Origin of the sequence: Aquimarina longa SW024, from assembly GCF_001401755.1 — a bacterium.
GTDB lineage: Bacteria > Bacteroidota > Bacteroidia > Flavobacteriales > Flavobacteriaceae > Aquimarina > Aquimarina longa.
Map to the genome: position 1 here is coordinate 1 of NZ_KQ474102.1, position 57,671 is coordinate 57,671.

The window sequence follows — 57,671 nt, forward strand, 5'->3', positions numbered from 1 at the left end:
TTTTTTTTAACTACTAAAGCAATCTTCTTTGCTAGTAATTACTGCCGATATGATAAGGAATCGAACCTTAAAAATGCTATTAATAACACCCTACACCAATACTATCTTTTTTATATAAACTTTGCTTGTTTCTCAAAGCGGATGCAAATATACAACCCTTTTTTATTCTACAAAGCTTTTTCTTAATTTATTTTTAAAAGTTTTTTAAAACTCTTTTTCTAACAAATCGTATCAATGAACTCCCCAAACAACTAACCATTTAGAGGGGTGCAAACCTACACCTTTTTTTTATTCTGACAAGACTTTTTTTTTAGAAAATTTTAAAAGTTTTTTCACAACTCCTACTCTACAAATCTAATCTCAATGAACGTGCTAAACTATATCTCGTTTGGCGGGTGCAAACATACAACTCTTTACAACATAATCAATGCTTTTTTTTAACTATTTCTAAACTTTATCTTAACATATTGATGTCAAATCACTTACATAACAATAAAACTTATTACTCTATCTTTTTCTATACTAAACGCCTTATTTATCTATAAAGATTAAGTAATTCTTATACTTAAATATAAAAAACCAATGGCTCCCTTATTATGGTTTTCAGAACCTTCATGTCTACATAACACAAACAAGAGACTATAGTAAAGATTAACACCTCTTCATTAATACCTTAACAATAAATTAAAACTGATTATATAATCTGGGACTCTAAAAAAACCTCAACTAATTATTTTTCATATTAGGTTATATCACAAAACACCTAAAACTAACTACTTCTTAGGATCACAATCAGACCTGTATCTAAACAATGAAAGTCAACAACACACATCTGAACATTAATTTTCAGCACATAATCCAGATTAAAACTACAATATTATATACGTCCAAATATTTTAAATACTTCACAAAATAGTTGACATCTTTAACCCATATTCTATAATTAATAAAATTAAATATACCGTATACTATTGTATGAGGCATATTATCGTATTATCTTTGCATCTTTAATAAAAAAAAGAATGATCAAGATCACATTACCCGATGGTTCGGTAAAAGAGTATAATAGCAGTAGCATTACTGCTATAGATGTTGCAAAAGACATTAGTGAAGGTTTTGCAAGAAATGTAATTTCTGCAAAATTTAATGATACTATTATTGAAACAACAACTGAATTAACCACCGATGGTAATCTTGTTTTGTTTACATGGAGAGATGATGAAGGAAAAAATGCTTTTAGGCATTCTACATCTCATGTTTTAGCTCAAGCCTTAGAGAAATTATATCCTGGTGTTAAACTATCTATTGGACCTGCTATTGACAATGGTTTTTATTACGACGTAGATTTAAATGGTAAGACCATTTCTGAGAAAGATTTTAAAGCTATTGAAGATAAAATGCTTGAAATTGCTAGAGGTAAACATGATTTCAGAATGAGGTCTATATCTAAAGCAGATGCTTTGAAAAAGTACAAAAATGAAGGTAATGAGTACAAAGTAGAACTTATTGAAAACTTAGAAGATGGAACAATAACATTTTGTGACCATGATACTTTTTCTGATTTATGTCGAGGAGGTCACATCCCAAATACAGGACTCATCAAAGCTGTAAAAATCATGAGTGTCGCAGGAGCTTACTGGCGAGGTGATGAGAACAACAAACAATTGACTCGAGTTTATGGAACTTCTTTTCCTAAACAAAAAGAGTTAAAAGAATATTTAGAATTATTAGAAGAGGCTAAAAAACGAGATCACAGGAAATTAGGAAAAGAGCTCGAGCTTTTTACTTTTTCTCAAAAAGTTGGTCAAGGACTACCTCTTTGGCTACCTAAAGGAGCTGCATTACGGGATCGTCTAGAACAGTTCTTGAAAAAAGCTCAAAAGAAAGCTGGCTACGAGATGGTAGTCACACCACATATAGGACAAAAGGAATTGTATGTAACTTCTGGTCATTATGCAAAATATGGTGAAGATAGTTTTCAACCTATTAACACACCTAATGAAGGTGAGGAATTTTTATTAAAACCAATGAATTGTCCTCACCACTGTGAAATATACAATAGTAGTCCATGGTCATACCGAGATTTACCTAAGCGATATGCTGAGTTTGGAACTGTATATAGATACGAACAAAGTGGAGAATTACATGGATTAACACGTGTAAGAGGGTTTACACAAGATGATGCTCATATTTTTTGTACTCCTGATCAATTAGATCTAGAGTTTAAAAAGGTAATTGATCTGGTGTTATATGTCTTTAGTTCTCTAGGTTTCGAAAATTTCACAGCCCAAGTATCTGTAAGGGATTTAGAAAGTCCAGATAAATATATTGGAGATGTTGAAAATTGGGAAAAAGCAGAAAACGCTATTATAAATGCGGCTAAAGATAAAGGATTGGACTATGTAATAGAGAGTGGAGAAGCCGCTTTCTATGGTCCTAAACTTGATTTTATGGTAAAGGATGCATTAGGTAGAAGTTGGCAGTTAGGAACCATCCAAGTCGACTACAACCTCCCTGAGCGTTTTGACCTTACATATAAAGGCAGTGATAATGAATTACATAGACCTATAATGATTCATAGAGCTCCATTTGGCAGTATGGAAAGATTTATTGCTATCTTATTAGAGCACACAGGAGGTAATTTCCCGTTATGGTTAATGCCTGAACAAGCCATTATACTCTCTATCAGCGAAAAATATGAAAAATATTCAGAAAAAGTTTTAAATTTGTTAGAAAATGACGAAATTCGCGCCCTTGCTGATCATAGAAATGAAACCATTGGCAAAAAGATACGAGAAGCAGAAATGAATAAGTTTCCTTATATAATAATTGTAGGGGAGCAAGAAGAGAAAGATAATACTATTTCTATTCGTAAGCATGGTGGTGAGGATTTAGGTTCAATATCTATAGAAAATTTTTCTAAAATAATAAAAGAAGAAATTAGCAGAACATTAAAACCGTTTAACGGATAATACTATAAAAAGATTAAGTTTAATTTAAATTTTTAAGTCATAGCAATAAGAAGAAGAAGGTCTCAAAAACCACTGAGAGTAATCAAAGAAGACGCTCACAGAATTAACCATAAAATTCGTGTTGATGAAATACGTCTTGTAGGTGATAATGTGGAGGTTGGTGTTTATCCAACAAAAAAAGCGCTACAACTTGCTGAAGAGCAAGAACTTGATCTTGTAGAGATTTCACCTAAAGCGGTGCCTCCTGTTTGTAAAATAATGGATTATAAAAAATTCCTTTATGAACAGAAGAAAAGAGACAAGGCCTTAAAATCAAAGGCTACTAAAGTTGTTATTAAAGAGATTCGATTTGGTCCTAATACGGATGAACATGATTACGAATTTAAGAAAAAACATGCTATAAAGTTTCTTACCGAAGGGTCTAAATTAAAAGCTTATGTATTCTTCAAAGGGCGTTCTATTATTTATAAAGATCAAGGTCAAATTTTATTACTTCGATTAGCACAAGAGCTAGAAGAATATGGTAAAGTAGAACAAATGCCTAAACTTGAAGGTAAGCGAATGATTATGTTTATCGCTCCCAAAAAATAAAAAATAAATCAACGCTATTGTATACTATATACAATAAAATTGATTAAAATAATAAGTGAGATTATTAAAACAAGGATACAATGCCTAAAATGAAAACGAAATCCAGTGCAAAAAAGCGATTTAAGCTTACAGGTACTGGTAAAATCAAAAGAAAGCACGCTTTTAAGAGTCATATCTTGACAAAAAAATCTAAAAAACGTAAGCTTGCTTTAACGCACTCAACATTAGTGCATAAGAGCGATGAAAAAAGTATTAAAGAACAATTACGATTAAAGTAATTATTTTTTAATCAGGTTAGAATTATTATAAACCCAGGAGTTAGGCTAATATTAAAGAATTCAATAGATATTGAATCGCCTACTACTAAAAAATTTAAATTATGCCAAGATCAGTAAATTCTGTTGCTAAAAGAGCTAGAAGAAAAAAAGTTCTTAAACAAGCAAAAGGTTATTTCGGACGTCGTAAAAACGTTTGGACAGTAGCAAAAAATGCGGTGGATAAAGCGATGCAATATTCGTATAGAGACCGTAGAAACAAAAAGAGAACTTTCCGTGCTTTATGGATCACTCGTATTAATGCAGGTGCTCGTTTATATGGAATGTCTTATTCACAGTTTATGGGAAAAATAAAAGCTAATAATATCGAGTTAAACCGAAAGGTTCTTGCTGATTTAGCTATGAATAACCCAGAAGCTTTTCAAGCAATTGTAGAAAAAGTAAAATAACTCTTTTAGTAAAAACAATACAATCTCATTTATATAAAACCCGCTTTTAAAAGCGGGTTTTTTTATATGACACATACTTAAAAAACGTATTTTATCGACAATAACAGTATTTTATCTATATAATCAAGTGTTTATTAATATATTTTCATTACTTTTAAAAAAACTAAAATGTAATGAAAAGAAACTACTTCCCCTTTACTGTTGTATTGCTTTTCATGAGTTTATCTTTAATAGCGCAAGATTATAATCTACAATCTAATGACTACAAATCAGAGTATTTTTTTAGTATCTTAGAAATAGTATTTTTAATCATTGCTTCCATCTTCAGTTTGTTAATTTCTATAAGGCTAAAAAATGGCAAATTTAAATTGAGAATGGCACTCCTAATCTTGGGGTTTATAGTTATAATATTTAAAATAGATTTAAGGAATTACATTTGGTTTACTCTATTAATTCTTACATGGAGATTATTAGCATTAAGTTTTTACAAAAAATATAATGTTAGCAAAACATAACCCTGAATGATACCTAGCTGGTTAAAAAAAATAACACCTTTAAAAAAAACTACTCTTCCAAAGAATCAAGAAGAGCAAGAAGTCAATGAGCTTATAGATTTCTTATGGAAGAAAATTGATTCAGCCGCAAATACCTCTAATTTAAAGTCAAAAATACAAACCTTTAAAGATCTTAATTTCATAAAAAAGATAGAGCGTTTACCTGAATTATATTTATTACTAGAGACGTTTATTACTGAAAAAAATATTGTAAAAAGAGAAAGTAAACAATCTATTCAAAATCAAGTTGTTGAAAAACACAACTCATTGTTACAATATAAAAATTTCAAATTAATATTTGACCCATTAAAGGAACAAGAGTTAATTCTATGCAAAATTTTTCTATCTAAAATACTAACAAAATCTTCAGAACTTATTGGTACGTATAATGATCAAAAGATCATCATAATTTTAAAGTATTTAGAGACCCCATACGATTTTGACACTATTGATCTCATCAAAGAACGAAAAAATTTATTAGAGTTTTCTAATCAAATCTTTTTTAGAATAAAAAATAGTCTAGGTATAAATGCAATAACTAATATTTATTTACTTATTTATAAAAAACATTTTCAGTCATATCATTTACTAGACTCATTTACAGCAATACTAAACGTAATTCCTAAAGAAATTTTAGCTAAAGATTTAATAAACTTCCCTAGCAAACAACAAATGCATAGGATGCTACAAAAGCAACTATACAGCTTGGAAGAAATTAATGAAAGACTTACTAAAGAAATTATAGAGCGAAAAAAAGTTGAAGAGGAATTAAAATATAGTGAACATTTAAAAACTACCATTTTAGAAACAGCAATGGATGGAGTTATTTTGGTTAATAGCCAAGGGATTGTATTAAATTGGAATCAACAAGCTGAAAACATATTAGGTCAAAAAAAAGAAGAAACTATAGGTAATAGTATCTATTTATTAATTCCTAGTAAGTTTAGGTCTAGTCTTCAAAAAAGCTTTAATAATTATATCCAAACAGGAAAAGATAACTTTATTAATAAAAGAGTAGAAACTTCTATAAATAGAAAAAATGGATCTATTGTATATATAGAACTTACAATTATCGCTATTGAGACCAAAGATGATTATCTTTTTAATGCTTTTTTTAGGGACATAACGAATAAAAAGGTTATCGATAACGAAATAAGAGAAGCTAAAGTAGTAGCAGAAAAATCTGCAAAAGCAAAATCTGTTTTCTTATCTAATATGAGCCACGAAATAAGAACGCCTCTTAATGTTATTTTAGGGCTTACTGGTATTTTAAAGAAAAGTGATTTCAATACTCCTCATATAGACAAAAAAAACTTAGATGGAATCCAATTTTCAGCAGAAAATCTTTTAATTCTAATTAATGACATCCTTGACTTTTCTAAAATTGAAGCCGGAAAACTCACCTTACATAGCACTAATTTTAATCTTCATGAACTAATCACTAATACTTCTAGGGGTTTTAGTATTAAAGCAGATGAAAAGGGATTAAAATATAAAATGATTATTGATCCATCAGTCCCTAAATTCATTATTGGAGATCGGCTTAGACTCAATCAAATATTAATTAACTTACTAGGAAACTCTATAAAATTTACTAAAACCGGAAAAATAAAACTACTAGTAAAAACAGAAGAGGTCAGTTCTAAGCATATCACCATCAATTTTTCTGTACAAGACACTGGTGTTGGTATATCTAAACATAAATTGGATACTATTTTTGAGAGTTTTTATCAAGTGCATAAACCAGGAAAAAATAAAATAGAAGGTACCGGACTTGGTCTTTCTATTTCTAAACAACTTATTGAATTACAAGGAGGGACTATTAGTGCTAAAAGCAAGCTAGGAGTTGGATCTTCTTTTGATTTCTCTATCGCATATCAAAAAAGTGATTTCAAAACTTCTATAGAAAATAAAAAAGATGTTTTTAGTGAATATGATTTTGATTTATCAGACATGAAAGTACTCATTGTAGAGGATAATAAAATGAACCAGTTTTTCATGAAACAATTGTTCACAAATTGGAATGCAGAGACTTCTGTTGCAGAAAATGGTCAAGTTGCTTTAAAAAAACTAAAACAGTTTACGTATGATTTTATACTTATGGATATGCATATGCCTATTATGGATGGTCCCGAAACAGCAAGAGTTATCCGAAAATCTAATAATATAAAAATAAAGGAAATACCTATAATAGCTTGCTCTGCGGATGTATTTCCTGAATCAAAAAAGAAAGCTTCGAAATCAGGAATGAATTTTTACCTCACCAAACCACTAAATGAAGAAAAATTAAAAGAAATTATTTTAAATATTCGATCAAAAGAGAAGAGTACTCCTGCCCAAGGTAAAAGTAGTAATAAGAGTATTGAAAGTTTTACTGAATTAAAAACCAAAAAATTTTGCGACTTATCCTTCTTAAAAAGAACATTTGATAATGATAATGAAATTATTGAAAGTGTTATTCAGATATTTATTGATGAAACCCCCGAAGATTATAAAAAACTAAAACAAGCTATTGAGGAAAAAAATATGATTCTAATAAAGGAAATTTCACATAAGCTTAAATCCAGTTTTAAAACTATTGGGGTACAAGAAGGAACTACTTTTTTAGAAAAAATCGAGGTGCTATCAAAAGAAAAATCAGAGTTCACTACTCTTAGGGAGTATTTTAAAAAACTAGATCAATCTTATCCTAAAATTATTTTAGAACTCACTGGATATTTAAAAAATCCATCTTCTCTAATATAGATATAAAATATTTTTTTCGTCACTATTACTATCTTTGTATATATGCATACTATAATAAAAAGCTCCCAGAATGATAAAATAAAATTTCTTAACCAGCTTAAAGAAAAATCTAGAGCTCGTAAAAGAGAAAAACGTTTTATTATTGAAGGTAAACGTGAAATTACTTTAGCAATACAAGGAGGGTATACAATTACACAACTTTATTTTTGTTCTTCAATTATATCTACTGAAGAGATTTCAGCTATAGTTACTAGTTTTAAACATCCGATTGAACTCTTTGAAATTACTACCGAAATCTATAAAAAATTAACTTATAGAACAACCACTGAAGGAATTTTGGCTCTTGTAATCTCAAAAGATATTGGTATAGAAAACTTTGTATTATCTACAAAAAAACCTCTTATTCTAGTTGCTGAAGCGCCAGAAAAACCCGGTAATATTGGAGCATTACTACGTACCGCTGATGCTGCTCAGTTAGACGCTGTACTAATTGCTAATCCTAAAACTGATATGTATAACCCGAATATCATACGCTCTAGTGTAGGATGTATATTTACCAATAAAATTGCTACAGGATCTACACAAGAAATTATAAATTTCCTGAAAAAACAAAAAATAAATATTTATGGAGCTGCATTACAAGCAGCTGTAAATTATCACACTCTAGATTATACTAAACCTTCTGCTATAGTCGTTGGTACAGAAGCGACTGGTCTCAGTGATCTTTTTTTAGAAAGCACAAATCAGAATATTAAGATACCTATGAGCGGTACAATAGATTCAATGAATGTTTCTGTTGCCGCTGGGATTCTCATTTTTGAAGCTAAACGTCAACGAGATTTCATAAGTTAAAAAAAATAAATATCCAAAAAAACTAAAAATAACTTAAATATTTATACAGTATACTCCCTGTATGAACAACTAATTACCATAAACTAATGACCTCTTATGCCCTTTTTTACCTATTAATTGCTATTGTTATTATTGTATTTTTAATAGATTCCTTGTTAGATATTCTTAATGCAAGACATTATAACAATCAGATTCCTGAAGAACTACTAGATGTTTATCCTCAAGATGAATATCAAAAATCTATAGCATACAAAAAAGTAAACTTTAAGTTTAAATTAATCTCTTCGAGTATTTCTCTAGTGATAATGCTTTTATTTTTCTTTTTAAATGGTTTTGCTTGGGTGGACAACATTGCCAGAAATATTTCAGACAATACTATTATTATTGGTTTGTTATTTTTTGGAATTATAATAATAGGTAGTGATATTCTCTCTACCCCTATTACTTATTACAAAATTTTTGTTATCGAAGAAAAGTTTGGTTTTAATAAAACTACTATAAAAACTTTTTTTATTGATAAGATAAAAAGTATTATAATGACAATAGTTGTAGGAGGCAGTATTTTAGCATTGATTATATGGTTTTATGAAATTACAGGGCATTTTTTTTGGGTTTATACTTGGGTGTTAGTATCTGTATTTTCGTTAGCTATGAATATGTTTTATGCAAAACTTATTGTTCCAATTTTTAATAAACAAACACCTCTAGAATCGGGAGAGCTTAGAGATACTATTGAAGCATATTCTAAAAAAGTTGGTTTCCAATTAAAAGACATTTATATCATTGATGGTTCTAAAAGAAGTACCAAAGCAAATGCATACTTTTCTGGTTTCGGAAGTGAAAAAAGAATCACCTTATACGATACTTTAATTAAAGATTTAAACAAAGAAGAGATAACAGCAGTATTAGCTCACGAAGTAGGGCATTATAAGAGGAAGCATGTGATTGCTAATCTATTTTTATCAATCATCCTCACTGGTTTAACCTTATGGTTTTTATCTCTTTTTATAAAAAACCCACTTCTATCTGAAGCCTTAGGTGTAGAAACTCCTTCTTTTCATATTGGTCTTATTGCTTTTGGAATTTTATATAGCCCTATATCAGAAATCACTGGACTGATAATGAATATAGTGTCTAGAACTTTTGAGTATCAAGCAGACAACTATGCTAAGGAGACATATGATGAGGAAGCTATGATTAATAGTTTAAAAAAACTTTCAAAAAACAACCTCAGTAATCTTACTCCTCATCCAGCTATGGTATTCATTCATTATTCACATCCTACTCTTTTACAAAGAATTAAAAATCTTAGAAATAAATCCGTTACTTAAGTACTTGGTGGTTACATTTCTTAATTGTATTTTTAATTATTATTGACATAGATTAATAATAATCAAAAAAATAAGGCATAATTTTGTTTAACACTATTGCTAATAGGGATTCACACGATATTTAATAGGGCTTTCTTAAAAAACATTATGTTATATGACTGAAGCTGCTATAGAAAAAGAAAATAAGGAGATTGCAAAGCAATATAAAGAATTGCTTCGTATTAGTTATAGAGATCTTAGTAAAGAAGATAAGAAGCTTATACGACGAGCATTTGATATTGCAGTAGATGCACATAAAGATCAGCGACGAAAAAGTGGTGAAGCTTATATTTTTCATCCTATTGCAGTTGCAAAAATCGTAGCTAGTGAAATTGGATTGGATGCCACATCAATTGCAGCTGCTTTATTGCATGATGTTGTTGAAGATACCGAATATACTCTTGTCGATATAGAACAAATGTTTGGAGAAACAGTAGCTCGTATCGTAAATGGTCTTACTAAAATCTCTTCTCTAAAAAAAGATAGAGATATTTCTTTACAAGCTGAAAATTTTAGAAAAATGCTACTCACTCTTAATGATGATGTAAGAGTGATTATTATAAAGATTGCAGATCGTTTGCATAATATGCAAACAATGGATTCGATGCGCCCAGACAAGCAGGTAAAAATTGCATCAGAGACATTATTTATATACGCGCCTCTAGCTCATAGAATTGGTTTATATAATATCAAAACAGAATTAGAAGATCTTGGATTAAAATATACTGAACCAGAAGTTTATAAGGATATTCTTGAAAAAATCAAAGATAGTAAAGAAGAGCAAGATGCTTACATCAGTAGATTTTCTGATAAAATAAAAGAAGGGCTTGATAAAGAAGGACTAAATTATGAGATAAAAGGTCGTCCAAAATCTATTTTTTCTATACGTAGAAAAATGGTAAAACAAAATGTATCATTCGATGAAGTATATGATAAATTTGCCATACGAATTATATATAAGTCTGATACTGATACCGAGAATGAGAAGTTTATAGCTTGGAAAATTTATTCTATAGTTACTGATTATTATCGTCCAAACCCTATTCGTCTAAGAGATTGGATCAATCAGCCTAAAACAACTGGTTATGAAGCTTTGCATATCACTGTTATTGGTCCTGACAGTAGATGGGTAGAAGTTCAAATTCGTAGTGATCGTATGCATGAAATTGCAGAAAAAGGATATGCAGCACACTATAAATATAAAAATACCGAAGAACAACAAGATCAAGGATTAGACGGATGGTTAAACAGATTACAAGAAGCATTAGAAAATTCAGAAACTAATGCTGTAGATTTCGTAGAAGAATTTAAACTTAATCTGTATGCCAAAGAAATATTTGTCTTTACTCCTGAAGGCGATTTAAAATCTTTACCTAAAGGAGCAACTGCCCTTGATTTTGGTTTTAGTGTGCATACTGAGGTAGGTTTAAAAACACGAGGTTCTAGGGTAAATGGTAAACTAGTGCCATTAAGTCATCAACTTAAAAGTGGAGATCAAGTAGAAATCATTACTTCTACAAAATCAAAACCTTCATCAAATTGGTTAGATTATGCCACTACAGCTAGAGCTAGAGCTAAAATAAAATCTGCTTTACGCGATGAAAAAAAACAAATTGCAGAAGACGGAAAAGTAATCTTAAAACGTAAACTTCGATCTCAGAAAATAACAATGAGTGAAAAGGTTGTTAATGAATTGGTACTCTACTTTAAACTTAAAACAAGTCTAGATCTCTTTTATAGAGTAGGGATCGGCACCATAGATAACCAAAAGATTAAAGAGTTTGCTACTACTCGAAGTAATGTTTTTATGAATTTTATTAAAAATAGAATTCGAAGAGGAAACATTAAGGATGTAAACAAAGAAGAAATTACATCAAAATATGATTTACTTGTTTTTGGAAAAGATTCAGAAAAACTAGAATACAAATTATCTAGTTGTTGTAATCCTATTCCGGGAGATGATGTTTTTGGTTTTATAACTGTTAATGAAGGTATTAAAGTTCATAAAAACAATTGCCCTAATGCATTACAATTACAAAGTAATTATGCATATCGCATTATTCTTGCTAAATGGATTGATTCTAGTCAAGAAGAATTTAAAGCTGTAATAAAGCTTAACGGTATTGACAATATTGGGGTAGTAAATGAAGTTACTCAAATCATTTCTAATAATATGCACCTTGCTATTTACAATATGAATTTTGATACTAATGATGGTGTTTTTACTGGTAAAATAACAGTAGGAGTTAAAAATAATAATACACTAAAGACCGTCATGAAAAATCTTTCAAAAATAAATGGTATTGATAAAGTAATAAGAGAATAATAGATTTTAGTATATAGCAATTAGTAATGCTAGATAATTAATTTTAAACTAATTACAGAATCCTATTAAAATCAAAGCTTCGCTAATAAAAAATAATGTAACTTTGCCTTTTTAAATGTATGAGTACTAAAGCAACCACACAAAACGATCAAACTGTAGTTAAGAACGTGTTTACCAGTTTCTTAGAAGAAAAAGGTCATCGAAAAACACCAGAAAGATATGCTATCCTTCAAGAAATTTATGAGAGTGATGAGCATTTTGATATAGAGTCGTTATATATTAAAATGAAAAATAAAAATTATAGAGTTAGCCGTGCTACCTTATATAATACAATAGAATTACTACTAGAATGTAAGCTTGTTAGAAAACATCAATTCGGTCAAAACCAAGCTCAATACGAAAAATCATATTTTGACAGACAGCACGATCACTTAATCTTAACTGATACTGGGGATGTATTAGAGTTTTGTGATCCCAGAATTCAATCTATAAAGAAAACAATCGAAGAAATTTTTGATGTAGATATTACAAATCACTCTTTGTATTTCTACGGAACTAAAAAAAAACCAACTAATCAAGACAACTAATGGCTGTAAACTTATTACTTGGTCTTCAATGGGGAGACGAAGGTAAAGGAAAAATTGTAGACGTTCTTACAAAAGATTATAATATCATTGCACGATTTCAAGGAGGACCTAATGCTGGACATACCTTAGAATTTGATGGAATCAAACATGTATTACATACTATTCCTAGTGGTATTTTTCATGATAAAGCCATTAATTTGGTTGGAAACGGTGTTGTAATAGATCCTGTTATTTTCAAAAAAGAATTAGATAATCTTGGTAAATTTAATTTAGATTATAAATCTAAGTTATTAATATCTAGAAAAGCTCATTTAATTCTTCCTACACATAGAATTCTAGACGCTGCTTCTGAGGCATCTAAAGGAAAAGCTAAAATAGGCTCTACTTTAAAAGGAATTGGTCCTACATATATGGATAAAACAGGAAGAAATGGTATTAGAGTTGGAGATCTTGAATTGAGTGATTGGAAAGAACGCTATCGTTCTTTAGCAAATAAACACGAAGCTATGATTGATTTCTATGATGCTAAAATCGAATACAATTTAGAGGAATTAGAAAGTGAATTCTTTGAAGCTATAAAAGTTCTAAAAACACTAACCTTTATTGATAGTGAAGAATATTTACATCAAGCACAAAAAGAAGGTAAAACAATTTTAGCTGAAGGCGCGCAAGGATCTTTATTAGATATAGATTTTGGAACATATCCATTTGTTACATCATCAAACACGACAGCTGCAGGAGCTTGTACAGGTTTAGGTATTGCTCCAAACAAAATCAAAGATGTTTTTGGAATATTTAAAGCATATACTACTCGTGTAGGTAGTGGTCCTTTCCCTACTGAATTATTTGATGAAGATGGAGAAACAATGGCTCGCGTAGGTAACGAATTTGGTGCTACTACAGGTAGACCAAGAAGATGTGGATGGCTAGACCTTGTAGCATTAAAATACGCTGTACAAGTAAACGGGGTAACCAAACTAATGATGATGAAAGGGGATGTCCTTAGTGGATTTAGCACCTTAAAAGTATGTACCGCATACAAATATCAAGGCAAAGCAATTACACACTTACCTTACAATATAGAACCTGAAAATATAACCCCTATATATACTGAAGTTAAAGGTTGGGCAGAAGATCTTACTGGTATGAATGATGCGTCTCAATTACCAAAAGAATTGAATGATTATATCTCATTCTTAGAAGAAGAGCTAGAGACACCAATTACAATAGTCTCTGTAGGACCTGATAGAAAACAAACTATATACAGATAGCAATAACCATCCTCTCAAATTATTTTAAATTTGAGAGGATGGTTATTTATGATAAATCTCTTATTTTCTATTTATACAACAAATCTTCATTATTAAATTAGAAAGTAGAAGTAATATTATAAAAAATCATAACCATGTTGTTTTTTCTTCAACAGGCTTCAAATTGATTTTTTGGGAAAAGATCGTAGTTATTTAAAGCCATATATCTATATCCCCCTCCTTTTTCTCCATCTCTATTACTAGTAAAATATCTCATTTTATTCTCTTAATTGATCATAAAAACAAAGTCATCCTTACGACCATTTATAGATTCTCCCACATTATAAACATTCTCCTGAGGAAATACAGCATCAAAAAAATAGAACCCCTAAGTTTTTTTTCAAAAACACCTATTATTTGTTTATCAAATAGTATTACATTTCTAGTTTTTATTTTATGAATAATAATTCTTATCAACTTTCATCTATTAAAAAACTGATATAGATAAAAGATTGCTCATCCAACTTTTACATTTTTATTTTAAGGGTATAAAGTATAGAAATCCCTTGTTTATATGATTACAATATCATTCATAAATTTCAAAAAAATCGTTTAACACAAAGTAATTTTTATATACAAAACAGATAACATGTAACATCAAATAAAACATTTGGTTATTAAATTAAAGCTCTTGAACTTATTTTACTGATAGAGCCGCAATCATTACACACAATTTTCGTTATTTTGCATACAAATCTGAGACAATTGAAAAACAAATTCTATTATATAATAACATTTGCCTTTTTATTTTCTATAGCTGCATTTTCGCAAGAAGGAAAACAAATTAAAGTTCAATCTGACCGTACCATAAAAGATCAAAATAGATTCCCCAACGCTACTATCTTAGCCAAAGTAGATAAACAAGTATATCTACAACACGAAGGGATCGAAATCTGGTGTGATCAAGCTGTTCACTATGGTGAAGATAAATTTGTAAAAGCATTAGGTAATGTTATTATAAAGCAAGGAGATACACTTACTATGACTAGTAAATATGCCGAATATAATGGTAATACTCAATTTGCATATGCTAGAGATGATGTATTTATGGAAACTCCTTCAAATACATTACGTACTGATACATTATTTTTTGATCGATTAAAGCAACAAGCTTATTATCGTAGTGGAGGAACAGTCAAAGATTCTTCAAATACGTTAACCAGTAAAATAGGGCGTTATTTTATGGATAGAAAGCAATATTCGTTTAATACGAATGTAAAAATTGTTAATCCTGAAAATACAGTAGATTCTGATCGACTAGACTACTACACAGACGATGGTCATGCATATCTGTACGGTCCTTCTACTGTTAAAGGAAAAGAAAGTACACTATACTGCGAACGAGGATTTTACGACACCAAAGTAAAAACAGGATATGCTATAAAAAATGCTAAAATAGATTATGATAATCGTACTGTTTTTGGAGATAGTATTTTCTATAATAGTGCTGCTCAATTTGCATCAGCTACCAACAATATAAAAGTATTGGATACTGCTAACAATTCAGTAATTACAGGACACTATGCAGAAGTTTTTAAAGAGAAAGATTCTGTTTTCATCACTAAACGAGCCCTTGCAGCAACATTGCAAGAGAAAGATTCTATATACATTCATAGCGATACACTTATGGTTACCGGAAAACCAAATAATAGAATAATGAATGGATTTTATGATGTAAGAATTTATAAAAGTAATATGAGTGGTAAAAGCGACTCTATTAATGTCAATCAAATTACTGGATATACTAAAATGATCGGCAAACCTATCATTTGGTCACAAAAAAATCAAATGACTGGAGATACTATAAAAATTATTTCTAATACCAAAACTGAGAAATTAGATTCCCTTGTAGTATATCAAAATGCTTTTCTAGCACAAGAAGATACTTTAAAAATAGGATATAATCAGGTAAAAGGTCATACGCTTTATGGTTTATTTAAAGATAATGAAATTTACCAAGTTGATATTGATAAAAATACAGAAACCATATTTTACCAAAGAGAGAGTGAAGGAGAATTGAAACTTATTGGTATCAATAAAGTTCTTTCTAGTTCTATTAGATTATTACTTAATAATCGTGAAATAGAAGATGTATATTATTATCAAAATGTCGATGGTACATTATATCGTGAGGTTGATTTACCAGAAAACGCTCGTGAGCTATCAGGATTTAACTGGCGAGGAGATGAGCGCATCAATAACAAGGCTGATCTATTTAGAGGAGAATCACCCCCTAAATTAATTAAAATAAAAGGAATACCATTACCTAAGGATGAAACAGATTTCTTTGATAAAGAAACTGTTAAACGTATAGAAGAAAACAAATCAGAAGGCTCTCGATTATTAGAACAAGAACTAAAAGATGCGGAACTTAAGGAAACAAATATAGAACAGGGTCTAATACCATTAAAAAAGAATCAAGAAAAAACAAATGATGCTCAAGAGAAAAATCAATTAAAGAAAACACCATATCTTGATTTGGATCATACACGTACTCCTAAACAAAGAGATAGTATAACGATCACTCCTTTAAAATACTCAGGAGAAAAATTAAAAGATAGTATTAAATAAAATATATCATACCAATTTATACTATCATAAAATAGTATGAACAGTAGTCTCATATACAGATATAATTCTTCAAGAAATTAAAAGCTTTGAAACAAGATTTTTTTAAATATCAAGCACAAACCACTCCACATCCATTGGCTCTGGAAATTTCACATGCAGAAGGCTCTTATATATATACAACTAATGGCAAGAAACATTTGGATTTTGTTGCTGGCGTATCTGCTTGTACTTTAGGGCATTCTCCCCCTAGAGTTATACAAGCTATAAAAGATCAGCTAGATAAGTACTTACATGTTATGGTTTATGGAGAATATATACAACACTCTCCTATAGCACTTACTAAATTATTAGCTTCTCACCTCCCCTATCCTTTAGAAAAAACATACCTAACCAATTCAGGAACTGAAGCTATAGAAGGAGCTTTAAAATTAGCCCGAAGAGTTACAGAGCGTAGTCAAATTGTTTCTGCAAAACATGCATACCATGGTAATACTATGGGGTCTATGAGTGTAATGGGATATGAAGAACGAAAACAAGCTTTTAGACCTCTTATTCCTGATATTGATTTTATCCTATTTAATAAAGAAAAAGACCTTATAAAAATCACTCATAGAACCGCAGCAGTTATCTTAGAAACAATACAAGGAGGAGCTGGATTTATTGAACCAAAAAATGAGTATCTAAAAAAAGTAAAAAAACGATGTAAAGAAGTTGGAGCCTTATTAATACTTGATGAAATACAACCTGGATTTGGTAGAACAGGGAAATTATTTGGTTTTCAAAATTATGATATCATTCCTGATATTATTGTAATGGGTAAAGGTATGGGAGGCGGTCTTCCTATAGGAGCTTTTACTGCTTCTACTGCAATGATGGATCTGCTTCAAGATAATCCAAAACTAGGACATATTACAACTTTTGGAGGTAACCCTGTTATTGCTTCTGCCGCTTTGGCAACATTACAAGAAATTACCGAGAGTGACGTAATGGCAGATACTCTAAAAAAAGAAAAATTGTTCCGATCTTTATTAATTCATCCATTAATCAAAGAAATAAGAGGATTAGGGTTAATGCTAGCTATTATAACTCCATCTGCAGAAATAACAAATCAGATAATTTTAAAATGCCAAGATAATGGATTAATTCTATTCTGGCTTCTTTTTGATCCCTGTGCAATACGTATAACACCACCATTAACTATATCTGAAAAAGAAATTAAAGAAGGGTGCAAAACCATTATTAATGTTTTAAATGAAATTTGATCCCTTAAAATTAAAAGGACTTAATTGATGTTTTATTAAAAAAAGCTATCTTTAAGAAATAATTTATTCTTTTCAGAAATTCTACACAACATCTTATCTTCTAAAAATATGAAATACTATAGTGTTGCTATACATAGTGGTACACATTTTGTTAATTAGTTTGTTAAAAACAATTAGTTTTTAAAGTTGAATTACTCAATTTCATTTGTAATTTTAATACTGAGGAAATCAATAATGCAAAAATAAATACATAGGTAGTATACTTTATAGATATCCCTTTTTTTTTGGAGACACAAAAAGAATAGTACTTTAAAATGTTTTATAGAGCATCTTTAATCAACGTGTATGAAATTTAACCGCGAAGAAGAAGAAAATAATTTCTCAATTACTCGATACGAGTCTATGCTGAGATCTAATGATGTTAAATTTTTTGATTCAGATGAGTTTGAATCTATCATTCATCACTATTTAGAAAATGGAAAAATTGCTAAAGCTAAAAAAGCAATATCTTTAGGTCTTTCTCAACATCCATCTTCAGTTAATCTAAAACTTTTACAAGTTGAAGTATTAGTTTTTGAAAATCGTCTAGATAAAGCAGATACTCTATTAGCACAATTGCATGCAATAGAACCTGAAAATGAAGAAGTTTATATCCAAAAGGCCAATATTCTTTCTAAACAAAACAATCATATCAAAGCTATAGAATTACTCAATATGGCTCTTAATCATACAGATGATTCAGCAGATATATATTCGCTTATAGGCATGGAATACCTTTTTATGGATGATTTTGAAAATGCTAAAGTCAATTTTATGAGATGCCTAGAATCTGATGATCAGGATTATTCGTCACTATATAACATCATATATTGTTTTGATTTTCTTGAAGAGCATGAAGAAGCTATTGACTATCTTAATATGTTTTTGAACAAAAACCCATATTGTGAGGTAGCTTGGCATCAGATTGGTAAGCAATATTTTGATTTAAAAGAATATAAGAAAGCACTTACTTCATTTGATTTTGCGATCATTAGTGATGAATATTTTATTGGTGCATATCTTGAAAAAGGAAAAGTATTAGAAAAACTAAAACGATACAATGAAGCTATAGAGAACTATGAAATAACATTAGAGTTAGATGACCCTACTTCTTTTGCTCTATTAAGAATAGGGAAATGTCATGAAAAACTAGGCAATGATGATTTAGCAATTCAACATTACTCTAAAACAGTACATGAAGATCCTTTACTTGACAAAGGATGGATTGCTATTACTGATTTTTACATGAGAAAACGAGAATACCAAAAAGCACTATACTACACCAACAAGGCTATAAATATTGACAGTGAAAATGTTTTATACTGGAAGCGTTATGCTAAAATTAATAATAAACTAGCTTTTTTTGAGGAAGCAGAAAGAGGATATCAAAAAGCTCTGGAACTTGGCAATTATGAGATAGAAACTTGGTTAAATCGCTCTGACATCCTTAGGTTTCTTGGAGAGCCAAATGCTTCTATACAAAACTTATATCAGGCGATTGAATTTTATCCTGATAATGCAGAAGTCGAATTTAGACTTGCCGGGCTATATTATGAAATGCATAATTATGATAAAGGCGAATACCATATAAGAAAAGCTTTAGAACTAGACTACGAATATCACATCGTTTTAGAAGAATTGTTTGAAAAAGTTTTTAGTCTTACACTAGTTAAAAATATTATTTCTGAGTATAATTAATTCTAAAAAAAGACTACTTTTTTTCTACTAGATTCCATCACAAAAATCCATACATTTGTTTTGATTAAAAACATCAAAGACGATACAAATGCAAAGAAAGCTTAAGGAGTATCTTATTATCTCTGCAAAAGGATTAGCAATGGGGGCTGCAGATGTAGTTCCTGGCGTTTCGGGAGGAACCATTGCATTTATATCCGGCATCTATGAAGAGCTAATAGAAACCATTAATAATTTAGATATTGGTTTTTTTTCAGTTTGGAAAAAAGAAGGGTTAAAAATTTCATGGAGAAAATATAACCTCTCATTTTTAGTAGCTCTTTTTTTAGGAATAGCAATAAGTATTCTTTCGCTTTCAAAACTTATAAAATGGCTTCTCCATAATGAACCACTATTACTATGGGCTTTCTTTTTTGGATTAGTACTTGCCAGTATTGTCTATATAGGAAAACAAATCACTGCATGGAAACCAAAAGTTGTAATTAGCATTATTTTAGCAGCCCTATTTGCTTATTTTATAACCATAGCAGAACCTTTAGCCTCACCAGATAGTAGCTGGTATTTATTATTTTGTGGGTTTATAGCAATTATAGCCATGATATTACCAGGTGTTTCTGGAGCTTTTATTTTATTAATTCTAGGAGCGTATCAAACATTTATAGATATCTTAAACCAATTACGAGAAGGCATTACTCAGCTAGATTTCAATCTATTATGGCAAGCTATCTCCAAAATAATGATTATTGCTATTGGTGCAATAGTAGGCCTCAAATTATTTTCTAAAGTCTTAAATTGGATGTTCAAACATCATAAAAACACAACTCTAGCTATACTTACAGGTTTTATGATAGGTTCACTCAATAAGCTTTGGCCATGGAAAGAAATACTGTCTTGGAGAACAAATTCTGAAGGACTTAAAGTCCCATTTATAGACAAAAGTATATTACCTACTCATTATGAAGGTGATCCCAAAATAATATGGGTTTTCTGTTTTATAGCTATAGGGTTTTTATTAATTCTAATCTTAGAACGTCTTTCTGTAAAAAAAGTAAATTAGTCAATGCAACAAAGTACTAGAACTTTTACCGATAGATTTTTCCTTGTTATTAAAGGTTTAGCTATGGGAGCTGCCAATAAGGTGCCTGGAGTTTCTGGAGGAGTAGTTGCATTTGTTGCTGGTTTTTATGAAGAATTTATCTATTCGCTTCAGAAAATAAATTTTAAAGCATTTAAGCTTTTTATCAATTTTAGATTTAAAAGTTTTTGGAGATATATTAATGGACGTTTTCTTGGACTTCTAATACTAGGAATGTTAATCAGTTACTTTAGTGTTTCCAAAATCCTTGATTACCTTATTATTAATTACGAATTATATGTTTGGGCAGCATTTTTTGGGATGATTATTGGTTCTATCTATTATATTATAAAAGATTTCGAAGATTGGAGCAGAAGAAATATTCTCCTTATTATTATAGGCATTATAATAGGGGTTAGCATTAGTCTATTAGCCCCTGCAAAAGAAAATGATAACCTTTGGTTTGTTTTCATCTGCGGTATTATAGGCGTATCAGGTATGACATTACCTGGGCTATCAGGCTCTTTTATCCTTATATTATTAGGAAACTACGTTTTGCTTTTAGTTGATTCTGTAAATGCGCTATCTGACACAATAGCTGATGTAATACACTGGAATTTTTTGTTCATCGAAAACCCTAAAAGAATACGATTACTACAAGTTCTTTTAGTATTCAGTTTTGGATCATTAACAGGCTTAGTTACATTATCTCATTTTTTAGGATATGTTTTAAAACATTACAAAAATGCAACTTTTGCTATTATTATTGGATTTATTACTGGTTCTCTAGGCGTAGTATGGCCTTGGAAAGATAAAGTTTACAAATATGATAGTATAGGTAACCCACAAATAGATGCATTAGGAAACCCAATATTAGACAACTATGACCGTTATTTTCCTAATTTCGAAATCATAGAAACTTACATTGGAATCTTTTATATTCTTATAGGTATTGGCATCATTTTATGGTTAGAATGGTATGGTAAACAAACGCTAAAAAATTCAAAATGAAAAAAATATACGGATTATTAGGCAGAAACATTAGTTACTCTTTCTCTAAAGGTTATTTTTTAGAAAAATTTGAAAAAGAAAATTTAAATTGTGAGTATACTAATTTTGATCTTACAGAGATTAAGGATATTATAAAAATTATAGATAATCCTCTAGTACACGGTCTGAATGTTACCATCCCTTATAAAGAAGAAGTAATTTCTTATCTAGATGAGTTAGATCCAATAGCTAAAGAAATTGGAGCAATAAATGTCATCAAATTCGACAAAAAGAGAAAAACAAAAGGTTACAATAGTGATCACTATGGATTTACAGAATCTCTAAAACCATTATTAAACAAAACTATAAAAAAAGCATTAATACTAGGAACTGGAGGAGCATCAAAAGCGATTGGATATGCATTAAATCAATTAAACATCAATTACACGTTTGTATCACGTAATCCTGATTTTAATGAGCTTAGTTATAATGATCTTGATGAAGACATTATACAATCATACAAATTAATTATTAACTGTACTCCTTTGGGAACACACCCTAACATCCATAATTATCCAGACATTCCTTATGAATACATTACTAAAAACCATGTATTGTACGATTTAATTTATAATCCAAATGAAACTACTTTTATGATCAAGGGTAAAGAAAAAGGAGCTACTGTTTCTAATGGATTACAGATGTTAATATTGCAAGCTGAAAAAGCTTGGGAAATTTGGAATGATTAATTTTATCCTAAATTTTAGTTAAATTCTTGTTTAAGTTTTCTCTAAGTAATCTTAAAACCTTCTAATAACTTTGAGGTTTTATAATATTGTTAGTATCTTGGTCTAGCATTAAGCACCAGACAACTAAAAAAGCTCATACGATGTCTACAAATGATAACCTGCCTAAGGCAGACGGAAGTGAAGAAAACAAGGCTAAAACTTTAGAAATAAATTCAGAAGTTGAAAATCTAGAAACAGTTATATCAGAAACATCAAAAGAATCTGAAGAAACATCTACTGAGAAACTAGAACAATCTGATCAAAAAGAAGTTATAGCCAATTCTACAATAGTAAATTCACAAATTACGGATTCTGAAAAGGAAAAATCTGAATCAACAGATGACAGTACTGTCGCATCAGATTTAGAAAATACTTCTAAAAAAGATGAAGATGACATAATTCAGAATCAAATGGATCAAGCTGTTGCAGAACATAGTGAGGATGAAAGTACGATAGAACGTCATGACATAGAAAAAAAGGATTATCATGCCATGAATAAAGAAGAATTGATCAAAGAATTACAAAATTTGGTTAAGAATGAAAAAATTCAGGCAATTAGAGAACACGTAGAAGAAATTAAAAATGAATTTAATGAAAAGTTTAATGAAGAAGTAGAGCAAAAAAAGGAAGAATTTTTAGCTGAAGGAGGTAATCTAATTGATTTTTATTATTCAACACCTATAAAAAAAGAATTTAATTCTATCTACTTTGATTATAAAGAAAAGCGAAATGCATATTATCAAAATCTAAAAAAAGATCTTCAAGAAAATTTAAATAAAAGATTAGAATTAATAGAAGAATTAAAAGGATTACTGAATATAGATGAGAATATAAATACTACTTATAATCATTTTAAAAATATCCAGGAAAGATGGCGTAATGCAGGAGCAATACCTAGAGATAAATATAATACTGTTTGGAATACATATCATCATCATACTGAGAATTTTTATGATTTTTTACACCTAAACAGAGAGTTTAGAGATCTTGATTTTAAACACAATTTAGATCAAAAACTAAAAATTATAGAGCGAGCCACAGAGCTAGCTCAAGAAACTGATGTAAACAGGGCTTTTAGAGAACTACAGTTACTTCACAAAATGTGGAAAGAAGATCTTGGTCCCGTAGGAAAAGAATACAGAGAGCCTATCTGGGAAAAATTTAGTGCATTAACAAAACAGATTCATGAAAATAGGCAGAAACACTTTAAAAACCTAGACAAAGTATATGAACAAAATCTAGAGGTAAAGAGAGAAATTATTACAAAGATTATCGAAGTAGGGCAAGATCATCCTAAGAATCATAGTGGGTGGCAACAAAAAATAAAAGAAATAGAATCGCTTAGAGATAGTTTTTTTAATGCAGGAAAAGTACCTTCAAATGTAAATGAACAAACTTGGAGCGAGTTTAAAAATGCCGTTAGAGATTTTAATCGTAATAAGAATACTTTTTATAAAAATCTTAAAAAAGATCAGTTTGAAAATCTTAACAAAAAATTGGAGTTAATCCAGATTGCAGAAGATAATAAGAATAGTGATGATTATGCTATCGTTACTCCTCTTATGAAAAAAATTCAATCAGACTGGAAAAAAATTGGTCATGTACCACGAAAAGACAGTGATAAAATCTGGAAAAAATTTAAAGATGCTTGTAATTTCTATTTTGACAAACTTCATGAACAAAAGGACGAAGCCAACAAAGAAGAAATTATTTCTTTAGAAAAAAAACAAGCACATATAGAAAAACTCAAAGAAATAGAGCTTGCAGGAGATCCAAAAATAGATCTTGTTACAATCAAAGAAAATATAGCTGTATGGAAAACTTTAGGTAAAGTACCATATAAGAATAAGAATATAGAAGGAGAATACAATAAAGTTCTAGACGGTCTTTTTCAGCAACTTAATATAAGTCGTAAAGAAACTGAACTTATAAAGTATGACAATAAGCTAAATACATTATCAAATCAAACTGATGACCGAGCTCTTAAAAATGAGCAAATTTTTATTCGTAAAAAAATTGATGAGGTTAAAGGCGAAATTCGCCAATTAGAAAATAATCTTCAATTCTTTAAAAATGCTAAAGATGATAATCCACTAGTTAGAGATGTTAAAAAGAACATTGACAATTATAAAGAAAATCTAGAAGTATGGAAAGCTAAACTTATAAAAATCAAAAAATTATAAGTCTTCCATCTAATCTATTAAGTTTTCTTAACTATTACATATAAAAAAAACACTGATTTTTAATAAATTAAAAATCAGTGTTTTTTTATATGTTAAAAATATCGTTATAACTGTTTAGCTTCTTCCCAAAACACATCCATTTCGGATAATGTCATATCCATAAGATTTTTATTATTTTCTTTTGCTTTTGTTTCTAAATACTGAAATCTTTTTATAAATTTTTTATTAGTACGCTCTAAAGCATCTTCTGGATTTACTTTAAGAAATCTTGCATAATTGATTATAGAAAAAAGAACATCGCCAAACTCTGATTCTATTTTATCTTGGTCTTGCTCCTTAATTTCGTGCTGTAATTCATCTAATTCTTCTTTTATTTTATCAAATACCTGATAGGGCTCTTCCCAATCAAAACCTACTCCTGCCACTTTATCCTGTATTCTACTAGCTTTTACCATAGCTGGTAATGATTTAGGAACTCCCTCTAGAACGCTTTTTTTCCCTTCTTTAAGCTTCAAATTTTCCCAATTACGTTTTACATCTTCCTCGTTATCGACAATAACATCTCCGTAGATATGAGGATGTCTATGAATTAATTTTTCACAAATCTCATTTGCTACATCTGCAATATCAAAATCCTTTGTTTCACTACCTATCTTAGCATAAAACACAATATGTAATAGCAAATCTCCTAGTTCTTTTTTTACCTCACTAAGATCATTATCAAGAATTGCATCTCCTAACTCGTAAGTCTCTTCTATTGTCAGATGTCGTAATGATTGTAATGTTTGTTTTTTATCCCAGGGGCATTGTGCTCTAAGTTCATCCATGATAGTTAGTAATCTATCAAAAGCTTTAAGCTGATCTTGTCTAGAGTTCATAGGTTATACTATTTATAAAGAAATGTATTCCATATTATTCTTGGTTATTCTAAATTCTTTGATCATATCCTCCACTATATCTTTAGCTGATTTAATATCATGAATCAATCCTGACACTTGTCCGATCTCTAATTCTCCTTCTTCTAGATCTCCTTCAAACATACCTCGTTTTGCTCTTGCACGACCTAATAATGTTTTCAACTCATCAATAGAGGTTCCTTTAGCATATAATGCAGTTACATCTTCATAAAATTTATTTTTTAATAAACGAACTGGTGCTAATTCTTTTAAGGTAAGTTGTGTATCTCCTTCTTTAGCATTCACTATCATTTGTTTAAAATCTATATGTGATGATGCTTCATTACTTGCTACAAACCGACTTCCTACTTGCACTCCATCTGCTCCCAAAGCCATAACAGCATACATCGCTGCACCTGTTGCAATACCTCCTGCTGCAATCAAAGGAATATCAATTTTTTCTTTAACTATAGGTATTAAAGTTAATGTAGTTGTTTCATCTCTACCGTTATGCCCTCCTGCTTCAAAACCTTCTACAACTACTGCATCAACGCCTGCGTCTTGTGCTTTAATAGCAAATTTGAGGCTACTTACTACATGCACTACAGTGATTCCGTTTTCTTTAAGATACTGTGTATAGGTTTTAGGGTTTCCTGCAGAGGTAAATACTATTTTCACATTCTCTTCTATGACAATCTGTATAAGTTCCTCTAGATTAGGGTATAACATTGGCACATTAATCCCAAAAGGTTTATCTGTTGCCTTTTTACATTTTTGAATATGTTCTCTTAGTACATCAGGATACATTGATCCTGATCCAATAAGTCCTAATCCTCCGGCATTACTTACTGCACTTGCTAGTTTCCAACCACTAGCCCATATCATACCTCCTTGAATTATTGGATATTGGATATTAAATAATTCTTTTATTTTATTCATTAACGTATTGACTTAATATATTTTTATTAAATATTATGAAATTACTCCAGATCCTATCAATTCGTCTGCAATATACCAAGCGACAAATTGCCCTTCGGTTATTGCACTCTGATTATTTTCAAATACTACATACATACCAGAGTCTACCATATATAAGGTAGCTTTCTCTAATAGTTGTCGATATCGAATTCTAGCAACTACCTCTAGTTCTTCACCTACATTTAGCCTAAGATCTTCTCTTACCCAATGTAATTCTTCATTAGTTATGAATAATGCTTTTCTATACAATCCTGGATGTTTTTTGCCTTGCCCAGTATAGATTGTATTTGTTTCGACATCTGTTTCTATCACAAAAAGTGGTTCTGGAGTACCACCAACTCCTAAGCCTTTGCGCTGCCCTTTAGTATAGTAATGAGCTCCTTGATGCTTCCCTACTATCTTTCCATTATTAGTATGATATTGATATTTACTAGATAAGAATTCTAGTTTTTCTTTTTTAGAGGTAAATTCAGGAAGTTTACGTTTATATATTTCTTCAGAAAAAGGTATTTCTATAATATTACCTTCTTTTGGTTTTAATTTTTGTTGCAAAAATTCTGGAAGACGAACTTTACCTATAAAACAGAGTCCCTGAGAATCTTTTTTATCTGCAGTTACCAAATCCTGAGTCTTGGCAATATCTCTAACTTCTGGTTTTAATAACTCTCCAACTGGGAAAAGGGTTTTTGCTAACTGCTCCTGAGATAGTTGGCATAAAAAATAAGATTGATCTTTATTAGTGTCTTTACCTCCTAGAAGACGATATACTTCTTTTCCATCCTTAAGTATAGTATCTTTTCTACAATAATGCCCTGTTGCTACATAATCTGCTCCTAGTGATAGTGCTATCTTAAGAAATACATCAAATTTTATCTCGCGATTACATAGTACATCTGGATTAGGAGTACGTCCTTTTTCATATTCATTAAACATATAATCTACTATACGCTCTTTATACTCTTCGCTAAGATCTACAGTCTGAAATGGAATCCCTAACTTCTCTGCTACTAATAATGCATCATTACTATCATCTAACCAAGGGCATTCATCAGATATTGTTACGGAATCATCATGCCAGTTTTTCATAAACAACCCTATAACTTCATATCCTTGCTCTTTAAGCAAATAAGCAGCCACACTAGAATCGACTCCTCCTGATAATCCTACGATTACTCTCTTCATTAAAAATTCCTTTACTTACTATTTAAAATTATTTTGCAAAAATAGTAAATAAAAAAAGTAACACTAATGAATTTATGATATCCTTTTATTATGGAGTCATATCTCTTTCTTATCTAAAAAAAGTAATTCTATTAAAAAAAATGAAATCTTATAAAACAGAACTATATATAAATAATAAAAGATTATTTTTTAATTGTTTAATGGATATATTTTTTGCTCTGATAATTTCCCATCTTTATAATATTTCCATACACCATTTTTACGATCTCTTTTATAGTTCCCTTCTATGATTAATATTCCTTTTGTATCATAATATTTCGTTACACCATGTAGTTGATCATTCTCGTACATAAATTCTTTCATTATCAATCCTTCCTCAGAATATATAACTCTTTTGCCATTTCGTTTTCCATTAACATAGATTATTTTCTCTGTCAATTGCCCATTTTCGAAATATGTTAACTGCTCTCCATTTAGTTTATCATATTCATAATATTCTGTCATCATAGTTTTATCAGAATTTTTATGATAATATTTCCATAATCCAGTTCTATTTTTCCCTACCATCAATCCTTCACTTATTACTTTTCCTTTTTGAGAAAAATATCTCAAATTAATAGTATCATTATTTTTTGAAAATAATTTTACTGCAGTAGGTAAATTACCACTATTAGGTTTGTAGAATTTAAATTCTCCTACTTCTTTACCATGGTCAAAAGTTCCTTCATAACGAAGTTGATCACTATTATCATACTTTTTTTGCCATTTACCATGACGTTTCCCATTAGCATCATATTGATTATATTCTTGTCCAAGAACAGAAAAACTAACAGTTAAAACAAAAAACAAAAATATTCGCATAAGTGTACTATTAAATTTGGGATATTACTTCAACGAATCTATTACCCAAAAAGTATACCAATATTATAAAATCAAATTGATATAAGGAAGCCCTACCTATAAAAAAAGCTCCTAATAAGGAGCTTTTTTTATAGGTAGTATGTTATTTTTATTTCTTTTTACCTTTTTGTTGCTCTGCTTGTTCCATCAGTTCTTTCATTTTTGTCTGAAACTTACCTTGTTTCTTAGGTTTCTTTTTGTTTTCCTGAATTTTAGCATGGATCTTATCTTCATCTATAATAACATTTTTTATGACTAACATAATACCTATAGTAATCAGGTTAGATATAAAATAGTATAATGATAACCCACTTGCATAGTTATTAAAGAAAAATAACATCATCACTGGAGATAGATACATAATGAATTTCATATTTGGCATTCCTGGCTGTTGCGTCTGCATAGTCTGCCCTGTAGTCATTGTCATATATATGAATATCGCTATAGATGCTAATATTGGAAACAAACTAATATGATCTCCATAAAAAGGAATTGTAAATGGTAATTCTGCTATAGTATCATAACTAGATAAATCATCCGCCCATAAGAAACTTTTTTGTCGTAATTGAAATGCACTTGGGAAGAAATTAAACAATGCATAAAATACTGGTATTTGCATCAATGCAGGTAAACACCCACTCATTGGGTTTACTCCTGCTTTACCATACAATGCCATTGTTTCTTGCTGTTTCTTCATTGCATTATCCTTGTACTTCTCATTAATCTCATTAATTTCTGGGCGTAAAACTTTCATTTTTGCCTGAGATAAATACGACTTATAAGTAACAGGAGAGAGTACAATACGTACTATAATTGTCATCACTACTATTGCAATACCATAAGGAAGGAATCCGCTTAAAAACCCAAAAAATGGGATAAATAAATACCTGTTTATTATTCCAAAAATTCCCCAACCTAAAGGTACAATTTCATCTAGATTACGATCATAAGCATTTACTATTTTATAATCTGTAGGACCATAATACCAATCCATAGCATAGTTTATTTCTCCTCCTTGAAGTTCTAATGGAATTGATGCAGAAAACTCTCTGGTTACTTTTATATCTTTATCATCTAATTCTGTATTACCTGCTATATTTTTTGATGTAAAAGAAGTTGTTTTAAAAGGTGTATCTGTTAATAGTATAGATGTAAAAAAGTGTTGATTAAATGCTATCCAGCTTACATTTTGCTCTTCATCATCTGCAAACTCTCCAGCTCCTACATAGTCGTCTTTTCCTCCATCATACTCATACTTAATTTCTGTATATCTATTTTCATATGCTGCACTTTTAGCATGTCTTATCCCTTGTAGTTTCCAATCAAGGTTTATTTTTTGACTGCTATTAATAACCTGCTGTAACCCCTGAGATCTAATGGTAAAATCTACCATATAATCATTTGGTTTCATCTCATATCTATACTCTAAAAACTTAGCTTCAGAAACTTTAAGTTTCATTGATACTATTGTATTATCTCCATTTTTAGTAACTGTAGGTTCAAAAAATAAATCTTGCGTATTTAAAATTCTATTATCTGTAGTTCCAAAATTAATATTAAAAGAGGCATTCTTACCATCTTTTATAAGATATACAGGTACAGAATCATATGTTTTAAAATTTTTTAGTAAGGCTTCAGAGATATACCCTCCTCTATTATTTATCTTAAGACTTAAAACTTCATTCTCGATCTTAGTGTATTCATTTTTTGCTGATGGTAAACTAGCAGAGTATGCAAATGCTCCTAGTTGGGTTTTAGCATTAGATAGTGCAACAGAATCGAGTGGATTAACTGCAATAGCAGTATTCTCTGTTACAAAGTCAGTAGTAGTTTGCTTATCTGTTTTTTTCTCTGATGTTACTTGTTCTTTTTTAGCCTTTTCTGCTGCTATTTCCTCAGGAGTTGGTTGATTTAGATAGAACATCCAAACGATGATTCCAAAAATAAGTGCAAATCCAATTATCGAATTAAGATCAAATTTCTTTTCTTCCATGTATTGATGTGTAAAAAGCCTTTATCTAAATGATTTAGATTTAGGCTTTCAGTTATATATTTAATAATTTATGATTCCAATTATCCCGCCAATCACTTTTTTTGTGACACTTTGACACTTTTCTTGTTTTTTGAATATGCTACTGCTGCTTGTATAAAAGCAATAAACAACGGGTGTGGTTTAGCTACTGTACTTTTATATTCTGGATGGTATTGTACTCCTACAAACCAAGGGTGATCAGGTATTTCTACTATTTCTACCAATCCAGTTTTAGGATTAACTCCTGTGGTTTTAAGCCCTGCATCTTCTAATTGTTCTTTATAGGTATTGTTATACTCATAACGATGACGGTGACGCTCAGCTATCAAGGTTTTATTATAGGCTTCAAACACTTTACTATCTTCAGTTAATTCGCAATCCCAAGCACCTAAACGCATGGTTCCTCCCATATCAGTAATATTTTTCTGTTCTTCCATGATATCGATAACAGGGTAAGGAGTATTTTTATCTACTTCTGCAGAACATGCCTCTTTTAATCCTAAAACATTACGAGAATATTCTATTACTGCCATTTGCATTCCTAAACAGATTCCAAAAAATGGTACTTTATTTTCTCTAGCAAACTGAACTGCTTTAATTTTACCTTCTATTCCTCGCTCACCAAAACCTGGAGCAACCAAAACTCCATCTAGATGCGCTATTTTCTTATCGATAGTAGCTTTATCTATATATTCTGAGTGTATACTTACTACATTTACTTTCACCTCATTCTCTGCTCCTGCGTGGATAAATGCTTCAAGAATTGATTTATAAGAATCTTGTAACTCTACATATTTACCAATAAGCCCTATCGTAACTTGACATTTTGGGTTTTTATGTCTGTCTAAAAAATTATTCCAACTATCAAGATTAGGGACATCGTCATCTCTTAAGACTAATTGTCTTAAAACTACAGTATCTAAACCTTCTTCTAGCATTAAATTAGGAACATCATAAATGGTAGATGCATCTATTGATTCTATAACAGCTTCTTTTTTAACATTACAGAAAAGCGCTAATTTTCTACGTAAATCATCAGACAATTCATGTTCTGTTCTGCAAACCAAAATATCTGCTTTTATACCACTCTCCATCAATGTTTTAACACTATGTTGTGTAGGCTTAGTCTTTAACTCTCCTGCTGCAGAAAGATATGGTATCAAAGTTAAATGGATAACTAATGCATTCGTATCTCCTAATTCCCATTTTAATTGACGTACAGCTTCTATATATGGTAACGATTCTATATCTCCTACGGTACCTCCTATTTCTGTGATTACAATATCATATTCACCACTTTTACCTAAAATCTGAATTCTTTCTTTAATTTCATTAGTAATATGTGGAACTACCTGAACTGTTTTTCCTAAAAACTCTCCTCGTCGTTCTTTTTCAATAACGCTTTGATAAATTCTACCAGTCGTTACATTATTGGCTTGAGAAGTTGGTGTATTTAAAAATCGTTCATAATGTCCTAAATCAAGATCTGTTTCTGCTCCATCATCCGTAACATAGCACTCCCCATGTTCATAAGGATTTAGGGTTCCTGGATCAACGTTTATATAAGGATCCAGTTTCTGAATTGTCACTCTATATCCTCTTGCTTGTAATAATTTGGCCAGAGAGGCTGCTATAATTCCTTTTCCTAAAGAAGAAGACACACCTCCGGTTACAAAAACATATTTGGTATTAGCCATGTAAACTAAATATTAGTAAAGTTGTAGTAAAATTTTGCGCAAAAGTACAAAGAAGTCATGAAACCTTACCCCAAAAACCTATCTATATTATACTATTGATCAATATTTACTAAGAATGTACTACCAAGAAGGTGAATCAATTGTATCTAAAAAACAAAATCCTATCTTTCGACAGGATTTTTAATACTTAACTTTATATTTTTTATTCTTCTTCTTCCGTTGTTTTTTCTTCTACTTCTGGTTCAGAAAAATCTGTCATTCCTTTAGATTGCAAAATATTATACCATTGGATCACCTTTTTCATATCACTGGTATATACCCTATCTTCATCATAATCTGGCAATATTTCACTAAAATATGCCTCTAATTTATCTTTAGGCTCTTTATGATTCATTGCTTGTTCACCATTTTCTTTATCTAAAATCTTTTTAAAGATTTCTCGTAATGGCACTTCTTCTGTAAATGTATAGATTGCAATTTCACTAAGTACACTTACATTATGTCTTATACTTACTGATAATCGTTTTCCATCTAATAGAGATTCTGCTATAAAACCACTTCGAGTTTGTGTTTTTAATTCATACAAACCGGGTTTACCCGAAATTGCTAGTATCTTATCTAAGCTCATATATTTTTATTTCAAAAGTTGGCAAATATCTATAGTTCATTTTTAAAAATCAAACATTCGCCAACATAAATATTTAATACGTAAAATTGTAATTACCTTCCTTTTTTAGCCAAAGGAAAACGCATACGATATTCTGGTTTAACTTTTCCTTTAGAAATGTTTGCTAATTTTCCTTTTATCAAACGTTTTTTAAGACTAGATAGTTTATCGGTAAACAAAATTCCTTCAATATGATCATATTCATGCTGAATTACTCTTGCTGCTAGTCCATTATATACTTCTGTATGCTCTACAAAATTTTCATCAAAATATTTTATTTTAACGAATTCATTACGAAATACATCTTCTCGTATTTCAGGAATGCTTAAACATCCTTCTGCAAATGCCCACTCTTCTCCTGTTTCTTCTATAATAGTAGCATTAATAAATACTTTTTTAAAGTCTTTTAATTGGTTAGCTTCTTCTTCTGACAACTCTTCATCTTCAGAAAAAGGTGATGCATCAATAATAAATAATCGGATAGGAAGTCCTATCTGAGGGGCTGCTAATCCTACTCCATGAGCATTATACATGGTTTCAAACATATTTTCTAAAAGCTCAGCAAGCTTTGGATACTCCTTTTCTATTTCTTTTCCCTTTTTCTTTAATACTGGGTCTCCGTATGCTACAATAGGTAATATCATGTAAATTCTATATTTTTAATGGATGATTAAAAAAATAGTAATTGTCTTTTTTATAATAGTAATTATTTTACCAAAAATAAAAACAGTCAATTCTTCCTTTTTTTATTATTATTCGTCTTTATAAATTATAAAGATAATCTTGTAATATAATCGTAGCACTAATCTGATCTACTAATGCTTTATCTCTACGTCTTTTTTTTGAAATACCACTAGCTAACATTGTATTAAATGCTATTTTAGAGGTAAAACGTTCATCTATTCTTTTTACAGGAATACTAGGAAATTCTTTGCTCAGCTTTACTAAGAAAGGTTGAATTAGTTTCTCACTTTCTGAGGCCTCTCCATGCATCCTTTTAGGCTCCCCTACTACAAAAAGTTCTACTTCTTCTTTAGCAACATATTCTTTTAACCATATTAACAATTCTTTGGTATCAACTGTTGTCAATCCCGAAGCTATTATCTTAGATTCATCGGTAACTGCTATCCCACAGCGCTTTCCTCCATAATCTATAGCTAAAATTCGTGCCATGTATTTTTTTTTTTTGCAAAAGTATGATATTATTATAAAAATACCTTATTTATTAATGGTTTACTAAAATATGGTTTATCCGTATTTTTTTCAAAGTAAGCTAGTATCTTTACCAAAATTTTTTATTAGATGATTCAACTAAAAGAAACCATAGAAAAAGCTTGGGAAAACCGAGAACTCTTAAAAGAGTCTAAAACCCAAGATGCAATAAGAGAAGTTGTTAATTTATTAGATATAGGAGAACTTCGTGTTGCCGAACCTACTGAAGAAGGTTGGCAAGTAAACGAATGGGTAAAAAAAGGAGTTGTTCTTTATTTTCCTATTCAAAAAATGGAAACTCTGGAAGCAGGGATTTTTGAATATCATGATAAAATTCCATTAAAAAGAGGATATGAAGCTAAAGGGATTCGTGTAGTTCCTAATGCTGTTGCACGTCATGGAGCATATATTTCTCCGGGCACTATATTAATGCCTAGCTATGTAAACATAGGGGCTTATGTAGATAAAGGTACTATGGTAGACACATGGGCTACTGTAGGTAGTTGTGCGCAAATAGGAAAGAATGTGCATCTTAGTGGAGGTGTTGGTATTGGTGGTGTATTAGAACCTTTACAAGCTGCTCCTGTAATTATCGAAGATAATGCTTTTATAGGATCTAGATGTATCGTTGTAGAAGGTGTACGAGTAGAAAAAGAAGCTGTACTAGGTGCTAATGTAGTACTTACTGCTTCTACAAAAATTATTGATGTAACAGGGGATACTCCTATCGAAAGAAAAGGAGTTGTTCCTTCTGGTTCTGTTGTTATTCCTGGTAGTTATACTAAGAAATTTGCTGCAGGAGAATATAATGTGCCTTGTGCTTTGATTATTGGTAAACGTAAAGAGAGTACTGATAAGAAAACTTCACTTAATGATGCGCTTCGTGAATATGATGTAGCAGTGTAAAAAGAAAAGGATAAGAAAATAATTGAGCTTGTCTTTTTAAATAAAAATAAGCTCAATTACTTTTATTAATACTATTTTATGAAGGTTTTAGTAATTCAGCAAAAAATGATTGGTGATGTACTTACAAGTACTATTATCTGCGAATCATTACGCAAAAAGTATCCTGGGGTAACTATCGATTATTTAGTGAACTCTAATACAAAACCTGTTATTTTAGAAAATCCTTTCTTTGATCGTATTATTGAATTCAAAACTGAATATCGAAACGACAAAAGGGCGTTTTATACGTTTTTAAAAAACATACGAAACTCTAGGTATGATCGTGTAATTGATGTTTATGGCAAACTAGAAAGTAACCTCATTACACTATTTTCTGGAGCTTCTCAAAAAATATCTTTTTATAAATGGTATACTCATTTCTTATATACAAAAACTATTAAAAGAAATTCTAAACCTCTTACCAATGCTAGTGTTGCTATAGAAAATAGATTGCGTTTGGTTTTTCCTGAAGATCGTATTATTGATGAGATTAAAAGACCAAAAATTTTTTTAACCAAAGAAGAAAAAGAAAAAGCAAGAGAGTTTCTCGAATCTAATGGTATTTCCAAAGAAAAACCTATACTAATGATTAGTGCCTTAGGTAGTGATCTGAGAAAAACATTTCCTCTTAAGAAGATGGCTGAAGTAATTGATGCAATTGCTCGCACTACAGACGCGTGTATCCTATTTAACTACATACCTAGTCAAGAAAAAGAAGCTAGAACTATTTATAACCTTACTTCGTTAAAAACGAAAAGACGTATTCACTTTGATGTATTTGCGAAGAGTTTACGAGGATTTCTTGCAGTTTTATCACATTGTAATGCATTAATTGGTAATGAAGGTGGTGCTGTAAATATGTCTAAAGCACTTGATATTCCTACTTTTACTATTTTTTCTCCTTGGATTAATAAAAAAGACTGGAGTATATTTGAAGATGGAGAAACTCATATGTCTGTACACTTATCTGATTATCTCCCAGAATTATTTTTAAATAAAAAAACTAAAGAATTAAAAAAGAATTCTTTAGAGCTTTATGCTCATTTTAAACCTGATTTTTTTATAGATCAATTATCTATTTTCTTGAACAACAATGTATAATCTATTATTAACTAGATAGTACAATAAGCGCCACCTTTATATGATTGTCCTTTTATAAACATTTTTAGCGTCTCTTTTTTCTTTAACTTTCTTTTTCAATTCCATAAGGTGTTCGTGTTATTTTATCTCGTTTAGTTACTTTTCTTATAGCATTGTTTTTAATAATCATCTCTGGTTCTACATAGCCCCTTTCATGATATAAATGCACACATATAGCACTATATCGTATTTGTCTTGCTCTAACTCCTATATTGAATAAACGTTCTCCGATTTCTCTATCTTCTCCTCCGTATTGCATACGCTCATCAAAACCATTTACCGCTAAAACATTCTCTTTCCACCCAGAAACATTCATACCATCCCAAGTAGCCTTAGTAGGTGTTATAAAATTAAGAACATGTTCTTTTGTGCCCTTTGCTGTAAGCTTATTTAGTTTAAAAGAAGATTTCATACCTTTACTTTGTAACCAACCTGCTTTAAAACAATTTTGGTTTTCAATATCTTCTTTAGAAATTAACTTTGATATAGATTCTGGTAGTTTAAAATACCCCCCAGATAAAAACCAACCTATTTTTCTTAATCGTATATGTGTTTCTACAAAGTCCTGACGTGGAATACAATCTCCATCCGTGAATAATAAATAGTTAGCTGCTGAATGCATAATGGCCTTATTGAGAATAATTGTCTTCCTGAATCCTTGATCCTCGTGCCACACATGTTTTATAGGATAATCAACTATATTAGAAAATGCTTGAACAACAGCTTTTGTTTCATCTGTAGAACCGTCATCAGCTATAATTACTTCAAAATTTTTACAACTCTGATAATTATAACCAACTAATACTTTTTCTAACCATTCTGGTTGATTATAAGTACTTATAATAACGGTGATTTCTGGTAATTTCATTGCATAAAAATAACTATTTTTGCAGGATAGCCATAATCTATGGCTCCTAAAAAATTATACAATCATTTGAAAATCTAAAATGGTCAAACTCTCTGCTGTTATAATCACTTTTAATGAAGGAAAAAAAATTGAACGCTGTTTATCTTCTTTACAAGGAATTGTAGATGAAATAGTAGTCGTAGACTCATATTCTACGGATAATACTGAAGAGGTTTGCAACCAATATAATGTAAAATTTATAAAACAAAAATTTTTAGGGTATATCGAACAAAAGAATTTTGCTATAGATCAGGCTACTCATGAGCATATCATTTCTTTAGATGGTGATGAGGCCTTATCTAATGAGTTACAAGATGCTCTTATTCAACTAAAATCAAATTGGGTTTACGATGGATATTATATGAATCGGTATAACAATTTCTGTGGACAGTGGATTAAACATTCTGATTGGTATCCAGATAGAAAACTTAGAGCTTTTAAAAAAGGAAAGGGAGAATGGAAAGGTATAAACCCTCATGATTCTTTTAAATTATACAATCCTAAATCTGCAACTCAATTAAAAGGAGATATCTTACATTGGAACTATGCCTCATATCAAGAATTTAACCTAAAAACAGATAAATTTTCTACCATATCTGCTCAATCCTATTACCAATTAGGTAAAAAAGCCCCTATTTGGAAAATTCTGCTAAATCCAACATGGGCATTTTTTAAATCTTATTTCTTACGATTAGGCTTTTTAGATGGGTTAAATGGATTCGTAATTTGTGTTCAAACTGCTAATATTACATTCTTAAAATACACTAAACTAAGAGAACTTATTAAAAACCAATAAAAGCATAATCAATAACTGTGATAATTGTATTCTAAGCAACAATGAGTTAACTGACTAAGTAAATATTGTCTTAGATTTTATTTTATACATTAACCTATACGCTACTCCTGGAGATATTTGTCCTATAGTCGTAGATTTTTTAATGTCTGATGAATCGTATGCTCTGAGAAATGAAAAAATAATTATTAACGGAGAAATGGCATCATAATTTTTTTAGCATAAAAAATACAGGCTTATCTATTTTTTTCAAGGCTTATCCTAATTCTGATGACTATACTATAGTACTAATATAGTTTTGGACAAAATCGTTCAAAACTATATTAGAAATGAAAAAACAATTCATATACTTATTTTGTATACTCTGCTACCTAGCGACTCATGGTCAAGAAAAATTTACGGTAAATGGGTATGTAAAAGACAATCGTTCAGGAGAGAAATTACTAGGAGTTAATATTATTGTAGATAACACTTATGGAACTACAACTAATGATTATGGGTTCTACTCTATTCGCTTAAGCAAAGGGACACATCAATTTGAAATCAGCTATTTAGGTTATAAAGTTATCCATAAAGAAATCTTTGTAAATAGTAACACCAAGACAGATTTTAATCTAAATGAAGAATTAGCAGAATTGGACGAAATCATGATTTCCTCTAATAAACCTCAGAAAAATATCAAGTCTACAGAAATGAGTGTCGTATCCCTTAAAGGGGAAACTATTAAAAAGCTACCTGCTATACTCGGTGAGCCAGATATTCTGAAATCCCTACAGCTCTTACCAGGAGTCTCTAGTATCAATGAAGCTTCTTCTGGGTTTAATGTAAGAGGAGGATCCGTCGATCAAAATCTTATACTTCTGGATGAAGCTACTATTTATAATGCATCACATTTATTTGGTTTTTTCTCTGTATTTAATTCTGATGCTATAAAAAATGCTAAGTTATATAAAGGTGGTATTCCGTCTATATATGGGGGGCGATTATCGTCTGTATTAGATATTAAACAACGAGAAGGTAATGTTAAAAAATTCGGAGGCAATTTAGGAGTAGGATTAATATCTGCAAAAGCGTTAATAGAAGGCCCTATTCTAAAAGGTGACAAAGAAGAAGCAAATGGAAGTTACATGCTTGCAGGTCGAAGATCATATATCGACTTGTTTACATTCCTAACAGAGGATTTTAAAAACAGTTCCTTGTTTTTTTATGATTTTAATCTAAAAGCAAATTATGATATTAATAAAAATAATCGCCTTTTTTTATCAGGATACTTTGGTAGAGATAAGTTCGAATTAGAGAAACTTTTAGGTACTATCTGGGGAAATACTTCTGCTTCATTACGTTGGACAAGTGTACTTAATGATAAACTGTTTTTACAAACTTCTGCTATTTATAGTAACTATGACTATACTCTGGATAACCTAAGAACTGGTTCTGAGTTTAGATGGAAATCTAATATTACCAGTTACAATATAAAACCAAGATTATCTTGGTATATAAATAACAATAATACTCTCAAAACCGGAATTGATGTTACATATTATAATTTTAAACCAGGAAAAATATCTCCTCTTAAAGGATCTAGTATAAATGCAGAAAAATTTAGTAACAAGTTTGGGTTAGAAAATGGTGTTTATGCTGATCTAAAACAAAATATTACTAATAAACTAAGTGTTCAATATGGATTGCGATGGTCTAATTTTTCTCGATTAGGAAAAGAAGAAATTCGCATTTATAAAACAGGGAAACCTCTTACCTATATTCCTGAATTGGATATATACAAAGAAAATAAGGTAACCGAAACAGTTACGTATAAATCGCAAGAACGGATCAAAACATTTAATGGTATCGAACCAAGAGCTTCTATTCGATATCTTCTTAACGATAATAACTCTTTAAAAATTAGTTATAATAAAATGTATCAATATTTACATCTTATCTCTAATACCTCTTCTCCTACTCCACTTGATGTTTGGTCTCCTAGTGGTCGCTATTTATCTCCTCAATATGCAGATCAATTAGCGCTTGGATATTTTACATCTTTTAAAGAGGGGAAATATGATCTTAATGTAGAAACCTATTATAAAAAACTAGAAGACGTAACTGATTTTATTGATGGCGCAGACCTTTTGTTCACCGAAGAAATAGAAACTCAGGTTGCACAAGGAAAAGGTAGAGCTTATGGATTAGAAGTTCAACTAAATAAGAATGAAGGTAAGTTTACAGGATGGCTAAGCTATACATTAGCAAAATCTGAAACCAAAGTTCTTGGTATTAATAATAATGCATATTATCCTAGTAATACTGACCAATTGCATGAATTAAATTTAGTTGGCTTTTACAAACTTAATAAAAGATGGGATTTTGGTTTTAATTTTATTTTCGGCTCAGGAAGACCTGTTACGTATCCCACAGGAAAATATAGACAAAACGGATTGGTAGTAGGTGATTATAATAATCGAAATGGAAATCGACTTCCTGTATATCATAGACTAGATCTTTCAGCGACATTAAATCCTAAAAAAGGAAAAAGAGGAAAATGGATTTTTAGTATTGTTAACGCATATAACAGAAAAAATGCTGCTTCAATTTATTTTAATGAAATAGGAGAAATTAATGATGTAGAAATAGCAACAGGAAAAACCAAAGCCACTAAGCTATCTTTCTTTGGAATTGTACCTAGTATATCTTATGAATTCAAATTTTAAAATTACGATCATGAAAAATATAAGTTCAGCACTATTAATATTACTATTATTTATTATTTTTTCATCCTGTGAGACAGATGTAAGTAATGACATTACTTTAGCCAAATCTCCACTAAGATTAGTCATCGATGGAGGGTTAGAACGTAATACGGTAACCCCTCTTAGTAAACAACAAATACGACTAACAACCACAACAAACTTTTTATCTACTACTGATCAACCTTTTGTTAATGATGCTCAGGTTACGATATCAAATGGAATTGATTCTTGGAGGTTTATACATACAAATAATGGTTTTTATGAAAACTCAGAAATCATTCCTGAAATAGGAAAAACGTATACTATTACCATATTATGGAACGGAGAAACATATCAAGGTACTGACACATTAGTACAAGAAGCTCCCAAGTTTGATAAGTTTTATTATAAATATGAAGAAGAAACTACTTTTTCTGACGCTGGATATTACATAAAATTTGATACTACAGACCCTCCTAATATTCAAAATTTTTATCTTTATAAGCTTTTTAAAAATGGAGAATTTGTGATTGTACCTGATCCCGGAAACAGTGATGTATTAGTGGTTTCGGATAAATTTTTTGACGGAAAAAAACGTATAGGAGTTTATCCTAATGAAGATATTTTTTTTAAAATCGGAGATATTGCTACAGCTCAGCAGGTATCCATCTCAGAAACCTATTATGAATACCTAAAGGAACTATTCATCCAAACAGGAAATGTAGGTACCCCAATAATTGGTAACCCTCCTCCTGCTTCCATACGAGGAAATTTAATAAATTTAGACAATCATACTAATCGAGCTTTAGGATATTTTTATGCAGTAGATATTGAAGAAAACACCGTAACCATTACAGAAAATTAAAATTTTAGACATTGAATCGAAACAGAATATATTTCTATCTATTTATTATTCTTTTATTTAATGCACTTCACTTGATAAGTGAAGTGCATAATGATAATCTAGAAGAAGGGATCTCAGAGACTATAATTTTATTACCTATTAGTTTTACGTTTACATTACTTATTTTTTGGTCTCGGATGTATGTCAAAAACACTGTTGAAAACAAATTAATTACTATAGAAAATAAATTACATTTTTATAGTTTTTGGAGTGTTATTATACTACTTAAAACTGGTATACTCTCTTTTATTCTAAAAGGAGCTAGTTCTCTTCTTTTTAATGATGATGAAGGATCTGAACCTTTCTTTGACCTAGCATTCTTAGCTATTTTACTTGCTGCTTTTTCTATAATTATATTTGTATACTTTATCGAAATTTTTCTAGAAACCCAGAAAGAAAAACAAAATATCAAAATCAAATTAACCCAATATCAAAGTGAAAAATCAATAGCACAATACTTAGCTTTAAAAAAACAGTTAAATCCCCACTTTCTTTTTAATAGCTTTAATAGTTTATTGGGATTAATCAGTATTGACAGTAAAAAAGCAGAATATTTTTTACAAGAACTATCCAATATTTACAGATACAATTTAACTCAAAGCGAAGAGGTTGTAGTACCATTAGAAAAAGAGTTACAAATGATCTATTCATATATGTCATTACAAAAAATACGATTTGGAAATCATATATCTTTAGAAGATCATATAGAAGAATCAAAACTTAAACTGCTAGTACCGCCAATGACATTAGAATTATTGCTAGAAAATGCTATTAAACACAATATTGTAGAAAGCAATAAGCCTCTAAAAATAAAGATTATAAGCGAAGATAACAGTATTAAAGTAATTAACAATTTTCAACCAAAGAATACGAATTATGATAAATCATTAGGTATCGGACAAAAGAACCTAATCAATCAATATAAAATATTACACACAGAATCTCCTAGTTTTACAGTAATCAATGGCTATTTCATAGCCCATATCCCTTTAATAAAACCAGAATTATGACCAAAGGCATTATCATAGAAGACGAAAGTATTGCTGCAATTAGATTACAAAATTTAATCCAAGAAGCTAATGATCAAATTGTAATCATCAAAGTACTTGCTTCTGTAAACGAATCTATACAATACTTATCTATAGAAACCCCTGATATTATTTTTTTGGATATTAATTTATCTGATGGATATTCTTTTGAAATTTTTAAAATACTGGATATCAACATCCCTATTATATTCACAACAGCATATTCTGAATATGCTATAAAAGCTTTTGAGCAAAATAGTATAGATTATCTATTAAAACCTGTTACCAAAGAAGCATTAATTAGAAGTATTGATAAATTTTTTACTCTTAATAAAAGCATGTTGCCAACATATCAGAATCTGCTTACCAATAATGCACAAGGATACAAAAAGAGGTTTTTAGTAAAAATGAATACTAGTCTAAAAATCATAAGCATTGATGAAATTGCTTATTTCTATACTGATGAAAAGATTAGTTTTCTAAAACTTTGGGATGGTAAAAAGCTTCCTATTGATTCTTCTCTAAAAAAACTCGAACAAGAGTTAAATCCTTCTAATTATTTTAGAATAAACAGAAAGTATATTGTTCATTTAAAATCAATAGAAGAAATGTACTACACCTCTAAATCCAGAATAAAAGTTACTTTAAAACCCACTTCTAATGAAAACAATATCTTTGTTGCTATAGAAAAAATAGGAAAGTTTAAAAAATGGCTTTCTTTATAAAATGGATTTCTCTAAATCTTCTACCATAGAAATTTTATGCTTAGTTTAATTAAGAATTACTTTTTAACAAGAAATTTCTGATCTTATCATTATGATACTTCCAACACACATACCATAATTTTCAAAAACAAAGCTCAATATAAGTAGAGGTAAAACATGAGTAAAAATCAATCATCATTAATAAATTTTATTAAGCAAACCATTCCTATGAATGATATTGAAGTAGAGGAAATTGCTAATACATTTCATTTTACAAAAATTAAAAAGAATTCTCTATTCTTAAAAGAAAATGAAATCAGTGATGATTATTTTTATCTTCAAGAAGGAGTAATCAGGTTTTTTCTTTACGATTTAGAAGGAAATGAAATCACTACAGATATTTTCACAGAAAATAATATCGTTTTTGAGATTACTTCATTTTTTAATAGAATTAGATCAGAGGTAAATATTCACGCTATAACTGACTGCATAAGTTATCGGTATTTCTTATGAAGAACTAAATAGACTATTTCATAACAAACCAGCGTTTAGAGATTTTGGAAGAGCTATTTTAGTTAAAGAATTTATTACCTCTAAAAAGAGAAACTATGCTATGATTAACCAAACAGCAGAACAACGCTACCAACACTTATTAACTTCTAATCCTAAAATACTAAAACATGTACCACTAAAGTATATTGCTTCGTATATAGGAGTTACTGACAGTACACTCAGTAGAATACGAAAGAAACTGTAATGATTGATTTCTTGCCTTTTATCAAGTAGACTCCATTTTCAACTATCTAATTTTGGAGTTTATAATAAAAATTACAAAATGGAAGAGGTTTCAATTTTCACATCACTAGGGCTAGTACTAACAACTCTTATATCTGTTTACTTATTTTTCAAAACATCTAACAAGAAAAAAATTCTTTATGGTATTATCATATGGATGATTCTTGTAGGTATATTGGGAGTCCCATTTCATTACCCACGCATAAAGATTTCTCATATAACGGTAACTCATCGTTTTATTACATAAATGATTGTATTTTAATTGACCAGAGTAAGCAACATAAAGATTTTTTTACTTAAATACATGTGTGCTTAACTGATAATTAACTTAAAAACAACTTAAGTCTTTTGTAATATTAGCATACTAAGTTTTCATTATTGAATGATAAGTTTTTCATTGAAAATTGTTCCCTCATTGCTCGAAATAGAAATAATATACACCCCCGTTTGTACGTCTTTAAAAGGATATTTTTTAGAATTACTTTGAAGATCAACTTCTAGCACCTTATTTCCTTTCAGCGAATACAAATAAAGTGTAAATTGTTCTTTTTGATCTGTCTCAATAGAAATTGATCCATTAGAACTCATTGGGTTTTCAAATTTTACAGCTACCTTACTCCTAGATTCGTTCTTTACTGTAGAAACCTTATCTTTACACCCTACAAACTGACTTTGCCCATAAAAAGTAGTATTTGGAGAAAAGTTTATATCATAATCAATTATAGAATTATCATAAATATCTACAACTTTAAAATCATAAGGACCTAAATTTTCATCATCTCTCCAAGTAATTACAAAAAAATCGTTACTATTGTTTTTTGCTCTGAAGACTTCTTTAAATTCATTATTTTGATACCTAAAATAGAGTTTTTTAACAGTTGATTTGGTGTTTACAATCATTACTCTTTTTTCTGACGCAAAGGAAGATTTAGAATAGTAATACCCAATATTTCCTTGTTCAGGGCAAGTTGTGATTTGCCATGTAACTTTGACATTTCCTTTTAAAGTATCTCCAATTTTTGCAAAAGCATCTTTATGAATATCTAATCCATGAGATCCAGATTTATCCATTACTTTTACAATAACACTACCTTTACTAGAACTTACTTTCAAACATGTATTACAAAGTCTTTCTGCTTTATAATCCGTTGCTCTTAATGCGGCATATAATGTATCATCAGCTTTTGGGGAATAACCACATGATGTCATAGCGGTTGTTACATTATGATACTTTGCTACGCCAGACCAGACTCTATCATCACATTGTTGAGCAGTTATGGATAGGCTAAATAAAAAAAACAATAAACAATACTGAAGATTAAACATAATAAATGATGGTTAATAATTGGTTATACAAAACTTTGTGTTTTTAATAAGGTTTAATAACTCAGCTATTAAATATATAGTATACTACTATATCACAAAACTTTGCAAAAATTATAAAACAGAAAAGTTAAAAATTTAGTTTTATACGACACAGCAACAAGCTAATTAATTTTAATAAATACGCTCTCTACTATTCTCTATCTGAAGTAAAAAGTCATGTATATCTCTCCATAAAGCCTATGATGACATGACTTTGGTTAAAATCTGGCTTACTCTTGATCTATTTTTTCTTGCAAAAATTGAGTCATTTTTTTGATTTTTTCCTCCAAAAAAACAATTTCCTTTTTAAGCGCTTTTTATTATGATATTTATTCTGAAACTCTTGAGTATACTTCCACATTAAATCAAATATATTTTTTTCATCTTCTCCTGTACACTTAGCATATTCATTACTCATTATTTTAATCATAGATTCATGAATCGTTAGCTTAGCAAAATTCTTGATTCTCGTATCAAAATCCATTTCTCCAAATTTCATTCGATTGAGGTCTACTAAATAAAATTCATATCCTTTCTCTTTTCGTTCTATCAACGTATTTCCTGGAGAATGGTCTAAAAAATTAACTCCTTTTTGATGTAGTTTATATGTAAATCTAGTAAACGCCCTTAGTATTGCTTCATGATCAGGAATATCAAAATCAGTAGTTAACTCTCTATATGTTAAATCACAATCTACTAATTCACTTATGTAATAACTTTTCTTAAACAGAAAAAAAGTCGTATACAGGTCATAAGCTATAGGGAATGGTGTTTGAATACCTAGTTCGAGTAATTTATTCGCATAATTATATGATCGTTCTGCTTTTGATTTTCTAAAAAACCGATACGCAACTTGATTAATCAAATTAGGGATTTTAAATGATTTTATAGTATGCTTTTCCCCATTTATCTCTACAATTTTTATGACGTTACGTTCCGCATCACCTAATATATCTTGGTATCCATCAAAATCGAATATCGCATTCTTTACTTGAGCTTCGATTAAGGTATGATTAGGATGTATTATAAACTTATTATGCATTTTTTTATATTTCGATAATAGTACTATAGTTATGTTAACTATTATATATTTCTAATTCGCAAGATACTTATCAATACCATCAGTACACCATACTAGTTTTTTTTCTTGTGAGAGTTTTTGAATTTCATTATTTTCTTCCTCTTTACTTCTCGACTTCTCATGATGCCAAATATGATAAACAATCCCGCAATATCTTAACCTCCTACCAGAACACCCTTTATTCAGCATCCTAACAATCAACTCACTATCTTCTTTACCCCATCCCTCTATAGATTCATTATATCCATTGATATTGATTATATCTTCTCTCCAGAATGAAATATTACATCCTCTTATTTTTTTAGACAACTTAGTATTAGGTTTAAAAAATAGGCTTAAAAAAGGAAGTCTTAAAGCTCTTGTTCTTTTCTTTATTCCTTTTGAAAAAGGAGTAAAAGATAGTTTCTGTTTTTTAAACAATTCTGCTACATACTCTTTTTGAATATTTACTCTAGATCCATATAAAAAAACTCCTTTAGAAGCTAATTTTAGGTGATCTTTAATAAAATCTTTTTGGAGTATACAATCTCCGTCCACTTCTATTAAATAATCAGCATCAGTACTTGCTATAGCCTTGTTTAAAATTTTTCCTTTTCGAAATCCCTCATCTTCATGCCAGATATGTTTTACAGGTATAGCTATTTGCCTTTTAAACCCTTCTATTACCTCAGTAGTCTGTTTACCAGAACCATCATCTGCTATTAGTACCTCATCAGGAGTTACACTTTGATTAACTACACTTTTTAATACTAAAGATAAAGCCTCTGGCCATTTGTATGTTGATATAATAAGTGCAGATTTAATTTTCATTAATTACTTTTTTATATATTTTAACCGTATTTTCTGCTAGTTGTTTAGACGTAAAATTATTCATTAACATATCATAAGATCTTTTTCCAAAAAGTTCCTTTTTAGAAGTATCTAAAAGAAGTTTTTCTAAATTAGATGCTAAATCTTTGTAATCTTCTACTTCACTTAAAAAACCATTTTCATTATGAATTATCGCTTCGGGTATTCCCCCAGCTCTAGTTGAGACAACAGGTATTTTTTTATAAAAAGCTTCATAAATAGTAATAGGAAGTCCTTCTCTTTCTGAAGTCATAAAATACACATCGAATTGACTCAAAACATCCATAGCATTTTCTACAAATCCTGCAAAGCATACATAATCTTGCAGTTTATATTCTTCTACCATAGGCATAAAATCTTCGGAATATTTTGATTCTTTACCTATTTGAAAAAAAAATACATCCTTAACACCAAGAACATTTACTAGATGATTAATTGACTTTACATATGTTTTTAAATCTTTTGCTCTGGTATGGTTAGCAATATTTCCTATAATAGGGGTCTTAGAATCAATGTTATAATTCTTTCTTACATTTAATTGTGATTTTTTTTCTGATCGTTTTATCCTTATTCCATCATAAACAACTTCTAATTTGTGATGATTTTTGGGGACAATAGTGTCTTTAAATGACTCTTTAACTGCTTTAGAAACACAGATAATACTCTTTATGTTCTTATAATTATATTTATAAGCACTCAATCCTTTCTTTGCTTTACTAATTCCTTTTTTAGAAAAAACAATAGGTACTTTAGGTCTAAAAATTAGATCAGTAAGAACACATGTTGTAACAGCATTACTTGTATGCACATGAACAATATCTATATGATTACTTACAATACTCTTTTTAAGAAGTTTAAGTAAGCTAAGTGAATATGATTTTTTTTCTGGAACACTTATAAAATCTAGATTATTTGCTCTCAAGTACTCTTCTAATGGTGAATTTTGATAACAAAAAACAATACTATCTGCCCCTTTTTTTTTAAGATCTTCAATAGAATCAACTAACTGTTGCTCGTTGCCCCCCCAACTTTTTGCTCCTGAAACCTGTAATACTTTCATACTAAAACATAAATATATTGGCAAATATATAGTAATTTTGAACCATAATTTCAAAAAAATGAATATACTCATTGTTGATCGATCTGGCGCAATACCTGTTAAAAAATATGGAGGAACTGAAAGAGTAATATGGGGATTAGGAAAAGAATTAAGCAAATTAGGGCATCGAGTTACTTATTTAGTTCCCGAAGGATCTAAATGTGATTTTGCAACAGTATTAACCTTAGATAAATCTTTAAGTTTAGATATTCAAATTCCGGATTATATCGATATAATTCATTTAAATTATAATCCAAAAATTAAGCTAAACAAGCCATATCTAATAACGATGCATGGTAATCCTCCCAAAGGAGAAGAAATAGATATTAACACTGTTTTTATATCTAAAAATCAAGCAAAAAGATATAATTCTAATCTATACATACACAATGGATTAGATTGGAGTGAATTTAGCACTATCGACTTACATTCTCTTCGCTCACATTATCACTTTTTAGGAAAAGCGTCTTGGAAAGTCAAAAATGTTTTTGGAGCCATCAGTATTGCTCTAAAATCAAAAAACACTATACTCATTCTCGGAGGAGAAAAATGGACATTTTGGAATTTAAAGCGAGGCTTAAAATATATACTAAACCCTAAGGTTATTTTTAAAGGAATGGTAGATAACACTACCAAAATGGACATTATGCAAAAATCTAAAGGTTTAATATTCCCTGTACTTTGGCATGAACCTTTTGGATTAGCTATTATAGAAAGCCTATATGCTGGTTGTGCGGTTTTTGGTACTAAAAACGGTTCTCTAGAAGAATTAATTACTCCTGAGATCGGTTTTACAGGAAATAGTTCTGATGAAATTTCTAATGCCATAAAAGAGTTTAACTATAACCCTAAATATTGTCATGAATATGCTTTAAAACATTTTAATTCTAAAGTGATGACAGAAAAATATCTCGAACTTTATAAAAAAGTTCTTAATGGAGCATATCTAAATGCGGATACTCCAAAATATATAGAAGAATATAATAAAATTTCAAAATTTATATAATGCCAGATCAACAAACAGAACTAGAGAATACAATTATAGCATTAAAAAAAGGAGGAACCATTGTCTATCCTACTGATACTATTTGGGGTATTGGTTGTGATGCAACGAATGCCGAAGCTGTTGACAAAATTTTTGCACTTAAAAACAGAAATAAAAACAAATCATTAATTTGTTTAGTTAGCGATTTTAAAATGCTACAACAATATGTAGAAGAGATTCCAGAAGTAGCTTATGATATTCTAAAATATGCTACAAAACCCACTACAATCATTTATGATCGACCATTACGAATTGCAGAGAACATTATTGCTCCCGATAATACCCTAGGTATACGAGTTGTTAGAGATCCTTTTTGTAGTAAAGTGATCAAAAAACTTAAACGTCCCATTATTGCCACATCTGCAAATATTAGTGATGCGGCTACTCCAAAAAACTTTGAAGAAATATCCAAAGCTATTTTGGAAGGCGTAGACTATGTCGTAAATTTGCCTTTACAAAATAAAGGAGCTAAACCATCTTCAATTATTAAAATTGGTGGAGATAGTACCGTTAAAATTATCAGGAAGTAAATTGATTCATGTCGGAACCTAAAAATTACAAAGAAGCCTTACAACATCCTATTTTTAAAACCATAACAAAAGCCTCAAAAAATCTACAATTAGAGAGCTACGTTATAGGTGGATTTGTAAGAGATTATATATTACAAAGAGGAACTGCCAAAGATATAGACATTGTAGCTGTTGGTAGTGGTATTGAATTAGCAAAAGAAGTTTCTAAACTATTGCCTAACACTCCTAAAGTACAAATCTTTAAAACCTACGGTACCGCAATGCTAAAAGCAGGAGATATCGAAGTAGAATTTGTCGGAGCTCGTAAAGAATCCTATACCAGAGATAGTAGAAATCCAATTGTAGAAAACGGCACACTAGAAGATGATCAAAACAGAAGAGATTTTACAATTAATGCACTAGCAATACAGTTATCCCATAAAAATTTTGGTGCAGTATTAGATCCATTTGGAGGGCTAGAAGATCTAAAAACAAAAATTATACGTACCCCTCTAGATCCTAGCATCACCTATTCTGATGATCCACTACGAATGATGCGCGCTATTCGTTTTGCTACGCAACTTAATTTTAAAATAGAGCCAGCATCCCTATATGCGATCAAAAGTCATAAGGAACGTATTGAAATCATCACAAAAGAACGTATTGTAGATGAACTACATAAAATTTTACTCAGTGATAAACCCTCTGTAGGTTTTAAACTTCTCGAAGAAACAGGACTTTTACACTATATTATGCCCGAACTTATAGCATTAAAAGGTATCGATGAAGTCGAAGGTCAACGACATAAAGATAATTTTTATCACACTCTGGAAGTCGTAGATAATATCTCTGAAAACACTAATGATCTTTGGTTACGCTGGGCTGCATTATTACATGATATCGGAAAAGCACCTACTAAGCGATTTAATAAAAAGGTAGGATGGACTTTTCATGGACACGAATTTGTAGGATCAAAAATGGTATTTAAACTTTTCAAACGATTAAAAATGCCATTAAATGAAAAAATGAAATTTGTTCAAAAAATGGTACTAATGAGTTCTAGACCTATTGTAATTGCCTCAGAAGTAACCGATTCTGCAGTACGCCGATTAGTTTTTGATGCAGGAGATTATATAGAAGAATTAATGACTCTTTGCGAAGCTGATATTACTACTAAAAACCCTAAACGTTTTAAGAAATATCATAATAACTTTAAGATTGTAAGACAAAAAATGGTTGAAGTAGAGGAACGAGATCATGTCCGTAACTTTCAACCTCCAGTGACAGGAGAAGAAATTATGGAAACTTTTAATATCAGACCCTCTCGCGAAATTGGAATTATAAAAGAAGCTATAAAAGAAGCAATCCTAGAAGGAATAATCCCTAATGAACATGATGTAGCTTATCAGTTTATGCTAAAAAAAGGAAAAGAATTAGGATTAGTAATCGAAAGTCAAAAAAATCTAGAATAATAACAATTAAAATTGTTCTTATAGTACCGCTAAAAAAATTAAAGCTCTAAAACCAAGAAAGCAATAAATCTTTAAGAATTGAATACAAAAGAGTGAAAAATGAAAAAAGACAATAAAAATGTAATCTACTGGTTGCTTACAGGATGTATATTGATCTTTATAATGGTAGTAGTAGGAGGTATTACTAGGTTAACACATTCTGGGTTATCTATCTCTAATTATAAACTAATCTCAGGTACTATCCCTCCTATCAATGAAGCAGAATGGAATGCTGCTTTCGACCTCTACAAACAATACCCTGAATATCAAAAAATTAATAATCAATTTACACTACAAGATTTTAAAGACATCTATTTCTGGGAATGGCTACATCGTGTAATAGGGCGATTTATAGGAATTGTATTTATACTCCCTTTTTTATATTTTTTAATTCGAAAACAACTTACTAAACCTACTATAAAAAAATCCATATTATTAATGTTTATGGGAGGATTTCAAGGTTTTTTAGGATGGTTTATGGTAAAAAGTGGATTAGTAGAAAGACCCGACGTAAGTCATTATAGGCTTGCCATGCACCTTACTGCTGCTTTTATAACCTTTGCCTATACATTCTGGGTGGCTTTAGACCTCATATACCCTAATAAGAAAATCATAGATCTAAAATTCAGAAACCTAATCCGATGCGGACTAGTATTACTTTTATTACAAATTATCTATGGCGCATTTGTAGCAGGATTAGATGCTGGATTTTTACACAATCACTGGCCTTTAATGAATGATGGGAAACTAATTCATGAATCTGTATACATAGAGCAATCTCCCATAATAAAGAATTTTATAGAAGGAAAAAGTGGTGTACAATTTATACATCGATACCTTGCCTATATTGTAGTTGGATACATTGTTCTTATTTGGCATCGAGGCAAAAAAATTCAAAAAAATAATACTCAACAAAACGCAATACATAGTTTACTCGCTATAGTTTTTATTCAATTTTTACTAGGTATTTTCACATTACTATATCGAGTTCCACTAACATTAGGCGTACTACATCAGGTTGTCGCATTTCTCTTATTAGGATCAATGACTTTTTCATTACATCGTTTTAGTAAATAATAATGCATTTATAGTATCTTTGCTTTTCTTAAATTAGTAATTGATGATATACCGTTTTAGAATTATCTTAGACACTGAAGAAGACGTGTTTAGAGATATAGAAATAGAACAAGACACCACATTAGAACAGTTTCATAATGTAATAACACAATCATTTGGTTTTGATGGCACCGAGATGGCGTCATTTTATGTAAGTGATGAACAATGGAATCAAGGAGAGGAAATCTCTCTTTTTGATATGAGTGAAGGTGGTAGCTCTGTGCGATTAATGAATGAAACCACTCTTAGCGATGTAGCACATAAAGACTCTACTAGATTAATCTATGTCTATGATTTTTTGAGTATGTGGACATTTATGGTAGAGTTAGCAGAAATTGCAGAATATGAAAGCGGAAGAGAATATCCTAATATAATGTATATTCATGGTCAATTACCTGACCAAGCTCCTGAAAAAGAGTTTAAAGCAGATCAACTTGATAGTTTTGATGAAGATGAAAATCAAAAATTTACAGACCTTGATGAGTATGAAGATCTAGGGTTTGATGAAAACTGGAATTAACCTTTTTACGAGTATTCATTCCTATTCTTTATAGCTTAACGTATAGATTCAAAAAAAAGATATCATTATAAGTATATAACTATAAAGAGCTAAACTACTATAATGCTACTGTAACGTAGCTTAGAAATTAAAAATTATGATCAATTTATATAGCACACAAATCGAATCGTTATCGGTTCACAGAGTTGGGAATAAGAATAAAAATGAAAATGTATTCCTATCAGAGTCTCCATACACCCTTAATGATGAGTTAAACGCACTTTTAAAAGAATATTTCTTTAAACCTTTTAGAGAAAAAGAGGAAAACTATTTTCAGTTCATTGATGAAGTAGATGTAGAATTTAATGCAGTATACAAAGTTGTAACCGAAATTTTTGAACATCCATCTTCTGTACATGAAAAATCTAAGAGAATAGCCTCATTACTGTATGAGCAATCTGAACATCCTCATATAAAAAGTGGTGAATTATATGTTACTTACCTTGATAATGTGAGTATTGATAATGAAAAAGTAGCCGCTATAGGGATATTTAAATCAGAGCTAAAACATGATTTTCTTCAATTTGAAGAAAAAAGTTCTGATATCGAACTATTAATCCAACAAGGTGTTAATCTTAATAAATTAGACAAAGGGTGTTTAATTTTTAATCATAAAAAAGAAGAAGGTTATAAAATTCTTTCTGTAGACTCTAACAGATATGATACTAAATATTGGTTAGAAAACTTTTTAGGGGTACAAGCATTTGCTGATGAAAATTTTTACACTAAAAAGTATATGAAGTTCTGTCAAGACTTCGCAAAAGATGTTGTATTACCTGCTGAAGATAAAAAAGAAGAAGTAATGTTTATGAATCGTGCAGTAAATCATTTTGCAAAAAATGATGAATTTGAAGAAACTGCATTTTTAAATGATGTTATCGATAACCCTGATCTTATTCCAGAGTTTAAACACTATAAAGTGGAGAAAGCTCCAAAATACCAGATTGAAGACCTTACCACTTTTCCTATTGCCAATAATGCTGTAACTGATGCCCGCAAGAAAATGAAAAATGTCATCAATCTAGACACTAATGTACAGATAAAAATGGATTTTATAAACCCTGAATCCGCTGAGAAATTTGTAGAAAAAGGTTGGGATGAAGAAAAGCAAATGTATTACTATCTAGTCTATTTTAATAAAGAGCAAAAATAGCTAAAAATAACACTAAAATTAGAAGTCCGAAGTCTGAGCTTAATCAATAATTAGCACATACTTCGGACTCTAGTTATTAACTGATACTTTTATAGTATTTATTTTTTTTAACTAATTTAAAATATTCTGAATTAAGAAGTTTTTAACCTTCAATCTTTATCCCTCCAACAATCGTTTCATATTTACATTCTCGTAATTACGACGTACAAAATCCATTGCTGTTTTAAGAACCTCTCCCATAGATTGACTTCTACGAAATTTTAAGTCTAATGTAAAATTATACAAGTGTTCTCGTAGTTCTTTTAAATTTTCTTTTGTAGAAATCGTATCAGTACACATACATGCCACCAAAGTTTCATATCGTGATCTAGATGTCAATATTCGTTTTGCTAAAACAGAACGTTCTTCTTTTTTATATTGCTCTATAGAATTAGGTTGTAATTTACTCATTACAACAGCTACCATATCATAATTCTCTTTAAAAAACTGAGGCTGATACACCTTCAATTTCCCTTCATAACATTGCTGATCAAAATCAATTGCCCTAATTTTATACTCTACATGATCAAAATCATGAATTGGTACAATAACATAATTATAAGATCTCATATCCCCTAATAATCGCATTTGGCAACGTTCATTAAACTTCACAAATTCTTTTGCTATCTGGGATTTAGCTTGATTACTTAAATCAGGTAAAAAATCTTTTATAAATACATCTCCCGGAATCCCTGCAATATGTTCCTCTATTAGTGTATTTTTATATACCAAAAAATTAATCCTATTAGGAGATAACATATGCTCTAACTCTAAGCCATAAATACGTGAAGCATCTGCCTTTTTTATATACACATAGCTATAATTATCATTTAATATGTTTCTTACTTTAACTCTAAAAGGTTTAGAATTACCAAACGTACAATAATCAATCGCATCAATATTTAAAAAACCTATTGCCTCCTCATTACCATCAGAGTGCAGAATCGTATATACTTTTTTAAGACTGGATTCTATCTCTCTTCTTTCATGCTCATCATAATATACCCGTACCCATAACGTATCTTCATCATTACTATCATAAACAACTATTGATCCAGAAAATCTAAGTAAATCATCATAGAATACAGGAATTTTAATTTTACGATTACACTCTTTTAAATATGCATCTAAGTCTTCGCTAATAGGATAGGTCGGTTTTTTTTTCGACATTAATTTTTCCTCCATAATATCATTTTGTAAAAGCAATTTACAACTTTTCCTAATGAGTCTGGATATAGAACAGTAATCACTGTAGCAGTATAAAACTAAAATTTCATTCGATAAAAGTCTAATAAAAATTAACTGTATTCTTGTATTATAGTTCTTAATTAGAGGCATCGTTTGTAACAAAACACGCTACTTGCCGTCTTATTGATATAACCATCAAAAGGAAGTTGTAATTTGGAAAATATTCTCACTTTAACTAATCTCACTAAAGAATTTGGGGCAATAACAGCTGTCAAAAACCTATCATTTACCATTAAAAAAGGAAATGTATATGGCATACTTGGTCCCAACGGGAGTGGTAAATCGACCACTTTAGGAATTGTGCTTAATGTAGTAAATAAAACTTCTGGTCAATTTACTTGGTTTGATGGCAATACTTCAACGCATGATGCCTTAAAAAAAGTAGGAGCAATTATCGAGCGTCCTAATTTTTATCCTTACATGACGGCTTCACAAAACCTAAAATTAGTATGTAAAATTAAGGAGGTAAACTCTTCTAAAATTGAAGAGAAGTTAGAAATTGTAGGACTATTAGATCGCAAAGACAGTAAATTCAGAACCTTCTCTCTAGGAATGAAACAACGACTAGCTATTGCCTCTGCCTTATTAAACGACCCTGAAATTTTAATATTGGATGAACCTACTAACGGTTTAGATCCTCAGGGAATACATCAGATTAGGGAGATTATCAAAAAAATTGCTGCTCAGGGCACTACAATTCTTTTAGCCTCACACCTACTTGATGAAGTCGAAAAAGTATGTAGCCATGTCGTGATTATAAGAAAAGGCATGAAATTATATTCTGGTCGTGTAGATGAAATGAATGCAAGTTATGGATTCTTTGAACTTAAGAGTAATCAAAACTCGATACTAAAAGAATGGATCGCTAAGCATAAGGATTTTAAAAATTTTAAAGAAGATCAAAAAGGAAAAATTACTGCATTTTTAGCACATGAACTAGATGCAGAAAGTCTTAACAGGCAACTATTTAAAGAAGGAATTGTTCTGACGCATATTGTAAAACGAAAAGAAAGTCTCGAAGAACAATTTTTACAACTAACTAACAATCTAAAATAAAGCCATGTTACGATTATTACACATAGAATTCATAAAACTTTGGAACAACAAATCAAGTAAATTCTTAATCATATGCTATTTTGGGCTTCTTACTTCAATAGCTTTATTTGCATCTATTAAATTCGAAATAGGTTTTTTTAAATTTCACTTAGCAGATAGTGGGGTTTTTAATTTCCCATATATCTGGCATTTTAATACTTTTATTGCAGCTTTATTAAAATTATTTCTTGCTATAATTATTGTATCAATGGTTGCTAATGAGTATAGTAATAAAACACTTAAACAAAATTTAATAGATGGGCTTAGTAAAAAAGAATTTATACTTTCTAAATTTTTAACGATACTCGCACTCTCTTTTATTTCTACAATTTTTATATTCTTAATATCGTTGATTTTAGGATTCTCTTTTTCTGATTATAACATATTAGATGCTATTTTTAAAGATTTAGAATACCTCGTTGCATATTTTGTAAAATTAACAGGATTCTTTTCTTTTTGTTTATTTATAGGAATTTTAATCAAAAGATCTGCTTTTGCATTAGGCTTTCTTTTTATGTGGTTTTTAGCTGTAGAGTTTTTACCATATATGTATTTATGGTCACATTATTCAAAAAAATTAGCTGATACTATCTATTCATTTTTTCCATTAGGGTCTATGTGGAATTTAATTGCACAGCCCTTTACTAGGCTAAATGCCATAAAATCTATTGCTAAACAAGTCGGAGAAGATGTTACTTACGACTATATAGTACACTGGCATGAAATTATAATAGTGTTAATATGGACTGCTATTTTTATATTTTTATCACATTATTTACTTAGAAAGAGAGATTTATAATATATTTAGTGCTTTTTAGAGGCAAAATATGCAATATGCTTATATAATTTTCTTATTCGTTGT

50 protein-coding genes (1 of these 50 running past the window's edge) are annotated in these 57,671 nt (G+C 30.0%); 35 read left to right on the forward strand and 15 right to left on the reverse strand.

Annotated features, from left to right (window positions below):
• The first annotated feature begins 1,022 nt into the window (after positions 1–1,022).
• From thrS to N456_RS16215, 17 genes are all read left to right on the forward strand, one after another.
• Entirely contained in the window at positions 1,023–2,972 is a 1,950-nt protein-coding gene (gene thrS, locus N456_RS16135) for a threonine--tRNA ligase (protein WP_062059508.1), read from the forward strand.
• A 72-nt stretch (positions 2,973–3,044) separates the two neighbouring features.
• On the forward strand, positions 3,045–3,563 hold the full coding sequence (gene infC, locus N456_RS16140; protein ID WP_082422563.1) for a translation initiation factor IF-3: 519 nt from the start codon (positions 3,045–3,047) through the stop codon (positions 3,561–3,563).
• An 80-nt stretch (positions 3,564–3,643) separates the two neighbouring features.
• A complete protein-coding gene (rpmI, locus tag N456_RS16145; protein WP_062059510.1) occupies positions 3,644–3,841 on the forward strand; it encodes a 50S ribosomal protein L35 in 198 nt (65 codons plus the stop codon).
• 101 nt (positions 3,842–3,942) lie between these two features.
• Positions 3,943–4,287, forward strand: a complete 345-nt coding sequence (gene rplT, locus N456_RS16150) for a 50S ribosomal protein L20 (RefSeq protein WP_025743023.1) — start codon at positions 3,943–3,945, stop codon at positions 4,285–4,287.
• A gap of 521 nt (positions 4,288–4,808) precedes the next feature.
• Positions 4,809–7,586: a hybrid sensor histidine kinase/response regulator gene (locus N456_RS16155; RefSeq protein ID WP_062059511.1), complete on the forward strand. Its 2,778-nt coding sequence runs from the start codon at positions 4,809–4,811 to the stop codon at positions 7,584–7,586.
• 42 nt (positions 7,587–7,628) lie between these two features.
• Positions 7,629–8,438: a TrmH family RNA methyltransferase gene (locus N456_RS16160; protein ID WP_062059512.1), complete on the forward strand. Its 810-nt coding sequence runs from the start codon at positions 7,629–7,631 to the stop codon at positions 8,436–8,438.
• Positions 8,439–8,524: 86 nt separating this feature from the next.
• Complete coding sequence (locus N456_RS16165; protein ID WP_062059513.1) at positions 8,525–9,769, forward strand: M48 family metallopeptidase; 1,245 nt, start codon at positions 8,525–8,527, stop codon at positions 9,767–9,769.
• Positions 9,770–9,923: 154 nt separating this feature from the next.
• A complete protein-coding gene (locus N456_RS16170; RefSeq protein ID WP_062059514.1) occupies positions 9,924–12,134 on the forward strand; it encodes a RelA/SpoT family protein in 2,211 nt (736 codons plus the stop codon).
• A gap of 119 nt (positions 12,135–12,253) precedes the next feature.
• Entirely contained in the window at positions 12,254–12,721 is a 468-nt protein-coding gene (locus tag N456_RS16175) for a Fur family transcriptional regulator (protein ID WP_062059516.1), read from the forward strand.
• Entirely contained in the window at positions 12,721–13,992 is a 1,272-nt protein-coding gene (locus N456_RS16180; protein WP_062059517.1) for an adenylosuccinate synthase, read from the forward strand. Before N456_RS16175 ends, N456_RS16180 begins: the two co-directional genes overlap by 1 nt.
• A gap of 744 nt (positions 13,993–14,736) precedes the next feature.
• Positions 14,737–16,602: an OstA-like protein gene (locus N456_RS16185; protein WP_148639353.1), complete on the forward strand. Its 1,866-nt coding sequence runs from the start codon at positions 14,737–14,739 to the stop codon at positions 16,600–16,602.
• 86 nt (positions 16,603–16,688) lie between these two features.
• Entirely contained in the window at positions 16,689–17,864 is a 1,176-nt protein-coding gene (locus N456_RS16190) for an aspartate aminotransferase family protein (protein ID WP_062059519.1), read from the forward strand.
• 345 nt (positions 17,865–18,209) lie between these two features.
• Positions 18,210–19,601, forward strand: coding sequence for a tetratricopeptide repeat protein (locus tag N456_RS16195; RefSeq protein WP_062059521.1), 1,392 nt, complete (start codon positions 18,210–18,212; stop codon positions 19,599–19,601).
• Between the two features lie 88 nt (positions 19,602–19,689).
• Entirely contained in the window at positions 19,690–20,655 is a 966-nt protein-coding gene (locus N456_RS16200) for a DUF368 domain-containing protein (protein WP_062059522.1), read from the forward strand.
• 3 nt (positions 20,656–20,658) lie between these two features.
• On the forward strand, positions 20,659–21,684 hold the full coding sequence (locus tag N456_RS16205) for a DUF368 domain-containing protein (RefSeq protein ID WP_062059524.1): 1,026 nt from the start codon (positions 20,659–20,661) through the stop codon (positions 21,682–21,684).
• Entirely contained in the window at positions 21,681–22,412 is a 732-nt protein-coding gene (locus tag N456_RS16210) for a shikimate dehydrogenase family protein (protein WP_062059526.1), read from the forward strand. The genes N456_RS16205 and N456_RS16210 overlap by 4 nt, the downstream gene beginning before the upstream one ends.
• A 140-nt stretch (positions 22,413–22,552) precedes the next feature.
• Positions 22,553–24,634 carry a DUF349 domain-containing protein gene (locus N456_RS16215; RefSeq protein WP_062059528.1) on the forward strand — a complete coding sequence of 694 codons (2,082 nt, stop codon included), beginning with the start codon at positions 22,553–22,555 and terminating at the stop codon, positions 24,632–24,634.
• A gap of 104 nt (positions 24,635–24,738) precedes the next feature.
• Here the strand turns inward: N456_RS16215 and mazG are convergent, their stop codons facing one another.
• From mazG to ruvX, 9 genes are all read right to left on the reverse strand, one after another.
• Positions 24,739–25,512: a nucleoside triphosphate pyrophosphohydrolase gene (gene mazG, locus N456_RS16220; RefSeq protein ID WP_062059530.1), complete on the reverse strand. Its 774-nt coding sequence runs from the start codon at positions 25,510–25,512 to the stop codon at positions 24,739–24,741.
• Between the two features lie 12 nt (positions 25,513–25,524).
• Positions 25,525–26,469 (reverse strand): NAD(P)H-dependent flavin oxidoreductase, encoded by a 945-nt coding sequence (locus N456_RS16225; protein ID WP_062059532.1) that lies wholly within the window; start codon positions 26,467–26,469, stop codon positions 25,525–25,527.
• A gap of 33 nt (positions 26,470–26,502) precedes the next feature.
• Positions 26,503–27,690, reverse strand: a complete 1,188-nt coding sequence (gene mnmA, locus N456_RS16230) for a tRNA 2-thiouridine(34) synthase MnmA (RefSeq protein WP_062059534.1) — start codon at positions 27,688–27,690, stop codon at positions 26,503–26,505.
• Positions 27,691–27,879: 189 nt separating this feature from the next.
• Positions 27,880–28,551, reverse strand: coding sequence for a toxin-antitoxin system YwqK family antitoxin (locus N456_RS16235; protein WP_062059537.1), 672 nt, complete (start codon positions 28,549–28,551; stop codon positions 27,880–27,882).
• Positions 28,552–28,699: 148 nt separating this feature from the next.
• Positions 28,700–30,583 carry a membrane protein insertase YidC gene (gene yidC / locus N456_RS16240; RefSeq protein ID WP_062059539.1) on the reverse strand — a complete coding sequence of 628 codons (1,884 nt, stop codon included), beginning with the start codon at positions 30,581–30,583 and terminating at the stop codon, positions 28,700–28,702.
• Positions 30,584–30,675: 92 nt separating this feature from the next.
• Positions 30,676–32,319: a CTP synthase gene (locus N456_RS16245; protein WP_062059541.1), complete on the reverse strand. Its 1,644-nt coding sequence runs from the start codon at positions 32,317–32,319 to the stop codon at positions 30,676–30,678.
• Positions 32,320–32,521: 202 nt separating this feature from the next.
• Positions 32,522–32,947 (reverse strand): DUF5606 family protein, encoded by a 426-nt coding sequence (locus N456_RS16250; RefSeq protein ID WP_062059543.1) that lies wholly within the window; start codon positions 32,945–32,947, stop codon positions 32,522–32,524.
• A gap of 92 nt (positions 32,948–33,039) precedes the next feature.
• Positions 33,040–33,630, reverse strand: coding sequence for a peptide deformylase (def, locus tag N456_RS16255; RefSeq protein WP_062059549.1), 591 nt, complete (start codon positions 33,628–33,630; stop codon positions 33,040–33,042).
• A 118-nt stretch (positions 33,631–33,748) separates the two neighbouring features.
• A complete protein-coding gene (gene ruvX, locus N456_RS16260; RefSeq protein WP_062059550.1) occupies positions 33,749–34,159 on the reverse strand; it encodes a Holliday junction resolvase RuvX in 411 nt (136 codons plus the stop codon).
• A 129-nt stretch (positions 34,160–34,288) separates the two neighbouring features.
• Between ruvX and N456_RS16265 the strand changes: the two genes are divergently transcribed.
• Positions 34,289–35,104 (forward strand): 2,3,4,5-tetrahydropyridine-2,6-dicarboxylate N-succinyltransferase, encoded by an 816-nt coding sequence (locus N456_RS16265; RefSeq protein ID WP_062059551.1) that lies wholly within the window; start codon positions 34,289–34,291, stop codon positions 35,102–35,104.
• Positions 35,105–35,182: 78 nt separating this feature from the next.
• On the forward strand, positions 35,183–36,244 hold the full coding sequence (locus N456_RS16270; protein WP_062059554.1) for a glycosyltransferase family 9 protein: 1,062 nt from the start codon (positions 35,183–35,185) through the stop codon (positions 36,242–36,244).
• A gap of 82 nt (positions 36,245–36,326) precedes the next feature.
• On the opposite strand, the gene N456_RS16275 is transcribed toward N456_RS16270, so the two are convergent.
• On the reverse strand, positions 36,327–37,151 hold the full coding sequence (locus N456_RS16275) for a glycosyltransferase family 2 protein (protein WP_062059556.1): 825 nt from the start codon (positions 37,149–37,151) through the stop codon (positions 36,327–36,329).
• Positions 37,152–37,230: 79 nt separating this feature from the next.
• Here N456_RS16275 and N456_RS16280 point away from each other — a divergent pair, with 79 nt between their 5' ends.
• The 7 genes from N456_RS16280 (at position 37,231) to N456_RS24575 (ending at position 44,102) form a co-directional block, all read left to right on the forward strand.
• Positions 37,231–37,986, forward strand: a complete 756-nt coding sequence (locus tag N456_RS16280) for a glycosyltransferase family 2 protein (protein WP_062059558.1) — start codon at positions 37,231–37,233, stop codon at positions 37,984–37,986.
• 326 nt (positions 37,987–38,312) lie between these two features.
• Positions 38,313–40,691, forward strand: a complete 2,379-nt coding sequence (locus N456_RS16285) for a TonB-dependent receptor (RefSeq protein WP_062059560.1) — start codon at positions 38,313–38,315, stop codon at positions 40,689–40,691.
• A gap of 10 nt (positions 40,692–40,701) precedes the next feature.
• Positions 40,702–41,574, forward strand: a complete 873-nt coding sequence (locus tag N456_RS16290) for a DUF4249 domain-containing protein (protein ID WP_158447916.1) — start codon at positions 40,702–40,704, stop codon at positions 41,572–41,574.
• Positions 41,575–41,585: 11 nt separating this feature from the next.
• The gene (locus N456_RS16295) at positions 41,586–42,623 is read left to right on the forward strand and encodes a sensor histidine kinase (RefSeq protein WP_148639354.1); all 1,038 of its coding nucleotides are present in this window, start codon (positions 41,586–41,588) and stop codon (positions 42,621–42,623) included.
• Positions 42,620–43,366 (forward strand): LytR/AlgR family response regulator transcription factor, encoded by a 747-nt coding sequence (locus N456_RS16300; RefSeq protein WP_062059566.1) that lies wholly within the window; start codon positions 42,620–42,622, stop codon positions 43,364–43,366. The genes N456_RS16295 and N456_RS16300 overlap by 4 nt, the downstream gene beginning before the upstream one ends.
• Before the next feature lie 156 nt (positions 43,367–43,522).
• The gene (locus tag N456_RS16305) at positions 43,523–43,858 is read left to right on the forward strand and encodes a Crp/Fnr family transcriptional regulator (RefSeq protein ID WP_062059568.1); all 336 of its coding nucleotides are present in this window, start codon (positions 43,523–43,525) and stop codon (positions 43,856–43,858) included.
• Positions 43,859–43,958: 100 nt separating this feature from the next.
• Entirely contained in the window at positions 43,959–44,102 is a 144-nt protein-coding gene (locus N456_RS24575; RefSeq protein ID WP_158447917.1) for a cyclic nucleotide-binding domain-containing protein, read from the forward strand.
• Positions 44,103–44,515: 413 nt separating this feature from the next.
• Here the strand turns inward: N456_RS24575 and N456_RS16310 are convergent, their stop codons facing one another.
• The 4 genes from N456_RS16310 to N456_RS16325 all read right to left on the reverse strand — a co-directional run bounded on the left by N456_RS16310 (position 44,516) and on the right by N456_RS16325 (position 48,495).
• Positions 44,516–45,466 carry a T9SS type A sorting domain-containing protein gene (locus N456_RS16310; protein ID WP_062059570.1) on the reverse strand — a complete coding sequence of 317 codons (951 nt, stop codon included), beginning with the start codon at positions 45,464–45,466 and terminating at the stop codon, positions 44,516–44,518.
• 304 nt (positions 45,467–45,770) lie between these two features.
• Positions 45,771–46,547 carry a lipopolysaccharide kinase InaA family protein gene (locus N456_RS16315; RefSeq protein ID WP_062059572.1) on the reverse strand — a complete coding sequence of 259 codons (777 nt, stop codon included), beginning with the start codon at positions 46,545–46,547 and terminating at the stop codon, positions 45,771–45,773.
• A 51-nt stretch (positions 46,548–46,598) separates the two neighbouring features.
• Positions 46,599–47,396 carry a glycosyltransferase gene (locus tag N456_RS16320; RefSeq protein ID WP_062059574.1) on the reverse strand — a complete coding sequence of 266 codons (798 nt, stop codon included), beginning with the start codon at positions 47,394–47,396 and terminating at the stop codon, positions 46,599–46,601.
• Complete coding sequence (locus N456_RS16325) at positions 47,386–48,495, reverse strand: glycosyltransferase family 4 protein (protein ID WP_062059575.1); 1,110 nt, start codon at positions 48,493–48,495, stop codon at positions 47,386–47,388. Before N456_RS16325 ends, N456_RS16320 begins: the two co-directional genes overlap by 11 nt.
• 58 nt (positions 48,496–48,553) lie before the next feature.
• On the opposite strand from N456_RS16325, the gene N456_RS16330 reads away from it, so the two are divergent.
• The 6 genes from N456_RS16330 (at position 48,554) to N456_RS16355 (ending at position 54,427) form a co-directional block, all read left to right on the forward strand.
• Positions 48,554–49,540, forward strand: a complete 987-nt coding sequence (locus tag N456_RS16330) for a glycosyltransferase (RefSeq protein ID WP_062059577.1) — start codon at positions 48,554–48,556, stop codon at positions 49,538–49,540.
• Positions 49,540–50,109 carry an L-threonylcarbamoyladenylate synthase gene (locus N456_RS16335; RefSeq protein ID WP_062059579.1) on the forward strand — a complete coding sequence of 190 codons (570 nt, stop codon included), beginning with the start codon at positions 49,540–49,542 and terminating at the stop codon, positions 50,107–50,109. The genes N456_RS16330 and N456_RS16335 overlap by 1 nt, the downstream gene beginning before the upstream one ends.
• Before the next feature lie 8 nt (positions 50,110–50,117).
• On the forward strand, positions 50,118–51,560 hold the full coding sequence (locus N456_RS16340; RefSeq protein ID WP_062059581.1) for a CCA tRNA nucleotidyltransferase: 1,443 nt from the start codon (positions 50,118–50,120) through the stop codon (positions 51,558–51,560).
• 99 nt (positions 51,561–51,659) lie between these two features.
• Complete coding sequence (locus N456_RS16345) at positions 51,660–52,676, forward strand: COX15/CtaA family protein (RefSeq protein WP_062059583.1); 1,017 nt, start codon at positions 51,660–51,662, stop codon at positions 52,674–52,676.
• A gap of 43 nt (positions 52,677–52,719) precedes the next feature.
• Entirely contained in the window at positions 52,720–53,235 is a 516-nt protein-coding gene (locus N456_RS16350) for an IS1096 element passenger TnpR family protein (protein WP_062059585.1), read from the forward strand.
• A gap of 136 nt (positions 53,236–53,371) precedes the next feature.
• Positions 53,372–54,427, forward strand: coding sequence for a nucleoid-associated protein (locus N456_RS16355; protein WP_062059587.1), 1,056 nt, complete (start codon positions 53,372–53,374; stop codon positions 54,425–54,427).
• A gap of 156 nt (positions 54,428–54,583) precedes the next feature.
• On the opposite strand, the gene N456_RS16360 is transcribed toward N456_RS16355, so the two are convergent.
• The gene (locus N456_RS16360) at positions 54,584–55,651 is read right to left on the reverse strand and encodes a hypothetical protein (RefSeq protein WP_062059589.1); all 1,068 of its coding nucleotides are present in this window, start codon (positions 55,649–55,651) and stop codon (positions 54,584–54,586) included.
• A 216-nt stretch (positions 55,652–55,867) separates the two neighbouring features.
• On the opposite strand from N456_RS16360, the gene N456_RS16365 reads away from it, so the two are divergent.
• The 3 genes in view from N456_RS16365 to N456_RS16375 are tightly spaced (at most 28 nt apart) and all read left to right on the forward strand, a layout consistent with a single transcriptional unit that may run on beyond the window.
• Entirely contained in the window at positions 55,868–56,770 is a 903-nt protein-coding gene (locus N456_RS16365; RefSeq protein WP_062059591.1) for an ABC transporter ATP-binding protein, read from the forward strand.
• 4 nt (positions 56,771–56,774) lie between these two features.
• Positions 56,775–57,608 carry an ABC transporter permease gene (locus N456_RS16370; protein WP_062059592.1) on the forward strand — a complete coding sequence of 278 codons (834 nt, stop codon included), beginning with the start codon at positions 56,775–56,777 and terminating at the stop codon, positions 57,606–57,608.
• A gap of 28 nt (positions 57,609–57,636) precedes the next feature.
• Positions 57,637–57,671, forward strand: partial view of a T9SS type B sorting domain-containing protein gene (locus tag N456_RS16375; protein WP_062059594.1) — the start only. 2,779 nt of this gene lie beyond the right edge of the window; the window shows 35 of its 2,814 coding nt (coding positions 1–35); the start codon lies at positions 57,637–57,639; its stop codon lies off the right edge, out of view.

Coding starts and splice junctions, on each gene's coding strand:
- thrS (WP_062059508.1), top strand. CDS start 1,023: ATGATCAAGATCACATTACCCGATGGTTCGGTAAAAGAGTATAATAGC.
- rpmI (WP_062059510.1), top strand. CDS start 3,644: ATGCCTAAAATGAAAACGAAATCCAGTGCAAAAAAGCGATTTAAGCTT.
- rplT (WP_025743023.1), top strand. CDS start 3,943: ATGCCAAGATCAGTAAATTCTGTTGCTAAAAGAGCTAGAAGAAAAAAA.
- N456_RS16155 (WP_062059511.1), top strand. CDS start 4,809: ATGATACCTAGCTGGTTAAAAAAAATAACACCTTTAAAAAAAACTACT.
- N456_RS16160 (WP_062059512.1), top strand. CDS start 7,629: ATGCATACTATAATAAAAAGCTCCCAGAATGATAAAATAAAATTTCTT.
- N456_RS16165 (WP_062059513.1), top strand. CDS start 8,525: ATGACCTCTTATGCCCTTTTTTACCTATTAATTGCTATTGTTATTATT.
- N456_RS16170 (WP_062059514.1), top strand. CDS start 9,924: ATGACTGAAGCTGCTATAGAAAAAGAAAATAAGGAGATTGCAAAGCAA.
- N456_RS16175 (WP_062059516.1), top strand. CDS start 12,254: ATGAGTACTAAAGCAACCACACAAAACGATCAAACTGTAGTTAAGAAC.
- N456_RS16180 (WP_062059517.1), top strand. CDS start 12,721: ATGGCTGTAAACTTATTACTTGGTCTTCAATGGGGAGACGAAGGTAAA.
- N456_RS16195 (WP_062059521.1), top strand. CDS start 18,210: ATGAAATTTAACCGCGAAGAAGAAGAAAATAATTTCTCAATTACTCGA.
- N456_RS16200 (WP_062059522.1), top strand. CDS start 19,690: ATGCAAAGAAAGCTTAAGGAGTATCTTATTATCTCTGCAAAAGGATTA.
- N456_RS16205 (WP_062059524.1), top strand. CDS start 20,659: ATGCAACAAAGTACTAGAACTTTTACCGATAGATTTTTCCTTGTTATT.
- N456_RS16210 (WP_062059526.1), top strand. CDS start 21,681: ATGAAAAAAATATACGGATTATTAGGCAGAAACATTAGTTACTCTTTC.
- N456_RS16215 (WP_062059528.1), top strand. CDS start 22,553: ATGTCTACAAATGATAACCTGCCTAAGGCAGACGGAAGTGAAGAAAAC.
- mazG (WP_062059530.1), bottom strand. CDS start 25,512: ATGAACTCTAGACAAGATCAGCTTAAAGCTTTTGATAGATTACTAACT.
- N456_RS16225 (WP_062059532.1), bottom strand. CDS start 26,469: ATGAATAAAATAAAAGAATTATTTAATATCCAATATCCAATAATTCAA.
- mnmA (WP_062059534.1), bottom strand. CDS start 27,690: ATGAAGAGAGTAATCGTAGGATTATCAGGAGGAGTCGATTCTAGTGTG.
- N456_RS16235 (WP_062059537.1), bottom strand. CDS start 28,551: ATGCGAATATTTTTGTTTTTTGTTTTAACTGTTAGTTTTTCTGTTCTT.
- yidC (WP_062059539.1), bottom strand. CDS start 30,583: ATGGAAGAAAAGAAATTTGATCTTAATTCGATAATTGGATTTGCACTT.
- N456_RS16245 (WP_062059541.1), bottom strand. CDS start 32,319: ATGGCTAATACCAAATATGTTTTTGTAACCGGAGGTGTGTCTTCTTCT.
- N456_RS16250 (WP_062059543.1), bottom strand. CDS start 32,947: ATGAGCTTAGATAAGATACTAGCAATTTCGGGTAAACCCGGTTTGTAT.
- def (WP_062059549.1), bottom strand. CDS start 33,630: ATGATATTACCTATTGTAGCATACGGAGACCCAGTATTAAAGAAAAAG.
- ruvX (WP_062059550.1), bottom strand. CDS start 34,159: ATGGCACGAATTTTAGCTATAGATTATGGAGGAAAGCGCTGTGGGATA.
- N456_RS16265 (WP_062059551.1), top strand. CDS start 34,289: ATGATTCAACTAAAAGAAACCATAGAAAAAGCTTGGGAAAACCGAGAA.
- N456_RS16270 (WP_062059554.1), top strand. CDS start 35,183: ATGAAGGTTTTAGTAATTCAGCAAAAAATGATTGGTGATGTACTTACA.
- N456_RS16275 (WP_062059556.1), bottom strand. CDS start 37,151: ATGAAATTACCAGAAATCACCGTTATTATAAGTACTTATAATCAACCA.
- N456_RS16280 (WP_062059558.1), top strand. CDS start 37,231: ATGGTCAAACTCTCTGCTGTTATAATCACTTTTAATGAAGGAAAAAAA.
- N456_RS16285 (WP_062059560.1), top strand. CDS start 38,313: ATGAAAAAACAATTCATATACTTATTTTGTATACTCTGCTACCTAGCG.
- N456_RS16290 (WP_158447916.1), top strand. CDS start 40,702: ATGAAAAATATAAGTTCAGCACTATTAATATTACTATTATTTATTATT.
- N456_RS16300 (WP_062059566.1), top strand. CDS start 42,620: ATGACCAAAGGCATTATCATAGAAGACGAAAGTATTGCTGCAATTAGA.
- N456_RS16305 (WP_062059568.1), top strand. CDS start 43,523: ATGAGTAAAAATCAATCATCATTAATAAATTTTATTAAGCAAACCATT.
- N456_RS24575 (WP_158447917.1), top strand. CDS start 43,959: ATGATTAACCAAACAGCAGAACAACGCTACCAACACTTATTAACTTCT.
- N456_RS16310 (WP_062059570.1), bottom strand. CDS start 45,466: ATGTTTAATCTTCAGTATTGTTTATTGTTTTTTTTATTTAGCCTATCC.
- N456_RS16315 (WP_062059572.1), bottom strand. CDS start 46,547: ATGCATAATAAGTTTATAATACATCCTAATCATACCTTAATCGAAGCT.
- N456_RS16320 (WP_062059574.1), bottom strand. CDS start 47,396: ATGAAAATTAAATCTGCACTTATTATATCAACATACAAATGGCCAGAG.
- N456_RS16325 (WP_062059575.1), bottom strand. CDS start 48,495: ATGAAAGTATTACAGGTTTCAGGAGCAAAAAGTTGGGGGGGCAACGAG.
- N456_RS16330 (WP_062059577.1), top strand. CDS start 48,554: ATGAATATACTCATTGTTGATCGATCTGGCGCAATACCTGTTAAAAAA.
- N456_RS16335 (WP_062059579.1), top strand. CDS start 49,540: ATGCCAGATCAACAAACAGAACTAGAGAATACAATTATAGCATTAAAA.
- N456_RS16340 (WP_062059581.1), top strand. CDS start 50,118: ATGTCGGAACCTAAAAATTACAAAGAAGCCTTACAACATCCTATTTTT.
- N456_RS16345 (WP_062059583.1), top strand. CDS start 51,660: ATGAAAAAAGACAATAAAAATGTAATCTACTGGTTGCTTACAGGATGT.
- N456_RS16350 (WP_062059585.1), top strand. CDS start 52,720: ATGATATACCGTTTTAGAATTATCTTAGACACTGAAGAAGACGTGTTT.
- N456_RS16355 (WP_062059587.1), top strand. CDS start 53,372: ATGATCAATTTATATAGCACACAAATCGAATCGTTATCGGTTCACAGA.
- N456_RS16360 (WP_062059589.1), bottom strand. CDS start 55,651: ATGGAGGAAAAATTAATGTCGAAAAAAAAACCGACCTATCCTATTAGC.
- N456_RS16370 (WP_062059592.1), top strand. CDS start 56,775: ATGTTACGATTATTACACATAGAATTCATAAAACTTTGGAACAACAAA.